At 58.6% G+C, this 57,286-nt stretch carries 52 protein-coding genes and 4 tRNA genes; 41 read left to right on the top strand and 15 right to left on the bottom strand.

Annotated elements, in window-relative coordinates:
• Window positions 1-80: 80 nt before the first annotated feature.
• Window positions 81-272 carry a hypothetical protein gene (locus MWR57_RS11910; RefSeq protein WP_423125042.1) on the bottom strand — a complete coding sequence of 64 codons (192 nt, stop codon included), beginning with the start codon at window positions 270-272 and terminating at the stop codon, window positions 81-83.
• A 12-nt stretch (window positions 273-284) separates the two neighbouring features.
• The gene (locus MWR57_RS11905) at window positions 285-2,276 is read right to left on the bottom strand and encodes an AsmA family protein (protein WP_423125041.1); all 1,992 of its coding nucleotides are present in this window, start codon (window positions 2,274-2,276) and stop codon (window positions 285-287) included.
• Window positions 2,277-2,724: 448 nt separating this feature from the next.
• Between MWR57_RS11905 and nifE the strand changes: the two genes are divergently transcribed.
• The 11 genes from nifE to MWR57_RS11850 all read left to right on the top strand — a co-directional run bounded on the left by nifE (window position 2,725) and on the right by MWR57_RS11850 (window position 14,009).
• The gene (nifE, locus tag MWR57_RS11900; protein WP_423125040.1) at window positions 2,725-4,089 is read left to right on the top strand and encodes a nitrogenase iron-molybdenum cofactor biosynthesis protein NifE; all 1,365 of its coding nucleotides are present in this window, start codon (window positions 2,725-2,727) and stop codon (window positions 4,087-4,089) included.
• Complete coding sequence (locus MWR57_RS11895; RefSeq protein WP_423125039.1) at window positions 4,082-5,440, top strand: nitrogenase component 1; 1,359 nt, start codon at window positions 4,082-4,084, stop codon at window positions 5,438-5,440. The genes nifE and MWR57_RS11895 overlap by 8 nt, the downstream gene beginning before the upstream one ends.
• Before the next feature lie 164 nt (window positions 5,441-5,604).
• Complete coding sequence (gene nifB, locus MWR57_RS11890; RefSeq protein ID WP_423125038.1) at window positions 5,605-6,879, top strand: nitrogenase cofactor biosynthesis protein NifB; 1,275 nt, start codon at window positions 5,605-5,607, stop codon at window positions 6,877-6,879.
• A 25-nt stretch (window positions 6,880-6,904) separates the two neighbouring features.
• Window positions 6,905-7,156 carry a hypothetical protein gene (locus MWR57_RS11885; RefSeq protein ID WP_423125037.1) on the top strand — a complete coding sequence of 84 codons (252 nt, stop codon included), beginning with the start codon at window positions 6,905-6,907 and terminating at the stop codon, window positions 7,154-7,156.
• Window positions 7,157-7,454: 298 nt separating this feature from the next.
• Complete coding sequence (locus MWR57_RS11880) at window positions 7,455-8,252, top strand: TorF family putative porin (RefSeq protein ID WP_423125036.1); 798 nt, start codon at window positions 7,455-7,457, stop codon at window positions 8,250-8,252.
• A 124-nt stretch (window positions 8,253-8,376) separates the two neighbouring features.
• On the top strand, window positions 8,377-8,784 hold the full coding sequence (locus tag MWR57_RS11875; protein WP_423125035.1) for a winged helix-turn-helix domain-containing protein: 408 nt from the start codon (window positions 8,377-8,379) through the stop codon (window positions 8,782-8,784).
• 36 nt (window positions 8,785-8,820) lie between these two features.
• Window positions 8,821-9,591, top strand: coding sequence for a molybdate ABC transporter substrate-binding protein (modA, locus tag MWR57_RS11870; protein ID WP_423125034.1), 771 nt, complete (start codon window positions 8,821-8,823; stop codon window positions 9,589-9,591).
• Window positions 9,592-9,619: 28 nt separating this feature from the next.
• Window positions 9,620-10,297, top strand: coding sequence for a molybdate ABC transporter permease subunit (gene modB, locus MWR57_RS11865; RefSeq protein WP_423125033.1), 678 nt, complete (start codon window positions 9,620-9,622; stop codon window positions 10,295-10,297).
• A gap of 4 nt (window positions 10,298-10,301) precedes the next feature.
• Window positions 10,302-11,372 carry a molybdenum ABC transporter ATP-binding protein gene (gene modC / locus MWR57_RS11860; protein ID WP_423125032.1) on the top strand — a complete coding sequence of 357 codons (1,071 nt, stop codon included), beginning with the start codon at window positions 10,302-10,304 and terminating at the stop codon, window positions 11,370-11,372.
• Between the two features lie 92 nt (window positions 11,373-11,464).
• Window positions 11,465-12,583 carry a LeuA family protein gene (locus MWR57_RS11855; RefSeq protein ID WP_423125031.1) on the top strand — a complete coding sequence of 373 codons (1,119 nt, stop codon included), beginning with the start codon at window positions 11,465-11,467 and terminating at the stop codon, window positions 12,581-12,583.
• A gap of 85 nt (window positions 12,584-12,668) precedes the next feature.
• Window positions 12,669-14,009 (top strand): hypothetical protein, encoded by a 1,341-nt coding sequence (locus MWR57_RS11850; protein ID WP_423125030.1) that lies wholly within the window; start codon window positions 12,669-12,671, stop codon window positions 14,007-14,009.
• 19 nt (window positions 14,010-14,028) lie between these two features.
• Here the strand turns inward: MWR57_RS11850 and MWR57_RS11845 are convergent, their stop codons facing one another.
• From MWR57_RS11845 to MWR57_RS11795, 11 genes are all read right to left on the bottom strand, one after another.
• Window positions 14,029-14,535, bottom strand: a complete 507-nt coding sequence (locus MWR57_RS11845; protein WP_423125029.1) for a TlpA family protein disulfide reductase — start codon at window positions 14,533-14,535, stop codon at window positions 14,029-14,031.
• A gap of 114 nt (window positions 14,536-14,649) precedes the next feature.
• The gene (locus MWR57_RS11840) at window positions 14,650-15,303 is read right to left on the bottom strand and encodes a DsbA family protein (RefSeq protein WP_423125028.1); all 654 of its coding nucleotides are present in this window, start codon (window positions 15,301-15,303) and stop codon (window positions 14,650-14,652) included.
• Window positions 15,300-15,737, bottom strand: coding sequence for a disulfide bond formation protein B (locus tag MWR57_RS11835; RefSeq protein ID WP_423125027.1), 438 nt, complete (start codon window positions 15,735-15,737; stop codon window positions 15,300-15,302). Before MWR57_RS11835 ends, MWR57_RS11840 begins: the two co-directional genes overlap by 4 nt.
• A 167-nt stretch (window positions 15,738-15,904) precedes the next feature.
• Complete coding sequence (locus tag MWR57_RS11830; protein ID WP_423125026.1) at window positions 15,905-16,237, bottom strand: hypothetical protein; 333 nt, start codon at window positions 16,235-16,237, stop codon at window positions 15,905-15,907.
• A 141-nt stretch (window positions 16,238-16,378) separates the two neighbouring features.
• Window positions 16,379-16,645, bottom strand: coding sequence for an HSGNPxU motif (seleno)protein TsoX (tsoX, locus tag MWR57_RS11825; RefSeq protein WP_337661144.1), 267 nt, complete (start codon window positions 16,643-16,645; stop codon window positions 16,379-16,381).
• Window positions 16,646-16,679: 34 nt separating this feature from the next.
• Complete coding sequence (locus MWR57_RS11820; protein ID WP_423125025.1) at window positions 16,680-17,378, bottom strand: 4Fe-4S binding protein; 699 nt, start codon at window positions 17,376-17,378, stop codon at window positions 16,680-16,682.
• A gap of 43 nt (window positions 17,379-17,421) precedes the next feature.
• Window positions 17,422-18,612 (bottom strand): NAD(P)/FAD-dependent oxidoreductase, encoded by a 1,191-nt coding sequence (locus MWR57_RS11815; RefSeq protein ID WP_423125024.1) that lies wholly within the window; start codon window positions 18,610-18,612, stop codon window positions 17,422-17,424.
• Window positions 18,613-18,687: 75 nt separating this feature from the next.
• A complete protein-coding gene (tsoC, locus tag MWR57_RS11810; RefSeq protein WP_423125023.1) occupies window positions 18,688-18,966 on the bottom strand; it encodes an NEPxGxxU motif selenoprotein TsoC in 279 nt (92 codons plus the stop codon).
• 16 nt (window positions 18,967-18,982) lie between these two features.
• Window positions 18,983-19,432 (bottom strand): LULAXC motif selenoprotein TsoA, encoded by a 450-nt coding sequence (tsoA, locus tag MWR57_RS11805; RefSeq protein WP_423125022.1) that lies wholly within the window; start codon window positions 19,430-19,432, stop codon window positions 18,983-18,985.
• A 21-nt stretch (window positions 19,433-19,453) separates the two neighbouring features.
• Window positions 19,454-19,771 carry an ArsR/SmtB-type metalloregulator TsoR gene (tsoR, locus tag MWR57_RS11800; protein WP_423125021.1) on the bottom strand — a complete coding sequence of 106 codons (318 nt, stop codon included), beginning with the start codon at window positions 19,769-19,771 and terminating at the stop codon, window positions 19,454-19,456.
• A 118-nt stretch (window positions 19,772-19,889) separates the two neighbouring features.
• A complete protein-coding gene (locus MWR57_RS11795; protein WP_423125020.1) occupies window positions 19,890-20,177 on the bottom strand; it encodes a hypothetical protein in 288 nt (95 codons plus the stop codon).
• 276 nt (window positions 20,178-20,453) lie between these two features.
• On the opposite strand from MWR57_RS11795, the gene selA reads away from it, so the two are divergent.
• The 3 genes from selA to MWR57_RS11780 are packed head-to-tail and all read left to right on the top strand — an operon-like array spanning window position 20,454 to window position 24,744.
• The gene (gene selA / locus MWR57_RS11790; RefSeq protein WP_423125019.1) at window positions 20,454-21,893 is read left to right on the top strand and encodes an L-seryl-tRNA(Sec) selenium transferase; all 1,440 of its coding nucleotides are present in this window, start codon (window positions 20,454-20,456) and stop codon (window positions 21,891-21,893) included.
• On the top strand, window positions 21,890-24,019 hold the full coding sequence (locus tag MWR57_RS11785) for a tetratricopeptide repeat-containing diguanylate cyclase (protein ID WP_423125018.1): 2,130 nt from the start codon (window positions 21,890-21,892) through the stop codon (window positions 24,017-24,019). Before selA ends, MWR57_RS11785 begins: the two co-directional genes overlap by 4 nt.
• 41 nt (window positions 24,020-24,060) lie before the next feature.
• Window positions 24,061-24,744 (top strand): LOG family protein, encoded by a 684-nt coding sequence (locus MWR57_RS11780; RefSeq protein ID WP_423125017.1) that lies wholly within the window; start codon window positions 24,061-24,063, stop codon window positions 24,742-24,744.
• Window positions 24,745-24,841: 97 nt separating this feature from the next.
• Here the strand turns inward: MWR57_RS11780 and typA are convergent, their stop codons facing one another.
• Complete coding sequence (gene typA, locus MWR57_RS11775) at window positions 24,842-26,626, bottom strand: translational GTPase TypA (protein ID WP_423125016.1); 1,785 nt, start codon at window positions 26,624-26,626, stop codon at window positions 24,842-24,844.
• A gap of 438 nt (window positions 26,627-27,064) precedes the next feature.
• Between typA and mraZ the strand changes: the two genes are divergently transcribed.
• The 17 genes from mraZ to MWR57_RS11690 all read left to right on the top strand — a co-directional run bounded on the left by mraZ (window position 27,065) and on the right by MWR57_RS11690 (window position 47,142).
• The gene (mraZ, locus tag MWR57_RS11770) at window positions 27,065-27,541 is read left to right on the top strand and encodes a division/cell wall cluster transcriptional repressor MraZ (RefSeq protein WP_423125015.1); all 477 of its coding nucleotides are present in this window, start codon (window positions 27,065-27,067) and stop codon (window positions 27,539-27,541) included.
• 6 nt (window positions 27,542-27,547) lie between these two features.
• Entirely contained in the window at window positions 27,548-28,435 is an 888-nt protein-coding gene (gene rsmH, locus MWR57_RS11765; protein ID WP_423125014.1) for a 16S rRNA (cytosine(1402)-N(4))-methyltransferase RsmH, read from the top strand.
• Window position 28,436: 1 nt separating this feature from the next.
• Window positions 28,437-28,781, top strand: a complete 345-nt coding sequence (locus tag MWR57_RS11760) for a hypothetical protein (protein ID WP_423125013.1) — start codon at window positions 28,437-28,439, stop codon at window positions 28,779-28,781.
• 7 nt (window positions 28,782-28,788) lie between these two features.
• On the top strand, window positions 28,789-30,819 hold the full coding sequence (locus MWR57_RS11755) for a penicillin-binding transpeptidase domain-containing protein (protein WP_423125012.1): 2,031 nt from the start codon (window positions 28,789-28,791) through the stop codon (window positions 30,817-30,819).
• 17 nt (window positions 30,820-30,836) lie between these two features.
• Window positions 30,837-32,429, top strand: coding sequence for a UDP-N-acetylmuramoyl-L-alanyl-D-glutamate--2,6-diaminopimelate ligase (locus MWR57_RS11750; RefSeq protein ID WP_423125011.1), 1,593 nt, complete (start codon window positions 30,837-30,839; stop codon window positions 32,427-32,429).
• A gap of 82 nt (window positions 32,430-32,511) precedes the next feature.
• Window positions 32,512-33,963: a UDP-N-acetylmuramoyl-tripeptide--D-alanyl-D-alanine ligase gene (locus MWR57_RS11745; RefSeq protein WP_423125010.1), complete on the top strand. Its 1,452-nt coding sequence runs from the start codon at window positions 32,512-32,514 to the stop codon at window positions 33,961-33,963.
• Window positions 33,964-33,973: 10 nt separating this feature from the next.
• The gene (gene mraY / locus MWR57_RS11740) at window positions 33,974-35,053 is read left to right on the top strand and encodes a phospho-N-acetylmuramoyl-pentapeptide-transferase (protein WP_423125009.1); all 1,080 of its coding nucleotides are present in this window, start codon (window positions 33,974-33,976) and stop codon (window positions 35,051-35,053) included.
• Window positions 35,054-35,075: 22 nt separating this feature from the next.
• A complete protein-coding gene (gene murD, locus MWR57_RS11735) occupies window positions 35,076-36,500 on the top strand; it encodes a UDP-N-acetylmuramoyl-L-alanine--D-glutamate ligase (RefSeq protein WP_423125008.1) in 1,425 nt (474 codons plus the stop codon).
• A gap of 84 nt (window positions 36,501-36,584) precedes the next feature.
• Complete coding sequence (locus tag MWR57_RS11730; RefSeq protein WP_423125007.1) at window positions 36,585-36,773, top strand: hypothetical protein; 189 nt, start codon at window positions 36,585-36,587, stop codon at window positions 36,771-36,773.
• A gap of 17 nt (window positions 36,774-36,790) precedes the next feature.
• Entirely contained in the window at window positions 36,791-37,867 is a 1,077-nt protein-coding gene (gene murG, locus MWR57_RS11725; protein WP_423125006.1) for an undecaprenyldiphospho-muramoylpentapeptide beta-N-acetylglucosaminyltransferase, read from the top strand.
• A 26-nt stretch (window positions 37,868-37,893) separates the two neighbouring features.
• The gene (gene murC / locus MWR57_RS11720; RefSeq protein ID WP_423125005.1) at window positions 37,894-39,285 is read left to right on the top strand and encodes a UDP-N-acetylmuramate--L-alanine ligase; all 1,392 of its coding nucleotides are present in this window, start codon (window positions 37,894-37,896) and stop codon (window positions 39,283-39,285) included.
• Between the two features lie 61 nt (window positions 39,286-39,346).
• Window positions 39,347-40,273, top strand: a complete 927-nt coding sequence (murB, locus tag MWR57_RS11715; RefSeq protein WP_423125004.1) for a UDP-N-acetylmuramate dehydrogenase — start codon at window positions 39,347-39,349, stop codon at window positions 40,271-40,273.
• A 30-nt stretch (window positions 40,274-40,303) separates the two neighbouring features.
• Window positions 40,304-41,122, top strand: a complete 819-nt coding sequence (locus tag MWR57_RS11710) for a cell division protein FtsQ/DivIB (protein ID WP_423125003.1) — start codon at window positions 40,304-40,306, stop codon at window positions 41,120-41,122.
• A gap of 149 nt (window positions 41,123-41,271) precedes the next feature.
• Entirely contained in the window at window positions 41,272-42,504 is a 1,233-nt protein-coding gene (ftsA, locus tag MWR57_RS11705) for a cell division protein FtsA (RefSeq protein WP_423125002.1), read from the top strand.
• Window positions 42,505-42,570: 66 nt separating this feature from the next.
• Complete coding sequence (gene ftsZ / locus MWR57_RS11700; RefSeq protein ID WP_423125001.1) at window positions 42,571-43,740, top strand: cell division protein FtsZ; 1,170 nt, start codon at window positions 42,571-42,573, stop codon at window positions 43,738-43,740.
• A 224-nt stretch (window positions 43,741-43,964) separates the two neighbouring features.
• On the top strand, window positions 43,965-45,701 hold the full coding sequence (locus MWR57_RS11695) for a radical SAM protein (RefSeq protein ID WP_423125000.1): 1,737 nt from the start codon (window positions 43,965-43,967) through the stop codon (window positions 45,699-45,701).
• Window positions 45,694-47,142: a two-component system sensor histidine kinase NtrB gene (locus tag MWR57_RS11690; protein WP_423124999.1), complete on the top strand. Its 1,449-nt coding sequence runs from the start codon at window positions 45,694-45,696 to the stop codon at window positions 47,140-47,142. The genes MWR57_RS11695 and MWR57_RS11690 overlap by 8 nt, the downstream gene beginning before the upstream one ends.
• On the opposite strand, the gene MWR57_RS11685 is transcribed toward MWR57_RS11690, so the two are convergent.
• Window positions 47,143-48,111 (bottom strand): YkgJ family cysteine cluster protein, encoded by a 969-nt coding sequence (locus MWR57_RS11685; protein WP_423124998.1) that lies wholly within the window; start codon window positions 48,109-48,111, stop codon window positions 47,143-47,145.
• 713 nt (window positions 48,112-48,824) lie between these two features.
• Here MWR57_RS11685 and aprB point away from each other — a divergent pair.
• The 10 genes from aprB to MWR57_RS11635 form a co-directional block, all read left to right on the top strand.
• Window positions 48,825-49,253 (top strand): adenylyl-sulfate reductase subunit beta, encoded by a 429-nt coding sequence (gene aprB / locus MWR57_RS11680; RefSeq protein ID WP_423124997.1) that lies wholly within the window; start codon window positions 48,825-48,827, stop codon window positions 49,251-49,253.
• A 50-nt stretch (window positions 49,254-49,303) separates the two neighbouring features.
• A complete protein-coding gene (gene aprA / locus MWR57_RS11675; RefSeq protein WP_423124996.1) occupies window positions 49,304-51,319 on the top strand; it encodes an adenylyl-sulfate reductase subunit alpha in 2,016 nt (671 codons plus the stop codon).
• 193 nt (window positions 51,320-51,512) lie between these two features.
• On the top strand, window positions 51,513-52,775 hold the full coding sequence (locus MWR57_RS11670) for a CoB--CoM heterodisulfide reductase iron-sulfur subunit A family protein (protein WP_423124995.1): 1,263 nt from the start codon (window positions 51,513-51,515) through the stop codon (window positions 52,773-52,775).
• Between the two features lie 5 nt (window positions 52,776-52,780).
• The gene (locus tag MWR57_RS11665) at window positions 52,781-55,039 is read left to right on the top strand and encodes a hydrogenase iron-sulfur subunit (protein WP_423124994.1); all 2,259 of its coding nucleotides are present in this window, start codon (window positions 52,781-52,783) and stop codon (window positions 55,037-55,039) included.
• 144 nt (window positions 55,040-55,183) lie between these two features.
• Window positions 55,184-56,398: a quinone-interacting membrane-bound oxidoreductase complex subunit QmoC gene (qmoC, locus tag MWR57_RS11660; protein ID WP_423124993.1), complete on the top strand. Its 1,215-nt coding sequence runs from the start codon at window positions 55,184-55,186 to the stop codon at window positions 56,396-56,398.
• Window positions 56,399-56,535: 137 nt separating this feature from the next.
• Window positions 56,536-56,611, top strand: a tRNA-Thr gene (locus tag MWR57_RS11655).
• 70 nt (window positions 56,612-56,681) lie between these two features.
• A tRNA-Tyr gene (locus tag MWR57_RS11650) sits at window positions 56,682-56,766 on the top strand.
• An 85-nt stretch (window positions 56,767-56,851) separates the two neighbouring features.
• Window positions 56,852-56,927: transfer RNA gene (locus MWR57_RS11645), tRNA-Gly, on the top strand.
• 73 nt (window positions 56,928-57,000) lie between these two features.
• Window positions 57,001-57,076 (top strand) — tRNA-Thr (locus tag MWR57_RS11640).
• Between the two features lie 80 nt (window positions 57,077-57,156).
• Window positions 57,157-57,286: GTP-binding protein (locus MWR57_RS11635; protein ID WP_423124486.1), on the top strand; the 130-nt coding region annotated here is incomplete at its 3' end.

The following is a 57,286-nucleotide window of genomic DNA, read 5'->3' as shown; positions in this document are numbered from 1 at the left end:
CGTCCCCTTCGCGGCAGTCCAGGCATCGCACCAGGGGGCCGACAGGTCAATGAAGGGAAGAGGTACGAGTCCTCCGATCTTCAGGGGGAGTTTGTCCGCGTCTCGGAGAACGGAGCGGACGCAAGAACATCAACGCCTATTATGACTGGAGCGGCATCGAAACGATCAGGGTAATTAGCCAAAAGATAGGTGTTTTCTTCGCTTAATCCCTCTTTTCCACCTGCAAAATGTAGCACTTCTAAAGAGTACTGCGCAGCGTAACCTATTGCCATCTAAGCCTCTTTTCATTTCCTCGGTTTCTTCGAAACCGGCCTGGACGGCGGCTTTACTGCCTCGCGCTGCGCCTCCTCCACAGTAGCCAATAGCTCTACGCAGTTGGCATCGGTTCCGGTTCCGGTTTCGATCAAAGGTATGAGCGCTGCCAGGGGATTGATCAACCCGAGCAAGGCCGCGCTGTCGAGACGCTTGATCAGGCCGCCCTTGTCGATGCTGACGTCCGGCTTGGCAAAGCTGCCGGTAATATGGATTGGGCTGCGCACCACCAGAATACTCACATCCTTGGGGTGCGGCTTCAAAATGAGGTCCAATTGCTCGTCGCGGAGGTTGACGTCGCCTGAGCCTTCGATTTGCGTGTCGGCCGTGTCGAGGACGATTGAGCGGCTGGTGGCCAAACCGTCTTGTATCTCGAAGGACGCAGCTCCGCAGCGGATGGCGGTCTCGCGGTCGCCGACCACGAGGAATTTGATGATCTCGCCGCCGTCCAGGCCGAAAAGCTCGACCAGCAGATTGGAAAGCGTACCGCCGGACATCGCGAAATTTCCTTCGCCGGTGGCGGTTGCCAACATGTCGGCAAGGCTGTTGCCCCGCCCGGAAAGTCTGATCTTAGCGCCCATCGCTCCTTCGCTTCCTTTCATCAACTTTACGGTCGGAAACAGTTTGTTGAGCCGCAGGGCGCGCATGGAAATCGTGGCCTGCGTCGCGATGGGATCGTGTTTTGCGTTGAGCGTGATATTGGAGATGATATTCCCGCCCGCGAAGCCGAAGTTGAGCGGCGCCAGGGTGAGCACGCCATCGGCCAATTTCAGCGTTGCCGTGAGATCTTCCAGGGCCAGCCCTTCCGGGCGGCGGATCTGGCCGGCTTTTAAGGTGATGTCGGCGTCGATGGCGTTCAACCGTTCGACCCGGAAAGGTTCCTTGGGCAGCACGCGGGCAGGGGCGGCAGGGGCCTCACCCTTTTTGCGCTCGCTTGAGACCGTGCCGCGTCCCTTATCGGCGGCGCCGCTTGAGTGAATCCCGATCATCGGGCCCAGATCCTTCAGGTCGAGGATTTTGCTGTGAAACGAGGCGGCAAGGTGAGGCCGCGGCTGCTTCGGGGTGAACACCGCGGTGCCGTTGATATCGCTGCCCCCGATGATTCCCTTGAAGTTTTCATAGGCATATTGCGCCCCCTGATTCTTAAAGCGGCCCTCGATGGAAAAAGGGGGCGAATGGGGCAGCGGGACCGGAATTATCGGATACAGGCGAGACCAGTCGGGACCGGAGATTTTGACCCGCGCGTCGACTTCGGCCAACTGCCCAAGATCGACAAAAGTGCCATCGATTTCAAAGGAATTCTTGCCGATTTTTCCGCTGGCTTGCAGCGGAAAGGCCACCCCGGAATCGCGCAGTCCCAGCACACTGCCCGCCCGTGCCGACCCGGAAAAAGGCAGATCCTTATAGGTGCCGGAAAAAGCTATCACCGTGGGCAAGTGCTGCGGTTTGCCCTGCGCATCCTGCGCTTCGGTTCTGACCTCGGCACGCGCGTCCAGATCCTCCAACCCGTCGCGCCAGCGGATCACGCCATGGTCGATGGTCAGGCTGCGAATTTCCGGTACCGGCGCCTCGGGATCATCGGACCTGCCGAACACCCAGTTGCGCTTGCCGTCCTTGCTGCGCTCCAGCAGCACATCACCATCCACCACGCGCAGCCGTTCGACAATAATGACCCGAGCAAACAACGAGCGCAGGTTCGGCACAAACTCAAGGCCTTCCACGGACGCCATCTGCTTCTCATTCGACCATTCCGGGTTTTCATAGCGCATCTTGCCGATGCGGATGGTGGGAGAAAAACCCAGCGCGACCTTGATCTCGCCCTCGATCTTCAGGTGGCGCCCGGTTTTTTTAAAGACGTAGCGCTCGATGGGCGCGCGAAACCAGTTCCAATCGAACAATATCAGGAACAATAGAACGAGGATGCCTATGGCACCCGCAGCAATCAGGGTTTTGCGATATTTCAAGTTGTCGAACCAAGGTGAAAATTTTGATGGAGGCACAAGGGAAGCTCCTGATTTAAAGTTTCGTGGAGTCTCAAGTAGCTTCCCTGAGCATCCCATACTCCCCGGTTGATTGTCAATCCAGGGGGGAAACGAGTGGTTCGGTGGAGACAGATCGAAAGGATTATCGCGGCTGAAGCCGCGCTTGCGGGCATGGCAACCACTACCTTCTCATGGTAGGAGCGGCTTTAGCCGCGATGAACCCCCGCAGGGGCCGACAAAAATGTCCGCCCCTTTCTTTTTTGTCGCAAACCTTACACAACCCACTTCTGTCCCGGTCCCCTCCCTTTTAAGTTCATGAGCTTTTTTCTGCTTAACTGTAAGTAATAACACAACAAAATATTATTCCCCCCGCTTGGCACACCCCTTGCTCTTACCCCTGTACACATCATCACACAGGAGCACGGACGCCATGGAAGCAGCGTTGCAGGAACGGCAGGATTCGATACACCGCACCGGGGAAGCCCCCTTTGCCATGGATTGCAACAAGGACAGCCTGGCCGGGGCGGTGAGCCAGCGGGCCTGCGTGTTCTGCGGCTCTCGGGTGGTGCTGTATCCCATTGCCGATGCCCTGCATCTGGTGCATGGGCCCATCGGCTGTGCGGTCTACACCTGGGATATCCGGGGCGCCCTTTCCTCCGGGCCGGAGTTGCACCGCTTGAGTTTTTCCACGGACATGCAGGAGACCGATGTCATCTTCGGCGGCGAGAAAAAACTCTACAATGCCCTGGTCGAACTCATCGACCGGCATGCGCCCAAGGCGGCCTTTGTCTATTCCACCTGCATCGTGGGGATCATCGGCGACGACATGCAGGCGGTGTGCCGGAGGGTGAGCGAGGAGAAAGGCATCCCGGTCCTGCCCGTGCAGTCGGAGGGGTTCAAGGGCAACAAGCGGGAGGGGTACAAGGCCGCCTGCAATGCCATGCGCCAGTTGGTGGGCATGGGCGATATCAGCGGGATCTCCAAGTACAGCCTCAACATTTTGGGCGATTTCAACCTGGCCGGGGAGATCTGGCTGATCCGCGACTACTTTACCCGGATGGGCGTCGAGGTGGTGGCCAACATCACCGGAGACGGGAGGGTGGGGGACATTCAGCGGGCACACGGGGCCGCGCTCAACGTGGTGCAGTGCTCCGGCTCCACCATGGATCTGGCCCGGATGATGAAAGAGGATTACTCCATCCCCTCGCTGCGCGTCTCCTATTTCGGTGTGGAGGACATGGCCGAGTCGCTCTATGCGGTGGCCGCGTTTTTCAAGGACGAGGAGATGATGCGTCGCACCCAGGAGCTGGTCAAGGAGGAGCTTTCCCTGATCATGCCGGAGATCATGAAATATCGGCAGGCGTTGGCGGGCAAGCGGGCTGCCATTTACGTGGGCGGGGCGTTCAAGGCGTTTTCCCTGGTCAAGGCCTTCCGCACCATTGGCATGCAGGTGGTCATGGTCGGCTCCCAGACCGGAACCCCGGAGGATTATGCGGAACTGGCCGAGATCACCGACCCAGGCACCATCATCGTGGATGATTCCAACCCCCTGGAGCTTTCTGCGTTTCTCCAGGAAAAAGAGGTGGACATCTTCGTGGGCGGGGTCAAGGAGCGGCCCATCGCCTACAAGCTGGGCGTGGCCTTCTGCGACCACAACCACGAGCGCAAGGAGATGCTGGCCGGGTTTGCGGGCATGCTCAACTTCGCCCGCGAGGTGTACTCCTCAGTGATGAGCCCGGTGTGGCGGTTTGTGCCACGGAAAGCAGAAACCGTACAGGAGGAGATCAATGACTAAGATGCCCCCCCAGTATGTCTCCACCACCAATGCCTGCAAGCTGTGCAAGCCGCTGGGCGCCAGCCTGGCTTTTCGGGGCGTGGAAGGGGCGGTGCCCTTTCTTCACGGCTCCCAGGGGTGCGCCACCTATATGCGGCGTTACATCATCAGCCATTTCAACGAGCCCATCGACATCGCCTCCTCCTCGCTGGGGGAGAAGAATGCGGTCTACGGCGGCGGGGCGAACCTGAAGCTGGGCTTAAAAAACGTAACCGAAAAATACCACCCGGCGCTCATCGGCATCGCCACCACCTGCCTCACCGAAACCATCGGCGATGACGTGAAGCGACTGCTCTTTGAGTACCGCCAGGAATTCATGCAGGATGGCGGCCCGCTGCTGGTGCAGGTTTCGACCCCGAGCTATTCCGGCACCCACATGGAGGGGTTCCATGCGGCGGTGCGGGGGCTGGTGGAGCAGTTGACCGTGGCGGCTGAGCCCAACCCCACGGTGAATATCTTGCCCGGTTTTCTCTCGGCTGCGGATCTCAGAAGCCTCAAGGAGATCGTTGCCGATTGCGGCCTGACTGCCACCGTGCTCCCTGATTTTTCCGAAACCCTCGACGGCCCGGCCCTGCGGGACTACCCCCTGATCCCCAAGGGCGGGACCAAGATCAGCGATATCCGGGCCATGGGCGGGGCTAAAGCAACCGTGGAGTTCGGCCATACCCTGCCGGATCAGCTTTCCGGGGGCAAATATCTGGAAAAAAGCTACGGCGTGGAGTTGCACCGGCTGGGCATGCCGGTGGGCATCAGGGAAACCGACCGGTTCTTCGAAGTGTTGCGCAGCCTTTCCGGCAACCCCATGCCGGAAAAATACGCCCTGGCAAGGGGCCGGTTGGTGGACAGCCTGGTGGACGGCCATAAGTACATATTCGGCAAACGGGCCATTGTCTACGGCGAAGAGGAGCTGGTCATCGGCCTGACCTCTTTCTTGGCCGAGATCGGGGTGCAGCCGGTGCTTTGCGCCTCGGGCGGGACCAGCGGCGGGTTTGTTAAGGCCATCGAAAAGGCGGTGGAAGGCTTTGGCCTGGAGATGCCCCGGATACATGAGGGCATGGATTTTTACGAGATCGGTGAATTGGCCGCGGAGCTCAAGCCTGATTTCTTCCTCGGCCACAGCAAGGGGTATACCCTGGCGCGGGGTTTGGGCATCCCGCTCATCCGGGTGGGCTTTCCCATCCACGACCGGATGGGCGGGCAGCGGCTGCTGCACATCGGCTACCACGGGGCGCAGCAGCTTTTCGACCTGATCGCCAATACCATGATCGCGGTCAAACAGGACACTTCCGAGGTTGGCTACAGTTACATGTGATGGCAGAGGCTGGGCGTGTCCTGTGCTTCCGTCATTCCCGCGTAGGCGGGAATCCACAACACCTTGGATTTCACGAAGAACTGGATTCCCGACAACTACCTCGGGAATGACGAAACGGAATTTTTGCTAGAGGTTTAATCTAGATACATAAGGGAGAGAAAATCATGACTGAAATCCACAAAGACCTGAGCAAGCACCCCTGTTTCAACCCGGCCATGAAAGGACAGGCCGGCCGGGTCCATCTGCCGGTGGCGCCGAACTGCAATATCAAATGCAATTACTGCGACCGCAAATACGACTGCGTCAATGAATCGCGGCCCGGGGTGACCAGTACCATCCTGAGCCCGGAGCAGGCCCTGGTGTACATGGGCAAGGTTCTGGAAAAGGAGCCGCGCATCACCGTGGCCGGCATTGCCGGGCCCGGCGATCCCTTTGCCAATGGCGAGGCGACTATGGAAACCATGCGGCTGATCAACAAGAATTACCCGCAGATGATCTTATGTCTGGCCAGCAACGGGTTGGCCATCGGGCCCTATATCCCGGAGCTGGCAGAGCTGAATGTCTCCCATGTGACCATCACCATCAATGCCGTGGATCCGGAGGTGGGTGCCAGGATCTACAGTTGGGTGCGGGACGGCAAGGTTGCCTATCACGGCCGCCAGGCGGCGGAGCTGCTCCTTTCCCGGCAGTTGGCAGCGGTCAAGGCCCTGAAGGCGCACGGGATCACGGTGAAAATCAACTCCATCCTGATTCCGGGGATCAATGACCAGCATATCCTGAAGGTCGCGGAAACCATGCAGGGACTGGGCGCGGATCTTTTTAACTGCATGGCCATGTTCCCCAACGTGGGCACCCCCTTCGGCACGATCCGCGAGCCGTCCAAGGAGGAGGTTGGTGCGCTGCGCACCGAGGCGGAGAAGTTCCTGCCCCAGATGCGGCATTGCACCCGCTGCCGGGCCGATGCGGTGGGGTTGCTCGATCAGGACCGGACTGAGGAGATGCGCGGCTGCCTCTCCGCCTGCGCCCAGCTTCCGCCGCTGCCGCCCGAGATCAGGCCCTATGTGGCGGTGGCCACCATGGAGGGAGTTTTGGTCAATCAGCATCTTGGCGAGGCCAACCGCTTCCAGATCTATGAGCGTAAAGGGGATGAGTATCTGTTGAAGGAGGAGCGCCTTGCGCCCAAGGTGGGCGGCGGCTTGCAGCGCTGGACTTCTCTGGCCAGGGTCTTGAACGATTGCCGGGCGGTCCTGGTGAGCGGCGTGGGGGAAACGCCCCGTGAGATTCTTGAAAAAGGAGGGGTGCGGCCGGTGGAGATGGGCGGATTTATTGTTGATGGTCTCAAGGCGATATACGAAGGCGCCAATGTCGCGCCTCTGCAGAAACGGAAGAAGTCCTGCGCCTCCGGCGGCTGTGTCGGCTCGGGCGGCGGGTGTTCTTGAAAAACGAACTGAACGAGGTGATGCAATGAAGGCTACCTGGGAAAAGGTGTTTGAGTATTCTTCCAAGCCGGTGCAGGGGACCTTGTCCCGCAAGCTGCGCAAGGGCGTGTCGGTGCAGGTGAACGAGGGCAAGGTGTATGAGAAGGCAGTAATTTTTCTCGGCGAGGAGTTTGTCCGGATTACGGAAGAAGGCAAGGATGGGCAGAGTTGTAACACCTACTATGACTGGGCCAAGATCGACTCGGTGCGGACCTGTAGCGCCAAGGAAAAGGAGTAGCGCGGGGGGGGGGCTGCTGCCGGGAAGGTTTGATTACATTTGTGTTAGCTTGCTATAATTTTTATCACATTTTTGTTTGACAATCTCCTTCGCGCACTATCGCGGGGAGGAGAGGTCTAGCTGTTTTTTTCTTTTGAATTCAAGTTGTTTTGGGTTTTTCGGAATTTTTTTTCGGGGTTGGCACATAACTTGATATGCAAGGTGTGCGAGTGCTTGTGCGCTCGCCTGCGATCCCCAGAGGGTACGGATGTTCAGAAATATTGTTATGGCGTTCACTATTTTAGAAAGGAGAAAGGAGATGAGTAGAATCGCAAGGAAGTTGCTGGTTGGAGTTGCTGCTACGGGGGTATGTCTTTCCATGTTTTCCGGCCTGGCCTGTGCTGCCGATGCCGAGGAAGACAAGCCCACGGCGAATATGACCGTTGGCGCCTTCAGTCAGTATATCTGGCGTGGCTTTGAGTTGAGTAAGGACAGCATCGTGGTGCAGCCGTCCATGACCGTGGGCTATAAGGGATTTTCGGCAAATGTCTGGGGAAATCTCGATACCGATCCGTACACGAACGATGGTGTCAACAAATCCAATAACTGGAACGAGACCGACCTGACCCTGGCCTATGCCTGGGAAATGGGTCCCGTGGCCTTTTCCGTGGGCTATATTTACTATGCTCTGGATGCGGCGGAGGATTCGCAGGAGTTCTTTGCCAGCGCTGCGCTGAACACCCTCCTGAAGCCGACTCTGACCGTGTACCGCGATACGGATTTCTATCCGGGCTGGTACACCACCCTGGGGGTTTCCCATTCCTTCCCGGTGCAGGGTGACATTACCCTTGATCTTGGCGCGCAGGCGAGCTACCTCGCGGCGGATGAGGCCGCAACCTATGCGGAAGCCGATGGCAGCAAGTACAGCAATTTCCATGACGGTATATTGTCCATGGGTCTCACTGTGCCGGTGAACAAGTACTTCACTGTCATTCCCAAGCTCAGCTACACCTTCCCTCTGAGCAGCGATGCCGAGGATCTCATGCGGTCAAGCAGCAAAGATGGGAACGACGACGATTTCATTTACGGCGGGGTTTCCGTGAGCATGTCGTTCTAGCAGGGGTTTTCCATATTTTTTCCCTGTTCGGCCCGTCTGTCTCGCCCCTCCCTGGCTGAGACAGACGGGCTTTTTTTATGAAAAAAGCATTGCGCGACCGTTATATTTTGATAAATATAACGCCATGAAAAACCACACATCGCAAGACAAGGGGGGATCCGGTCTCAAGTGGCGCGGAAGGCTTTGGCTCGAAGGGGAGGAGGGCACCTTTCTCGGCTATGGCCGGGTGGTGTTGCTGGAGCGGATCAGGGAGTACGGTTCCCTTGCCCAGGCGGCCCGCTCCATGGAGATGTCCTACAAGCATGCCTGGGATCTTCTCGACTCCATGAACCGCCAGGCCGGGTGCAAGCTGGTGGAGACCTCCCGGGGCGGCAAAAGCGGTGGTGGGGCCAAGCTTACGGTGACGGGCGAGCGGGCGATCGCGGTTTTTTGGGAGTATCACGCCAGGTTTCAAGCCGTGTTGCAGGAAATGACCGAAAAGCTGGGGCCTGCGCTGTGCGAAATGGAAAAACCCGATGGCGGCCAAAGTTAGGCCTATCTGCTGTTTAACGTATTACGGAGAGACCCCATGAAACCCCTCAAATCCCTGTTGTTCGTCTGCTTCATGCTGCTGGCCGTGCCTGCCCATGCCGCAAAAATCACCGTTGCGGCGGCGGCCGATCTGAAATTCGCCATGGATGAGATCGTCACCGCATTCAAGAGCGCCAATCCCGACGAGGGGATTGACGTCATCTACGGCTCGTCGGGCAAGTTTCAAACCCAGATACGGCAGGGTGCGCCCTATGATCTTTATTTTTCCGCGGATATCGGGTTTCCCCGCGAGCTGGCCAAACAAGGCTTCGCCTCCTCCGAGGTAAGGCCCTATGCCCTTGGCCGGATCGTGTTGTGGAGTGCAAGTCTGGACGCCGCCCAAATGACCATGGCCAGCCTCGCCGACCCGAAGATCAGTCGCATCGCCATTGCCAATCCGAAGCATGCGCCTTACGGCAAGCGAGCGGAAGAGGCCCTGCGCGCGTCGGGTTTATGGGAGAAGCTGGAGCCGAAGCTGGTCTATGGCGAGAACATCGCCCACACCGCCCAGTTCGTCCAGACCGGCAATGCGCAGGTCGGCATCATCGCCCTGTCCTTGGCCGTGAATCCTGAGTTGGCCAGCAGGGGAGGGTACTGGTTGATCCCTGATACCCTGCATGAGCCCCTTGAACAGGGGTACATCATCACCAAGCGGGCCGAAGGCAACGCCCTTGCCAAACGCTTTGCCGATTACATGGGCAGCAAGCTTGCCCGTGCCGTGATGGTGAAGTACGGCTTTGTGCTGCCGGGTGAAAACGCAGGCAAATAGGCGTAAAGAATTGATTCCGGAGACAGTTATGCTTTTGTCGGGCAGCGACATGCAGGCCATTTGGCTTACCGTAAAGTTGGCGAGCATCGTCACGGTCATCCTCCTGCTGGTCGGAACGCCTATCGCCTGGTGGCTGGTGCGCACCGGTTCCTGGTGGAAGGGGCCGATTGGCGCTGTTGTCGCCTTGCCCCTGGTTTTGCCGCCTTCGGTGCTGGGATTTTATATGCTGCTGGCGATGGGGCCTGATGGCCCTGTCGGGCATCTTACCCGGGCACTGGGTGTCGGGCCGCTGCCCTTCACCTTCTGGGGGCTGGTGATCGCCTCGGTGTTTTATTCCCTGCCCTTCATGGTCCAGCCCCTGCAAAATGCATTCGAGGCCATCGGCGACCGTCCGCTTGAAGTCGCCGCGACCTTGGGAGCTTCGCCGTTGGATGCCTTTTTCAGCGTGGTTCTGCCCTTGGCCCGGCCCGGCTTTCTCACCGCGGTCATAATGACTTTTACTCACACCGTGGGGGAATTCGGGGTGGTGTTGATGATAGGCGGCAATCTGCCGGGGATCACCCGGGTGGTCTCGGTGCAGATTTATGACCATGTGGAGGCGCTGGAATATGGCCAGGCCCACCGGTTGGCCGCCGTCATGCTGATCTTCGCTTTCCTGGTGCTGCTGGCGCTGTACGCCTGGCGGCCCGATGCCAAGAAGGGTTGAGGCAATGGAGACGATCAAGGCGCGGTTTCACGTTGACTGGCCGGGCTTTTCGCTCGATGTCGATTGCGTCTTGCCGGATCGGGGCGTGACCGCATTGTTCGGGCATTCCGGCTCCGGCAAGACCACATTGCTCCGCTGCATCGCGGGTCTCGAGCGTGCCCGGCAAGGATTTCTTTCGTTCAAGGGCGAAATCTGGCAGGACGACACAACCTGGCGGCCTACGCACAAGCGGCCCCTGGGGTATGTGTTCCAGGAGGCCAGCCTGTTCCCGCACCTGACTGCGCTCGGCAATCTGCGCTATGGCATCAGGCGGGCCACCACGGAACACAGGGTGAGTCTGGATCAGGCCGTGGACCTTCTGGGTATCGGCCATCTGCTTGACCGGAAAGCGGATCGGCTTTCCGGCGGCGAGCGGCAACGGGTCGCCATTGCCAGGGCGCTGGCGGTCAGCCCCCGCCTTTTGCTCATGGACGAGCCGCTGGCGGCACTCGATCTCAAGCGCAAGCAGGAAATCCTGCCCTACCTGGAACGGTTGCATGACGAGTTGAAGATTCCCGTGCTCTACGTCAGCCACTCCCCCGACGAAGTGGCCCGGCTGGCCGATCATCTCGTTGCCATGGAAGACGGTAGAATAGTAGCCAGCGGCCCCCTGGTGGAAACCCTGGCTCGGATCGATTTGCCGATCCGGCTTGGCGAAGATATCGGCGTGGTGCTCGATGTTGTCGTGGGGGAAAGAGACAAGACCTGGCATCTTGCCCGGATGGATTTCCAGGGCGGCAGCCTGTGGACAAGGGATATGGGGGCCGCGGCAGGCAGCAGGATGCGGGTCAGGGTTCTGGCCCGGGATGTGAGTTTGACCCGGCAGTTACAAACCCAGACAAGTATTCAGAACCTCGTGCCTGCAAGGGTGTCCGCCATTGCCGACGACGAACATCCGGGATTGGCCCTGGTCCGTATTCGGGTCGGGGCGTCGGTTTTGATTGCCCGCCTGGCGAAACGAGCGGTGGCAGCGCTTGAGCTGTCGCCCGGCCAAGAAGTCTGGGCTCAGGTGAAGACCGTGGCTTTGCTGGAATAGCGTGGGGTTCGCCATGCTCCACGACAGGCAGCGAGAAAAAGAATGTCTTCGCCGCATGATGGCGGCGGCATCGAGTGCGTGAGGTGACAGCCATGGAGCATGTGCGAGGTTTGGTGGACAGCACCCTGCGCGAGGGCAGCCAGACGGCGGGGGTTGCTTTCACCCTGGAGCAGAAGGTGGCCCTTGCCCGGGATCTTGTGCGGGTCGGGATCGAAGAGGTGGAGGTGGGCATCGCCACGCCGTTGGACAGCGAGCTGCCGGCCCTGGTCGCCCGTTGTCGCGGGGAGGCCGGGGTGAAGCGTCTGTCCCTCTGGTGCCGCTGCCGCAAGGAGGATATCGCCTGCGCTCTGCGCCTGGCCCCGGAGGTCATTTCCCTTTCCGTGCCGGTCTCCGACCTCCATATCGCCATCAAGTTGAATTTGAGGCGTGCGGCGGTGTTGGAGATGGTGGCCAGGGCGGTCGCAACGACGCGGGCCGGGGCGCCCTATCTCTCCCTCGGCCTGGAGGATGCGACCCGGGCTGAGCCGGATTTTCTGCGCGAGATCGTCAGCGTTGCCTGCAAAAACGGGGTGGATCGCATCCGGATCGCCGACACGGTGGGCGTGGCCACCCCCGGCGGAATTGACGCTCTGGTCCGCGACCTGCGGAGCAATTTCGCGGTGGAGATCGGGGTGCACATGCACAACGATTTCGGCATGGGTACGGCCAATGCCATTGCTGCCTTGGAGGCAGGCGCCCATTGGGCAGACGTCACGGTTTTGGGTCTGGGCGAGCGGGCCGGGAACAGCCGGCTGGAAGAGGTGGCCGGTTATCTGGCCCTGCAAGGCAACAGGCCCTATGCGACCACCCGGTTGAAGGGACTGGCCCAGCATGCCGCCGGTTGCTCGGGGAGGACGATCGAACCCCATCACCCGGTGATCGGCGCGGGGATCTTTGCCTGCGAAACCGGGTTGCATTTGGCCGGGCTCGCCAAGGATCCCCGGACCTACGAGCCCTACGAGCCAGGTCTGGTTGGGGCGAGGCGGCAATGGTCCTATGGGGGAAAAGTGGGCAGGCAGGGCGTGGTCGAGCGGTTGCGGCAGTTGGGGTTGCACTGTCGGGAGGAGCATCTGCCCCGGCTGGCCGAAGCCTTCCGCGGGCAATGCCTGGACTTGAACAGGCCGCTCCATGATAGGGAGGTGCGACTCCTGGTGGCGGAATATAGTTCTTGATCCGAGGATTTCCTGCCCGTACAGTGGAAAAAAAGCGAGTTGCCAAGGCCGATGATTTCGGTCTTGAGAAAGGAGCGAAAGTCTCATGACGCAAGAGAACATCTTTTCCCTGCTGGGCAGGTCCGGCCCTTTTGCCACCGGCGACAGGCCGCCATCCCTGGCCCCGTTTTCTCCGGAGGCGCGGCTTTTTGCCAAGGGCTTGGCCGAGGCCGGCATGCGCACCCGCTACCGGATTCTGCGCAACCAGATCTTCGAGTTTCTCGATGTCCGGAGCTTTGCCGGAATCCAGGCGATCATCAACGATCCGGCCCGGCGGAAGCTGGCAAACGAGCGGGCCTACCGGCTGCTGGGCAACATGTTCGGCATCGAGGGCAATGCCCGGGAGGTGATCCTGCGGGTCAACACCTATTCGCGCACCGCCGACGGGGTGATCAATTATCTCAAGGGGAAGGTGCTGGCCAACTACGCCTCCTACATCGAGATGACCAACGAGATCGACTCTTGCAAGAGCCCGGTGGATCTCATGCTCATCCTCTTTGATGACCGCTACCACAAGAAGGCGCGGTTCGAGGCCAAGCGCAAGCTGATCCTCATGAATCTGGCTGGCTCCATCGATCAGCGGGAACGGGAAACCGAGGTGGAGGCCAAGTTCGACCAGTTTCTCGACTTTTTGAACGAATACGTCTGGAGCAAGAAAACCAGGATCGGCGAACTGGAGATCGTCTATCTCCTGAGCGACCATGACCCGGAGACCTTTGCCTGCAACAAAGTCGAAGTAATCGGCCAGGGCCACTGGGCCTACGGCCCCACCGCCGCCAAGGTCTTCGGCAAGGAGATCCACGGGGGAAAAAAGAAGGCCAATCAGAAGCTCACCCTGATCAAGCGGAGGCGTTTTGCTGCCAACGGGGTGGAGGTGCCGATCTACGTCTCCATCCGCAAGAAGCAGTCCGAGGCCAAGGTGCTCAAACTCCTGCGCAAGGGCGAGGAAAATCCGGCCGTGGCGGTGGACGACGAGCTGGGCCTCATGGGGGTGGTGGATTCGGTGGCCGAGGTCAAGGCCTTCCAGAAGCATCTGACCCAGAGCGCCACCCGGGCGGGCTCCCTGATGACCCTGGAGGAGGTGACCGACACCCTTTCCGGCGGCGCGCACCACAGCGGCAGCATCGGCAGCTCGGCCAAGACCCAGATGTTCAAGTTCTTCGCCCGCATGGGCGGCATGCGTGTGGAGTTCATCGTTCACACCAACCGCTCGTACCTCAACTATATCTATGAGCGGGAGGTTTCCCACGACGAGTATGAGGTGAAGCGGATCTTCGACTCGGGGGTGGCGGAGCTGCTGTTCCCGCAGGACATCTACGAGATCGACATCGCCGAGAAGAAGGAGGCGGTGCTCCGCTGGTTCAGGAAACGGATCGAGGAGTTTTGAGCCTCCGCCGCTGCCCTGTTCACTGGGCGAGGTATTTTCGCAGCATCCCCAGCGATTCGGCGGAGTCCCACTGGACCGCGCCGAGGAATTTTTCCCGGAGCATCCCCTGCTTGTCGATGATGTAGGTCTCCGGCACCCCGGTCAGCCCGTAAGCCTGGGCCGCCTTGTTTTCCGGATCAACGAGAATGGGAAAGGTGGCGCCTATCTTTGCGGCCATGGCGTCGGCCAGGGCAGGGTCGTCATTGCTGAGGACGGCCAGCATGATGAACGAGTCCGCGGGCATGGCGGCGTGAATCGCCTGCATGGAAGGCAGCTCTTGCCGGCAGGGCGGGCACCAGGTGGCCCAGAAGTTGAGAAACACCACCTTCCCCTTGAGTTCGGCAAGAGCCCAGGTTTTGCCCTTGGTATCCACCAGGGTGAATTCCGGGGCAGGCTTGCCGATCTGGGCCACCTCGGGCCGCTGGGGGCAGGCGACAAGCAGGAAGGCGAGGCAAAGCATGGTGAGCGGGGGGAGTAATCTTTTCATAATCCGTGGTCTCCAGAGCAGGTATGCCCATGGCGTGGGTTGTCGAAAGGCAGGGGCGTGTTCGCCGGCGTCAGGCCACAATGGACACGCCGGCGAACATGGTTTTTTTTTGTCTTATTTCGGGTACTGCGCCGCAAGTTCATCCTCCAGCAACTGTTGCAGCTCGACGTCGCCAAAGGTTACCAGCGGTTTGCCATTGACAAAAAAACCGGGCGTCTTGGTGACGTTGAGGGTTTTCGCATCGGCAAGATCCTGGGCGATGATCTCCCCGATTGCCGGGTCGTTCATGTCGTTTTTGAGCTTTTCAAGGTCAAGGCCGACGCTTGGGAGAAATTGCCAGGCCAACTCGGGTTGCGGGTTGTGGTGGCTCGCCCAGTAGGGCTGGGTTTGGTACATGATATCCAGGGTTTCCCAATATTTTCCTTGTTTTTTCGAGGCTTCAAGAATTTTGACAAAATAATCCGCGCCGTCGTGAAACGGGGCATAGCGGATAACAAGTTTGATCTTGCCAGGGTTATCGGCCATCAGTTTCTTCACGAAAGGGGAGAAGGCGCTGCAGGTTTCGCAGGCAGGGTCCATGAATTCAATGAGATAGACCTTGGCCTCCTCGCTGCCAAGGGTCGGCGAATGTTTCCGGATGAAGACCTCAGCATGCTCCCGGGCCAGAAAATTGAGCTTTTGTGTCTGTTGATGTTTGTAGATGTAGCCGCCCAGCACAAAGACAAGGATCAGGAATATTCCTGAAAAGATAACGAGTTGTTTTTTCATCGGGTAAATCTCCTGTTGAGGATGAGTAACAGCGCCAAAATGGTGGAAAAGGAAAGCAGCGAGAGCATCGGGATGGTCAGAAAGCCGAACAGCGAGATGTAGTCCTCGGTGCAGGAAACACCCCGGCTGCAGGGCTGGATGCTTTCCGGGATAATCCCGGCATAGAGCAGGTTGTGGTACAGGGCGACCAGCCATCCCGCCGCAACCAGGGGCAGGGCATACCGCACCACGCTTTTATCGCAGGAAAAGAGCCCGGTTGTAAAAATGAAAACCAGGGGAAAGAGAAAGATCCTTTGATACCAGCACAAAATACATGGGGCAAATTGCATTATTTCGCTGAAAAATAAGCTTCCCAGCGTTGAGGAGCCGGCGAGCAGCCAGCAGAGGAACAGGATGGTCCAGTGTGCGTTGGACGGCGTGTCTGAACGGGTCATTGCTACTGTTCTCCAAAAAAATAGCGTGGGTGCGGCGCAATTTCCGCCGGTGTTTTTCATGGGTGGGTGCGATTCCGCGCGGGAAGGATCTTCTTCCCCCATGCGCAAGCGGGCTCCTCCCCCTGAGCCGTTGGGGAAAGTCAGGGGGGAGCGGAAAAACCGGGAGATCAGGAGCGCTCTGGGGGGTAGTCGATGGGGCGCAGAAAAGCGGCAAGGGGAGAGGCGAGGGGATGGCAAACGGGGCCGCGGGAGGAAAGCGGCAGGAAGAAAACATCGGCGGCGCGGGGCAGGTGCAGGTTCATGCAGAAAAGGCACAGGCAATCCTGGGTTGCGCAGGGGGACTGGGGCGACGTTTCGCCCTGGGTATCGGAAGGAAAACAGCAGGAATCTCCCCTGCAGGGAGAGGAGGCGGCCGCATCGGCAAAGGGTGCTCCATGCAGGGAGACAAAGGCCAGGAGTAAAAGAATGAAGGCCGCGGATCGGAGATTGATATGGATCATGCCTGGAAATTTACTGTGGCGTGCCGACCCTGTCAAGAGTGAGTAACGCCTTCCCTCTGCCGGGAGGCGACTCTGTGCCGCCGTTGAGGGGCAGCGGTTTTTCCGGCGGGATATCCCGATAGCGGTATCGCAGGGCAGCTTTCAACCAATATTGGCGAGAATTTTATTCAGATAAGCCTCCATCTGTTCCGCGGAGGTCGCCACCTCCAGGGAAACCCATTCCCTGCCGACAAAGACATTGGTCGCGCCCTTCAGGGGATACGTCGCCGCTTCCGGGGAGTTTGCGAGGTGGATTTTCAGGTTCAGCCGGTTGCCAAACCGCTCCTGCATTGCCTTGGCCACGCCTGCGGCCTTCTGGCAGGTCACTCAGGCCGGGTTGCCGCTGTGGAACAGGACCATGTCGATCATGATTGTCTCCTTGGTTGCGGGTGACGCACCCGTTTCAATTCGGCCCTTGCCCGTCCGCCCCATTGAAACCGAGGGCTTTCTGCGGGCAGCTCTCCACGCAGTAGGAACATTTCAGGCAATCGCCGTGGTTCACCTGGCCGTTTTCCCGGTAGGAGCCGGGGTTGATCTGCATCCGGCACACCGTTTCGCATATTCCGCAGTTGATGCAATTTTCATCGACCTTGAGGGCCATCTTGCCCCGGCCCAGTATGTTGGCCATGGTTCCCATGGGGCAGAACATGCACCAGATGCGCTCATGATACAACAGACCAAAAATCGTGCCCACCACGGTGGTCATGGTGAGAATCAAGACAAAGGGCTTGCCCATCGCGTACAAGTCACCCCACACGGGAGTGAGCTGGATGGTCAGCATGGTCATCAGCAGGAGCAGCCAGCCTGCGCGAAAAACAGGATGGCGGAAGAAGGCCGGAACCTTCCGGTGAAAACTGAACCGCTTGAGAACGGTATCCCAAAAGCTTCCTCGCGGGCACAGCCAGTCGCACCAGTATCTGCCTTTGACGAACCCGATGCCCATTGCGCCGAGCATGCAGACCAGCAGGAAATATCCCAGGGGATAATACAACCAGCCGCCTATAAGCAAAATAATAAAGCTTACGCTGAGCCACACTTGCATCTTTTTATGGGTTTTCACTAAAGTACTGGCATCGTGCATGGCGGTTGTCTCCTCGCGCATCAATCATTTTTTCCGGCAGCATTACGCTGTCGTGATTCTCTGGTCACGGCAACCGGCTCAATCCGTGCCGCATTTTCCAGAGGAAATATTTTTCCAGGCCCGCCTTGGCCCACGGCACCCAACGGCCTTTCTTCAGCAACGATCTCTGGCGGGGCGGCAGCATCGGTTCGGCATACATCACTGCTCCCGTGCCTCCCATGTCAAACAGGCAGAGGATGTTGAGATCCCCGGCCGCGAGGGGGGCGGTGTTGTTGCAGTCAGCCGCGATGTTGAACGCAGCCGCTTTTGCCATTTGCACGGTCATGTACCCGGTTTTGGGCACCCCGGTCGGCACCGGCGTCGGCTCCCGCGGCGCCATGGCCACGGCGACACCCACCGCGTAGATGTTGGCGTATTGCGGATGGCGATACTGTTCGTCAACCGGGATAAAGCCCCTGGCATTGCCGAGGCCGGCCACTCCGGCCACCCCCTTGAAAGGCGGCGCCAGCATGGCCAGCTTGAAGGGCAGCTTGCGGCCGTCAGCCAGGTGGATGCTTTCCGGTTCGACCGCGGTCACGGCCTGGCTGACCACGGCCTTGATGTCGCGCTTGGCGAATTCGTCTTCCATGAAGCGCCGGGACGGCCCAAGACCGTCGATGCCCATATGGCCGAGGCACGCTTCCGAGGTGAGGTAGGTTATGGGCACCTTGTGGCGCATGCGTCGTCGGCGCAGTTCGTGATCGAATTCAAAAGCCAGTTCATAATAGGGGCCGAAACAGCTTGCCAGTTGGGTGGAGCCAAGCACCAGCGGCCCCGGTGTTTCCAGGATTTTTTCCCAGGCCTCCCGGCTTTTTTGCGCATGCTCCAGGGTGAAAATGCAATGGGTGTGGCCCTGTTGCGGCCCGAGGCCGGGGATCTCTTCGCAGGCCAGATGCGGGCCGGTGGCGATGACCAAATAGTCGTAATCGTATGAGTCGGTTTCCGTTGTCACGCGCATGCGCACCGGATCGACGCCGCATGCAGTCCCGTGCACAAAATGGATCCGGCGCGAGGCCAGGATGGCGCTTATCTGCAAGGAGAGCGACGATGCCTGCCTGTGACCCGTGACCAGCCAGGGCAGGGAGGGCAGAAAAACAAAGCGGTCATCCTTGCTGATGACCGTTACCTCGACCCGTCCACCCAGGCGTCGCTTGATTTCGAGCGCCGCGGTCAGGCCGCCGAAGGAGCCGCCGAGCACGAGAATCTTTTTGAGCATGCTGTTTTCCCTCTTTCGTTCCATGGCCGGTCGGTCGAAGCGTCAGCGATCAAGGCAAGCGGCGCAACGTTTTTTTCAGGGTTGCGGTTCGGACAGGTCACGATGACGGCGCATGCAGGCGATCAGCTCCGCTTCGCTCACATCGCCGCCCTCGACCAGAATTTCTTCCTCCACCATCACCGCCGGGGCAACGGGCAGGTTCAAGGCAAAGTACGCATCGGTCTGGTACTCGGCCCTGGCTTTTGAAATAACCTCAATTTCGATATCATTGTGTGCGCCCAACCTGGGCATCATCTCCAGAAAATGGCCTCAGGTCTTGCCGTTTGGTTCGTTGAGAAAAAAGCGGATACGCATGACACCTCCTGTTGGGTTATATTTTTTCCTCGCGGCGCAGTTTGGCCACCAGAAAGGCGGCGCCGCTGCCTGAAAGCCCGAGATGCGCCGCAATCGCGGGGGCGTCGCTTCCGGGGTGTTGTTCCAGATAGGCGGTCACTTCTGCTTCCAGCTCTTCAAGCCAGTCTTCAAAAAGCACCAGCAGCTCTGGGTCGGTGACCGAACGAAGTTGTTTGGAACGGGCCACCTTATCCACCAGGCTTTGACACATCTTGGTTGGGTCGACACCTTCGCCCATGCACTCCGCAAGTCAGAGCTGGACCAGGCTGGCCACCTTGTCGGCTCCGGCCTCACCGACAAGGCCCACCACGAAATCAAGCCGGGTCTCCTCGCTCACCTGGGGGAAAAGCCCTCTGGCAACAGCGGCCATTCCGGTTAAAGCCTCCTCCGGGTCCATTCGGTCTATGATTTTTTGAATTTCTTTCATGTGAGCAGGCAATCTCCCAAATTAAAATGTTGTTCTCTTGCTGAGCAGATCCCTTGCCAGCGCGTCCAGATTCTTCAGGATACCGAGGATGCGCGCATCCGCCATCTCGTAATAGACAAAGGGACCGCTCCGCTCGACCTGTACCAGCAGGGATCTTTTCAGCTCCTTCAGATGGTGGGAAACAAGGGGCTGCGACAAGCCAAGGTCCTCGACGATCCTGGAGACGGATTTTTTCCCTGTGCCGACGCAGAGCAGGATGCGCAGGCGGTTTTCGTCGGCCAGACACTTGGCGAGAACGGCAAGGGTCTGGAGGTTTATTTGCGGTTCACGGTTGTTCATGAAGTTGCGGCAATCTTCCGGTCCCGGTGTCCGTCGTCGCCTCCCCAGGCAGGTATCGCCCGGAAGGGGTTTTCCGGTGTGCGGGTCATATGAGAAACGGCATCGGGTTGTCGCCTCATCAGTAGAGAAACTTGCTGAAAATTTCCTCAATGACGTCGGTCTGGACGCCATGTTTTTCCAAAACTTCCCTTGCGCGCTCCACAAACTGGCCCCGCTTCAATTGCGCTCCGCTATCGATCAACCCTTGCCTGGCATAGCAGATGAGCAGGGACTGATGGTCGGTTCCCTCCAAGGCGGCCGCTTTCCGCAACTGCTCAAGCAGGTCAGCAGGGATCGTCACGGTTATGGTCGTGGCACGGTCATTTTCGTTCGGAGTCGTTTGGCATTGGCACAGTGTCTCTTTCATGGCAGGACCTCCTTGTGGGTTGGCGGGTGTTGGAATCACCTGCAGGACCAGAGGGCTATATGATATAAATATGCATTTATATATTGATGTCAAGTGAAATTTTCCGCAGCCAGGGTTTGGGCGGACATCCAGGAAGGATGATCGGTTTGCCGCCAGAATGCTGTGCCTTCCCCTTGACAGTTTTTCTCAAAAACGGTAAGTCCTTTCAGTATGTTATGGGTTTCCTTCTGTGAGACCGCCGTTTTCCTTCCGTTTTCTGCCTGAACTGGGGAGTGAATGACCACAAAACCTGAATCCGCCGGGCAACCGGCCGCTTCCACCCAACGCCTGCTTCGGGCCATTCCCAAGGTTGATGAATTTCTAGGCTGGCTGGTCCCGCCTCCCGCTGCGCCTGCGTCGCTGGTGAAAAGCTCGGTGCGCCAACTGCTGGAATCGCTCCGGCAGGAGATCCTCACGGGCGCGCCACTCAAGCCCGCTGATCTGACTCAAGGCTCTTTGCTTCCCCGTCTGCACAAACTCCTTGCCGCCAGGCTCCGTCCCAATTTCCGCACCGTGATCAACACCACCGGCGTGGTGGTGCATACCAATCTCGGCCGCTCCCTGCTGCCCGAGGCGGCCATGGAGAGCCTGCTGGCCGTGGGCAGCCGCTATTCCAATCTGGAGCTTGACCTGGCCACGGGCAAGCGGGGCAGCCGCTACAGCCTGGTTGAGGATATCCTCTGCGAGCTGACCGGCGCCGAGGCCGCCCTGGTGGTCAACAACAACGCCGCCGCGGTGATGCTGGTGCTGGACACCCTGGCCAAGGGGCGCGAGGTTATCGTCTCAAGGGGCCAGTTGGTGGAGATCGGCGGCTCCTTCCGAATCCCCGAGGTGATGAGCCGAACCGGGGCCAAGCTGGTGGAGGTGGGCGCCACCAACCGCACCCATCTCCGCGATTATGAAAATGCGATTACCCCGGAAACCGCCCTGCTCCTCAAGGTGCACACCAGCAACTACCGGATCATCGGCTTTGCCTCCGAGGTTCCTCTTGCGGAGCTGGTGGAGCTTGGAGCGCGGCACGGGCTTCCGGTCATGGAGGATCTGGGCAGCGGCTGTCTGGTGGATCTTTCCCGCTTCGGGTTGGCCAAGGAGCCCACCGTGGGCGAGGTGGTTCGGGCCGGGGTCGATGTGGTGACCTTCAGCGGCGACAAGCTGCTGGGCGGACCCCAGGCCGGGCTTATTGTGGGCAAGAAAGAGATCATCGAACAGATCAAGGGTAACCCCATGAACCGGGCGCTACGCATCGACAAATTTACCCTGGCCGGGCTGGAGGCGGTGCTGCGGCTGTACTTCGACGAGGAACAGGCCCTTGCTGCCATCCCCACCCTGGCCATGCTGGCCATGCCCCTGGCTGCCATCGACCGGCGGGCCAAGCGGTTGCGCCGGTTGGTCGGGAAGGACCTTGGGCCGGTTTGCCGGGTGGAACTCAAGAGTATCGCCTCCATGGTGGGCGGCGGTTCGCTGCCGGAACAGCCTCTGCCCAGCCGGGGGGTGGCCCTTGCTCCCCTGGACCGGAGTGTCAATGAGCTGGAAAAGGGGTTGCGGGAGCTGTCGCTGCCGGTGCTTGGCCGCATCGAGGATGATTGGCTGCTCCTTGACATGCGCACCGTGGCGGACAAGGAAATCCCGCTGCTGGCCAACTGTTTGAAAGAAGTTTTCGAGGCTAAGAATAAATGACCATCCCTCTGTTGTTTGAGGCCGGGCCTTTGACCCCTGCCGACCTTCGCCGTTTTTCCACGCTGTTCACCAAGACTGCCTTTGATTTCTTCCCCTGCGATACGGCCCAACTGATGCCCTTGGGCGAAGAGGAGGGCGATCCGCCCCCGGAGTTGCAGGATGCGCTGATCCAGATCCGCGACAACCATCTGCCCGTGGTTGATGGACAGGGGCTGGAACTGCTGCTCCCCATCTGGGGCGGGGAAACGCTCTGCGGGCTGCTGGTGGTGCGGGGCGGCGAGGAGCAGCTCTACGGGATGCCGCCGGTCTGGCTTGACGAGCAGAGCCACATCATCTCCAGGGAGTTTTACCTGCTCAAGCAGAGCTGCCAGGATCCGGCCACCGGGTTGGTGAACGGCTTTCATCTGCGGGGCGAGCTTGAGGCCCTTGGGCAGGACGAGGCGGACGGGTTGCCCGGCGCTCCGGCCACCCTGGCCCTGCTGGAGGTCTATCCGCGCACCCGCGACGCGGACCGGAGCCTGCGCTACATCGTGCGGGCCGGGAGCTGTCTTGCCTCCATGCTCGGCGAGGACATGCACCTGCACCATCTCGGCGCCGGGATCTTCGGCCTGCTCTGGTATGGGGTGGACATGGAGCAGGCCCGGCAGTTGGGCGAATCGCTGCTTTTGCGCCTCAAGCGGGAGAATTTCGTCACGGCCCATCTCGGCATCACCACGGTGACGCCCCACGACCCCCAGGAGAGCGGCGCTCCGGAACAGCTTCTGGCGCAGGCCTGGCAGGCTCTGCGCACCGCCCGGTTGCGGGGGCCTTTCAGTCTCTGCGGCCATGTCACGGCCCAGGACATAGAGTCGCATCCCTTTCGTAAGACCCCGGAATCGGTGCTGCGGAAATTGCGCGCCCTGTATCGCGGCAAATCCCGGTTCTCCCTGGTCTTGCTCCGCATGGACCAGGAGCCGGCCAGCAACCATTTCTCCAAGCGGCTCAGAACCTTGCTCGGCCAGGAGAAAGGGCTGGTGCTGGTCAACCAGCGGGAGGCGTTTTTGTTTCTCGACGGGCTCGACGGCGAGGCGGCCCGGGCCTGGCTTGCGGATTTTCGCAACAAGATGGAGGGTATCGGCGGCAGCTCTTTTTCCATGGGCGTGGCCACCTTTCCTTTTCATGATTTTAAAAAGTCCGCCTTGCCCTTGAATTGCCGGAAGGCCGTGCAGCACGCAACCTTTTTCGGCCCGGATTCGCTGGCGGTTTTTGATGCGGTCAGCCTCAATATCAGCGGGGATGTCTATTATAATGAAGGCGATCTGGTCAAGGCCCTCGGCGAGTACCGGCAGGGGCTGCTCCTTGAGCCGGGCAATGTGAACATTCTTAACAGCATGGGGGTTGCCAACATCCAGCTCAACCGGCCCAAAGGCGCCCGGGTCTGTTTTCAAAAGGCGCTGGGGATCGAGCCGGAAAATTTCATGGCCCTGTTCAACCTGGGCTTTATCTGTCTTGACGACAATCAGGCTCCGGAGGCCTTGGCCCTCTGGGAAAGGGCGCTGGTCGTAGACAACGAACATCCCGACCTCCTGCAGCACCTAGGCATGCTCTATTGCCGGCAGGGACGGTACGCCGAAGCCCGGGCGGTTTTGGAGCGATGCGAAGAATTGATCAAAAAAGAGTCCCGTCCCGGCGGAGAGCCCATGGTGGTGGCGCGCTGGCTTGGCAGGGCGTGTGAGGCCTTGGGGGAAAATGGTTTGGCCATTGGAGCCTACCAGCGGGCGGTCAGCGGCAATCCGCGGGATGCCGGTTCATTGAGCAGGCTCGGCAGGCTCTATGCTCTGGAAAAACAGGGCCACGATATCGCCCTGGCCCTGTGCGGGCAAGCGGTTGAACTGGACGGGGGCAAGGCGGACCATTGGTATCGGTTCGCTCTGGTGCAGGCCATGACCCAGGATCAGGAAGGGGCAATGCAGTCGCTGACGGAGTGCCTCCGTCTTGAGCCGCGCCAGGCAGAGGCGGGCTTGTTGCTGGGCAGGTTGTTTGAGCAGCAGGCCAGGCCCGGCAAGGCGAGAAAGCTCTATGAAAAGGTGTTGCGGTATTCCCCGGAGCATGCCCCGGCCCAGGCGGCCCTGGCAGCTCTTTCCTGAAGAATGGTGTGTGTGGACAAGCTCTGTAAGGGAGATCTGATATGAGAGTGACCAAGGCCGGAGTTGTTGACGAGCGGCAGCAGTATTCGCTGGATAGTTTTCAGGTGGGTGATTCCTGGCGGCTGTTCCGCATCATGAGCGAGTTTGTCGAGGGGTTTGACACCCTGGCCAGCATCGGCCGGCCGGCGGTGTCGATTTTCGGCTCCGCCCGGACCAGCCCGGAAGGCCGGTATTACAAGCTGGCCGAGAAAATCGCCCTTGATCTGGCCACGGCCGGGTACGGCATCATCACCGGCGGCGGGCCCGGGATCATGGCCGCGGCCAACAAGGGGGCGGCCATTGCCGAAGGGCTGTCCATAGGGCTCAACATCAACCTGCCCTTTGAGCAGGAGCCCAACCCTTTTACCAACGTGCCGCTGAGCTTCAAGTATTTTTTCGTGCGCAAAGTGATGTTTATCAAGTATTCCATGGCCTTTATCGGGATGCCCGGAGGGTTCGGCACCATGGACGAGCTGTTCGAATCCCTTACCCTGATACAGACCAGGCGGGTCAAGCGCTTCCCGGTCATTCTGGTGGGCTCTGATTTCTGGGGCGGGTTGGTGGACTGGATCAAGGAGCGGCTTTTGGCGGAAAATTATATCAACGAGGATGATCTGCTCTATTTTCAGGTCATGGATGATCCCGAGGAGGTTGTGAAGTACATCAAGCGGACCGTAGTGCTGTAATCGTTGTGTGGTGCCGGAAAAATAAAAAGGCCATGCCGGAGGATATCCGGCATGGCCTTTTTATTTGGTGCGCAGTCAGGAAGGGCGCGAGCTCTTCTTATTTGGCGGTGAGCTTGCGTTTCCGCAGCCGGATGGAGAGCGGGGTCACTTCCACCAGCTCGTCATCATTGATATAGGCAATGCAGTCCTCCAAGCTCATCTGCACCGGCGGGGTGAGCACCACGTTTTCGTCGGAGCCGGAAGCGCGCATGTTGGTGAGCTTCTTGCCCTTGGCCGGATTGACCACCATGTCCTGGTTGCGGGCGTTTTCGCCGATGATCTGGCCGGTGTACACCTTGTTGCCAGGGCCGAGGAACAACCGGCCGCGATCCTGGAGGTTGAACAGGGCGTAGGCCACGGTGGTGCATGTTTCCATGCTGGTGAGCACGCCGTTGACCCGGTTGATGATGTCCCCGGCATAGGGGCCGTATTCGGCGAACACGTAGTTCATCATGCCCAAGCCCTTGGTGGCGGTCATGAATTCCGAGCGGTAGCCCAGCAAGCCCCGGGTGGGGATCTTGTAGACCAGCCGGTTCATGCCGTTTGCCTGGTGCATCTCCTGCATCTGTCCCCGCAGCATCCCCAGCCGTTCGATCACCGCTCCGGCGTACTGCTCGTCCACGTCAATGGTCAGCTCTTCGTAGGGTTCCAGGGTGACGCCGCCTTCCTCCTTCATGATGACCTGGGGGCGGGTGACCTGGAGCTCAAATCCCTCGCGGCGCATCTTTTCGATGAGGATGGAAAGATGCAGCTCGCCGCGGCCGGAAACCACATAGCCCACGCCTTCCGTCATGGGCTCGACCCTGAGGGCCACGTCTGCCAAGGTCTCTTTCCGGAGGCGGTCCTCCAGGTGACGGGAGGTGACGAATTTTCCTTCCAGCCCGGCAAAGGGCGAGTCGTTGGGGATGAAGTTCATCGAGATGGTGGGCGGATCGATCTCGATCAGGGGCATGGGCATGGGGTTGTCCGCGTCGGTGAAGGTCACGCCCACGGTAACGTCGTCCATGCCCGCCACCGCAACCAGCTCGCCGACTCCGGCCGTATCGGTGGCCACTTTTTTATCGGACTCGAAGCGGAAGATCTTGGTGAGCCGCGCCGGCGAGACGCTGCCGTCGCGCTTGACCACGGCAATGGGCTTGTTGATGCTCAAAGTGCCGTTTGTCACCTTGCCGATGCCCAGCCGCCCCAGGTAGGGGGAGTGGTCCAGGGAGCTGACCTGCATCTGCAGGGGCGCGTTGGGGTCGCCGGATGGGGGCGGCACGTGGGTGGCGATCAGTTGGGAGATCGGCTCCATGGTGGTGGAATCGTCGGTGAGGTGATGCTTGGCGTAGCCCTGCTTGGCCGAGGCATAGACCACCGGGAAATCAAGGAGGTGGTCCGGGGCCTCAAGCTTGACAAAGAGGTCGAAAACCTGATCAACCACCCAGGGGCAACGGGCCGCGGGCTTGTCGATCTTGTTGATCACCACGATGATGCGCAGCCCTGCGGCCAGCGCCTTTTTCAAAACAAAATAGGTCTGGGGCATGGGGCCTTCCTGGGCGTCCACCAAAAGGAGGCAGCCGTCCGCCATGCGCAGAACCCGTTCCACCTGGCCGCCGAAATCGGCATGCCCGGGGGTGTCGATGATGTTGATCCAGTAATCCTTGTAGCAGTATGAGCCGTTCTTGGCGGTGATGGTGATGCCGCGTTCCCTCTCGAGATCTCCGGAGTCCATGAGGCGTTCCGCTACTTCCTGATTTTCCCGAAACATGCCGCTTTGCTGGAACAACTGGTCGACCAGGGTGGTTTTTCCGTGGTCAACGTGGGCAATGATGGCGACGTTTCTGATTGTGCTTTGTTCCATAACTTTTCAACTTTCCATGAAGAAGGGTTTGCTCCCGGCTTGGGGAAAAAAAGGGGCACCTTAAATGAAAGTCGGTGGAAAGGCAAGGAAAAAACCAAAAAAACAGCCAGATAAAGAGATGGAGTGTGCCGGGGCATGGCATTGCGGGAGATTTGCTTTTTTTGGGAAAAAATCCAGCATGTATTTAATTTTCACCCCACCTTGCCCCACAAAAAAAATATTTGGACGAAAGGAGGATGGGTGGCCCTCTCTGTGCCACTTTATGTGGTGGTGTTTGGTGCTGCTATCCGCTATATGAGGTGCTTTTTGCTGTTTTCGAAGGGGAGGGTGAATAAGTGGTCTCACATGTTTTTTCCTTGACACTGATCAGCCATTTTCACTATAAGGGTACATAAAGTGGTGTAAAGTGGGTAATCGGGGAGAAAGAAGGAGCTGCGTGTGGTTGAAGGGAGTGTCACAAATCCGGTCTGTCATTTTCGCGGGCGCTCCGAGCATGCCCTCGATGCCAAGGGCAGGCTGAATATCGCGACCCGGTTCCGGGAGTCCCTGCGCAGTCAGGGCGACGAGCGGCTCATGGTCACGCCCTGGCACAACTGTATCCGCGCTTACCCGCTGCCCCATTGGGAAGAGCTGGAGATGACCCTTTTGGCGCAAGGCCAGAAAAGGCCGGAAACCGTCAAGCTGATCCGGTACATGATCGGCGGCGCCGAGGAGTGCACCCTGGACAAGCAGGGAAGAATCCTGCTCCCCGCCACCTTGCGGGAAGATTGCCGGATCAGGAAGGAAGTCGTCGCCAACGGCATGATCACCTATTTTGAAATCTGGGATAAGGAGATTTGGGAGGCCGAGAACAAACCGACCGGCGAGAATTTTCAGAATTTCGAGCAGGTTCTTTTGGAAATGGGGCTGTTCTGATACTCTATGCAGCCCTCTCATCTCCCGGTCATGCTCGAGGAAGTGGTCACCTGTCTGGCCCCGGTGGATGGAGGTGTATATGTTGACGGCAATCTGGGGCTGGGAGGGCATACGGAAAGGATTCTTGAGGTCTGCGGTCCCACGGGCCGGGTTGTTGGCTTTGACTGGGATGCTGCGGCTCTGACCTTGGCGCAGGAACGGCTGGCCCGGTTTTCAGGCCGTGTCCGTTTTGTGCATGAAAATTTTGCCTCGATAAAGGAGACCCTGATGGAGCTTGGCATTGCCACAATTGACGGCCTGCTGCTCGATCTGGGTCTTTCTTCTTTGCAGCTCGATGCAAGCGGCCGCGGCTTCAGCTTTAAAGGCAGCGAGCCGCTTGATATGCGAATGGACCAGCGTCAGGCCACCACGGCCGCCGAACTTGTCAACGGGGCCTCCGAGGAGGAGCTGGCGGATATTTTTTTCTACTATGGCGAAGAGCGTCAGGCAAGAAGGATTGCCGAAGAGATTGTCGAGGCGCGGCGGAAAGAGAAGATCGTTTCCACCGATCAGCTTGTCGCCCTGGTGGACCAAGCCATTCCCAAGCGGTTTCATCCCAAGAAAATTCATGTGGCCACCAAGGTGTTTCAGGCGTTGCGCATCGCGGTCAACCGCGAGCTGGACAGCCTTGAACGAATTCTGGCCGATGGCGCAACCCTGCTCGCGCCCGGCGCCAGATTTTGCGTCATCTCCTTTCATTCCTTGGAGGATCGTCTGGTGAAGCAGGCCTTCCGGGAAAATCCCCTGCTCGAGGTCGTCACCCCGAAGCCCCTTACCCCTGGTCGCGCTGAGTGTCTGCGCAATCCCAGGGCAAGAAGCGCCAAGCTGCGGGTTGCGGCAAGAGGAAGAACCTAAGATGCGCGATTACGCGAAAAAATATTCCAGCACCTCCGGCAACAGGCAGAAGGTTGCCGGCAGGCGGACGGGCGGAGCGGATCGGGAACGGCCGTTCAAGATCATCGGGGCAATTGCGGTTGTCGCCATGCTGCTGGGGGTAGTCAGCAGCCTCTGGTTTGGCGTTGCCTTGCGGGACGGGCTGGGCAGGCTTGGCAAGGGCCAGCAGGAAAAAGCCGAACTCGTTGCGGCCAATATGGCGCTTGCCGCGGAAAAGGATGCGCTGCTGCAACAGGAAAAAATCGAAGCTGCGGCAGGACGGCTGGGATTGTTCCCGCCTTCCGCGAAGCAGATGAGAAGGCCATAGGCCCGGCATGATGAGGCGGGGAATTGAGGGAAAAGACCGGCGCCCTCTCGTGGTGGGAGTAATTCTCTTGTTGGTGGCGGCGGTGTTTGCCGTGATCGCCATAAAAAGTCATTTTTTTGGGGAAAGCGGGCAACAGGCGCAGGGAGACAAGCAAAGGGACGAACAGGTCAGCGCCGTGCAAGGCGGCGGCCGGAGAAACATCTATGACCGGAATTTCATGGAGCTGGCAGTGAGTTTTCAGCGAAGTTCCCTCTACGCCAGGCCATTGGAACTCGAGGCGCCCGAGAAGGTCGCCCGTGAGGTTGCAAAGATTCTCGGACTTGATGAAAAAAATGTGCTCTCCGCTCTGAAAGGGGAAAGAAGTTTTGCTTGGCTCGGCAGGGATCTGAGCCGCGAGAAAGCGGTGAAAATCGCGGACCTTAACCTGAAAGGGGTGTACCGCATCAATCAGGTGCAACGATTTTATCCGGGCAACCAGCTTGGCGCCCATGTCATTGGCTTTTTAAAGGACGAGCAGGGGCTGGCCGGGGTTGAGTTTTATTATGACAGTGTTCTTCGGGGCGGCGGGGTGTATGACCCGAGGCTGGCCGCCGCCGGAGTGAGCAGAAAAATAGCCGAAGGGAGTGACAGCGCAAGCCTCATTCTGACCCTTGACAGCCATCTCCAGAATACTCTGGAGCAAAAACTCGCGGGGCTGGTACACAGCACGGAGGCAAAAGCCGGAGTGGCGGTGATCATGGTCCCGTCCACCGGCGAGATTCTCGGCTTGGCCAACCTGCCGGATTATGATCCCAATCGATTTTGGGAGTTCAGCGCCGACGCGCGGAGGAATCGGGCCATTGAGGATCTCCTTGATCTTGGCGCGATGGAGCGCCTGTTTCAGGAGGCGGCTGCACTGGATAGCCGGAGTGGTGGGGGCGGGAACGGGGCTGCGGGCGGCGAGGCCATGCCTGAGCCGGAGGTGATCCAGCGCGGCCCCTGGAATATGGTGGCGGACGGCAGGTATATTTCTCCGGAAGGGGTCGGCCTGGGCCAGACCGTGGTGGGGCGTGGCGAGTTCAGCGTCTTTGCCGAAAAGGTCGGGTTGACAGTCAAGGGAGAGGTGGATTTGCCCGAGGCGATGTTCTCCTTAAAGGAGGATGCGGATGCCGGTCCGGTTATCAAAAAAGAAGAAGGGGGCCAAGTGACGCATCCTCCCCCGGCGATACAGGCCAAGCCGCTGCATGGTGACAAGGATTCTATTCCGACGGCAACCCCTCTGGCGTTGCTGTCGGCGTTTTCCCGGTTGATCAACGGAGGGCAAGTGATGACCCCCCATGTTCTCCGGGCGGTCTGGCAGGATGAGCAGGTGTGGGATGTGCCGGTCCGGCGTGGGATCGGAGAGTTTGCCGTGCGCCCCGATGTGAGCGCGGGCATGCGGAGCGAAATGAAGAAGGCTGCCGGATCGGGCCGGGGGGTTTTCGTCATCGAGTCGCTGCTGCAGAAAGAGCCCTTCCCGGAGGGGCAGGCAAAGCCGCCAAGCGACAGCGCAGCGCCGCCGCCGGCAAACGAGGGCGGAGAACAAGCGAAAGCCGGCCCGGCGGTGATGGAGAGCATTCTTCTGGGCATGGCCCCGCTGGACAACCCTGAAATCGCCATGATTGTCGTGCTTGAGGGAGCGCATATCGATCCGCAAGCCAAGTCGCCGGTTCGGGATCTTGCCGAAGAGATGATGCCGCAGGCGAGAATCGCGCTGCAGAATCAGGTAAAGCCTCCCACCGCCAAGGAGTTGGCTGTGCGCGAAGTCGGCTATTACAAAAAAATGGAAACGATTCAAGCGCAATCCGCCCTGCCCGCTGCCTTGGCGCAAGGGCCCCAGGGTCTGATCATGCCCGATGTGCGGGGCTTGAGCGGGCGCAAGGCGATGCAGGTTTTACAGCCATACGGGGTGCGGCTGCAGATTGTCGGCTCAGGGCAGGTGGCAAGTCAGTATCCCTTGGCCGGCTCTGCCCTGCGGGGCGTTGAGCAGTGTGTGCTGCGCCTGAAAACGATGCAATAGCGGGACCGGGTCCTGGAATGGGGAAAAACAACCTTGTTGCGGTATCGTTGCGGAAATTGGCCGAGGAGGTAGAGGTCATGAACCTGGACATGCTGCAGGATACAGCGATACGCAGCATCACCGCCGATTCCCGCCAGGCAGGCCCGGGCTCGTTGTTTGTCGCCATCCCCGGCTTGACCGTGGATGGCCATGAGTATCTTGAGGCTGCCGTAAAGAAAGGGTGCGCCGCCGTGCTGGTGGGCAAGGACCGCTGCCGGGGCTGGAAGCATGGCAAGGTGGTCTGTCTGGAGACGGCTGATACGCCAAAGGCGCTGGGGCAGGCGGCGGCAAGCTTTTATGGCCATCCTGCCCGCCGGATGTGCATGATCGGGATAACCGGGACCAATGGGAAGACTACGACAACCTATCTCCTGGAATCGATAATCCGAAAAAACGGCGGCCAGCCCGGGGTGATCGGCACCGTGAATTACCGGTATGGCGCAGTGGAAATTGCCGCCCCGTTCACCACCCCTGATCCGGTAAGTCTGCACCGGATTTTAGCCGAGATGGCGGCAAACGGCGTCACCCATGTGATCATGGAGACCTCCTCCCATGCTCTGGAACAAAAAAGGGTGGGGGGCATCAGCTTCGATGTGGCCCTGTTCACCAACCTGAGCCGCGATCACCTCGATTTTCATGGGGATATGCTCAGGTATTTCGCGAGCAAAAAGAGGCTCTTTACCGAGTATCTGAAACGAGACGGCAAGGCGGTGGTTCTCTGTGACAGCCATGACGATTCCGGCATCGACTGGGGGAGGCGGTTGCTGGCTGAACTGCGGGCAGACAAAACCTTGGGATACGGGGGAAAGAAGGGAAGAACCTTGATTGACTGCGGCCTGAGCGAAGCCGAGGTCGCCGTGCGGGAGGCTCGGGAGAGCCTTGGCGGAACGGTGGCCAGCCTGACGACTCCGGCGGGAGAGTTGGAGCTCCGTTCCGAACTGGTTGGAAATTTCAACCTGAAAAATATCCTCGGTGCGGTGGGGGTGGCAATGGCTCTGCGCATTTCCGGGGAAAAGATTGTGGATGGTCTGGCCCAGGCCCAGACCGCGCCCGGGCGTCTGGAGCGGGTTCCTGCCCCGGCAGGGGTCAGCGTGTTTGTTGATTTTGCCCATTCTCCGGACGCGCTGGCCAATGTCTTGCAGACCATGCGGAGCCTGACCACCGGCCGCTTGATTGCGATTTTCGGCTGCGGCGGGGATCGCGATCGCGGCAAGCGCCCGCTGATGGGCAAGGTTGCCGGGGCGTTGGCCGATGTGGTCGTGCTCACCTCGGATAATCCCAGGAGTGAACGGGCGGCCGATATCCTGCGGGACATCGAGGCGGGGATATTGGAAACCACCCTGCCGCGGATGCGGATTGAGACCATCCTTCGGGGAGAAGCACTGCGGGGCTATGATATTGTCCCCTCCCGCCGGGAGGCAATCAGGGAAACCATCCGTCACGCCCTGCCCGGCGATGTGGTGTTGCTGTGCGGGAAAGGGCACGAAACCTATCAGATAACCCCGGAAGGGAGATTTTTTTTCGATGACAGGCTTGAAGCCGCGGCCCAGGCTGCGGTGATCAACTGGTAATGGTCGGGAGAAGCAAGCAGGATCTCAGAGAGGGGGAAGCGGAATGGATCTGGCAATGGTGCGAAAAACAGGTGCTTGCGGCATGCAAAACGGAAGGACGGTAAAAAAATCTGACGCTGGCGCCATGCAAAATCCGGTCTGGACGTTGTCCCAGGTTCTTTTGGCCACTGGGGGCAGGTTTCTTTCCGGCCGGACCGAGGCGGGGTTTCGCCGGGTTTGCACGGACAGCAGGGTCATCGAGCCGGGGGATCTGTTCGTGGCCTTGCGCGGAGAGAACTTTGACGGCCATGCCTACCTGGCGCAAGCCGTGCAGAAAGGGGCGGCCGGGCTGGTGGTTGATGCGGTGCCCGAGAAGATGCCGCCTGTTCCCGTGGTGCTGGTAACGGACACCCTCCGCGCCCTTGGCGATCTGGCCGCCTACCGGAGATCGCTGATGCCGGACCTGCAGGTGGTGGCGATAACCGGAAGCTGCGGCAAAACCACGGTCAAGGAGATGATCGCGGCGATTATAAGCAGAGAATACAGCGTGTTGAAGACGCAAGGCAACTTTAACAACCTGATCGGTCTGCCGCTTTCCCTGTTGCCCGTCGAATTTCACCACGACTTCGCGGTGATGGAGATGGGCATGAATCAGCCCGGCGAGATCGCCCGGCTCACCGAAATCGCGGATCCGGACATCGCCTGCATCACCAATGTGCAGGACGCCCATCTTGCGGGCTTAAGCGACATCTCCGGAGTGGCCCGGGCCAAGGGCGAGCTCTTTAACGGGATCAAGGCCTGGGGCAAGCTGGTGGTCAATATCGATGACAAAAGGGTGCGGGGCATCGCCCGGCGGTGCAGCCAGAAAAAAATCACCTTCGGCCGCAATCCCAAGGCGGAGGTCCGAGGCCTTCGGCTGCGCAGCCTGGGCGAACGCGGGATGGCGTTTACCCTGCAGATCGGCGCCAACGAGGCCAGGGTGAAAATTCGCGGCCTTGGGGCGCATAATGTGCAGAACGGGCTGGCCGCGGCTGCCATGGCCCATGCGGCCGGGGTGAAGTTTCCCGATATAGTGGCCGGGCTTGAGAGTTTCGCGCCCTTTGAAAAACGGCTTCAGGTGCAGAAGCTCATCGGCGGAATCAGGCTGGTGAACGACGCGTACAATGCCAACCCCTCTTCGATGCTGGCCGCGCTTGAGACCCTGCACCAGATGGATCGCACTCACAAGAAGGTGGCTGTCCTCGGCGACATGCTGGAGCTTGGGACACAGAGTATCGCCGCCCATCAGGACATCGGCAGGGCTGTGGCGCGGCTCGGCTTCGATGGGTTGCTGGCAGTGGGGGAATTTGCCGAAACCCTGGTCGGAGCGGCCTGGAAGGCTGGAATGAGCAAGAAAAAGGCAATGTTTTTCAGCACGAAGGAACAGATCGGCGATTGGCTGCGCGAGAGCATCGGCGCGGGCCTTTTGCGGCAGGGAGATTGGGTGCTGGTAAAGGGGTCACGCGGGATGCGGATGGAAACAATCACTCACGATCTGCTTGAGAAGCAGGGCTAAGGAACGCACCATGCTCTATCATCTTCTCTATCCGCTCCACAGCTACTTCAGCGCGCTGAATGTCTTTCGCTATATCACCTTCCGCGCCATCGGCGCCACGCTGACCGCTTTTTTGATCCTGCTGCTGTGCGGCAACCGGTTCATCAAGATGATGCAGGAAAACCAGATCGGCCAGGTGGTGCGGGACGACGGCCCGGCCAGCCATTTCAGCAAGCGGGGGGTTCCCACCATGGGGGGGGTGCTCATCCTCTTTGCCGTGACCGTGACCACCCTGCTCTGGGTCGATTTGTCGAACTCCTTTGTCTGGATCATCCTCGGGGTGACCCTGTGGTTCGGGGGTATCGGCGCGTATGACGACTACCGCAAGATAAAGAAGCAGAACAGCAAAGGCTTGAGCGCCCGGGGCAAGATGTTCTGGCAGATCCTCGGCGCTTCCATTGCCGGGTTGCTCATCTATTTCAACCCGAATTTTGACGGACACTTGAGCTTTCCATTTTTAAAGAATATCCAGCCCGACCTGGGCACCTATTATGTGGCTTTCGCCATCCTGGTGGTGGTCGGCGCCTCCAACGCGGTGAATCTCACCGATGGCCTAGACGGCTTGGCCACCGGGCCCACGGTGGTGACGAGCAGCGTCTATCTGCTTTTTTCGTATCTGGCCGGGCATGCCGGGCTGGCGGCATATCTGCAGATTCCCTATGTGCCGGGGGCCGGTGAGGTTGCCATTCTGTGCGGCGCCCTGGTGGGGGCCAGCCTCGGTTTCCTCTGGTTTAACGCCTATCCGGCCCAGATTTTCATGGGGGATGTTGGCTCCCTGGCCTTGGGCGCCGCCCTGGGCATGGTGGCGATCATCATCAAGCAGGAGATGCTGCTGGTCATTGTCGGCGGGGTCTTTGTCATGGAGGCGCTTTCGGTCATCCTCCAGGTGGGTTTTTTCAAGATGACCGGCGGCAAAAGGATCTTTCTCATGGCCCCGTTTCATCACCATTTTGAGAAGAAGGGGTGGACGGAGCCCAAGGTGGTGATTCGGTTCTGGATCGTTTCCATCGTCCTGGGCTTGAGCGCTCTGGCAACCTTGAAGTTGCGTTAGGAAAATCGGAGAAGATGAAAGGATGAATTGGAACCTCAAGGAAATACTGCAGCCCGGAGCCCATGTTGTCGTGGTGGGTCTTGGCAAGTCCGGTGTTTCCGCGGTGCGGTTCCTGCTTAATCTGGGTGTGAAAATATCGGTTTCAGAGGGTGGCCGTCAGGAGAACCTTGAAGGAGACTTGGTTCGGTGGCTGAAGGAGAAAAGAGTTTTTGTTGAAACTGGCGGCCATACCTCTGAGCTTTTAACATCGGCGAATTGTATTCTGGTAAGCCCGGGCGTCCCGCTCGACATAGCGCCCCTTGCCGCTGCCCGGCAAAAAGGCATCCCGGTGGTGGGCGAGCTCGCCCTGGCCAAGGATTTCCTGAAAGGGACCCTGGTGGCGGTGACCGGCACCAACGGCAAGAGCACGGTGACTACCCTGATCGGCGATCTGCTGGCCGGTAGCGGCAAGAAGGTCTTTGTGGGCGGCAATCTCGGGACTCCCCTGGCCGAATATCTTGCCGGGCCCCAGGAATGTGAGGTGGTGGTTCTTGAGGTGAGCAGCTTTCAACTGGACAGCGGTGGAGAGTTCCATCCCCGGGTGGGAGTGCTGCTCAATATCACCCCGGACCACCTGGATCGGTATGCCTCCTATGAGGCCTATGTCGAGTCCAAGATGTCGCTCTTTAAAAACCAGCAGCCCGGCGACGTGGCCGTGGTCAACGGGGACGATCCTGTGATTGCCGGATGGCTGGGCAAAGAGTCGGAAAAAACGAGCCCCTGGCCGCTACTGGGCGAAATCCGGCAATACAGCGCCTGCGAAACGACCGGGATGGCGGCCTTCCTCAGCGGAACCAAGGTCCGCATTGTCGCGAAGGGCGAGCCGGGCAAGAAAACCGAGGAATACGAATTGGCCGGAACCCCTCTTGACCAGGCGCCAAACACCGAAAACGCCATGGCGGCAATTCTCGCGGTCCGGGCCCTGGGGTGCAGCCCGGCGGATATTCAGCAGAGCCTGGCCGGATTCGCGCCGTTGCCGCACCGGCTGGCCCTGGTGGATGAGATCAATGGAATCTCCTACTACGACGATTCCAAGGCCACCAATATCGGGGCGGTGTATTCCGCCTTGGGCGGCATGAAGCAGCAGGTGGTGCTCATTGCCGGAGGCCGGGGCAAGGGCGGGGGGTACGAGATGCTGCGCCCCTTGGTGCGGGAAAAGGTTCGGGCCATGGTTCTGATCGGCGAGGCAAGGGAAGAAATGGCCAGGGCTTTCGCCGAGACCACCCGGATAGCCTTTGCCGCGGAAATGGACGAAGCGGTAAGGCTGGCAAGTTCAATGGCGGAGAAGGGAGACGCGGTGTTGCTCTCACCTGCCTGCGCGAGTTTTGACATGTTCAGAAGCTACAGCCACCGGGGCGAGGTGTTTGCCCAGGCGGTCAGCAGATTGGCGGGGCAGGAAGCGCGCTAGCGGCAACGGTCGGGAAAAACGCCTGGAAGCCAAGTCTCTGAGGGGGGCACGGCTTGGGGGCGACAACAGGGCGAGGACGGGTTTATGCAAACAGTGTGCTGTGTGTGCCAGAAAACCAAGAGCCGGACCGGGTGGATACAGGGACAATCAAGCAAGGAAACCAGGGTTTCCCATGGCTACTGCCCGGATTGTTTTCACCAGACCATGGCGCGGGCGCAGGATTGGCTGCTGGCGAGAAGTGGCGGAAACCGCAGTCTGGCTGTCGGGCAATAAGGAATGGGTGGCTGTCCATGCGGATGATCGTGACCGGAGGCGGAACAGGAGGGCATCTTTTTCCCGGCATTGCCGTGGCCGAAGAGATGCTGCGCCGGTTTCCCCAAGGCAAGATCCTTTTTGTCAGCACGGACCGGGCCATAGACAACAAGACCCTGGCTGACCGCGCCTTTGAGAAGAAATCAATCGTTTGCCTGCCCTTGAAGGGGAAATCGCTTTTGGGGACAGTCAAGAGCATGGCCCAGCTTCCCATCAGCCTTTGGCAGGCGTTGCGACTGGTCCGCGCCTTCAAGCCGCAGTTGGTTTTGGGGGTGGGCGGCTACGTGACCGGACCGGTGGTGCTGGCGGCACGGCTCCTGGGGGTGAAAACCTGCATCCATGAGCAGAATTCAATTCCGGGAATGGCCAACAGGATGCTTGGAAAAATCGTCGACCAGGTATATATTTCCATCCCCGGCTCCGAGGATTTTTTCCCCCGGGGCAAGGCGGTGCTGACCGGCAATCCGGTGCGGGCGGAACTGCTCCAGGAGGCCGGCCGGCGGAAGGATCAGGTTGCAAGCAAGACGGTGCTGGTTTTGGGAGGCAGTCAGGGCGCGCACCGGGTCAATTCCCTGATGGTGGAGGCCTTTGCCCAGAACCAGTCCGGGGAGCCGGTTCAGATCCGGCACCAGACGGGAAACAGCGATGAAGAGTGGGTGCGCAAGGCTTACGCTGCGGCAGGGGTCACGGCCCAAGTCTCTTCCTTTATCAGCGATATGGCGGCGGCCTATCGGGATGCGGACCTGGTTGTCTCCCGGGCCGGGGCGACCACCCTGGCGGAGCTGGCGGTGCTGGGCAGGCCGGCGATTTTGATCCCCTTTCCGTATGCGGCCGATGATCACCAGACGACCAATGCGGCGTTTCTGGTGGCTGGCGGGGCCGCCCTGATGTTTCAGGAGCGGGACCTCGATGGCCCGAAGCTGCGGGAGGCGATATGGGGGCTGTTGAACGATGTGCCCCGGCTGCAGTCCATGGCAACGCGGATGAAGGAATTTGCTCGGCCGGAGGCGACAGCCGCCATTGTGGAAAAAAGCATAGCGTTGTTGGCCGCTTGAGCGGCGCGGATTAAGGACAAAGGTCCATGTATAAGAAAACGCAACATATCCATTTCGTGGGCATCGGCGGTATCGGCATGAGCGGCATCGCCGAGCTGCTCCTGAACCTCGGCTACACCGTGAGCGGTTCGGACCTGCGGGAAACCGAGATAACCAGGCGGCTGGCCGATCTGGGCGGCACGGTCCACACCGGGCATCAGGGGCAATGGATTGCCGGGGCGGATGTGGTGGTGATTTCCTCGGCGGTGCGGGAGAATAACCCGGAAGTGCAGGCGGCCCGGGCCGCGCATATCCCGGTCATCCCCAGGGCGGAGATGCTGGCCGAGCTCATGCGTCTTAAAAAGTACGGCATCGGCGTGGCCGGCAGCCACGGCAAGACCACCACCACCTCCATGGTCGGCTGGCTGATGGCCGAGGCAGGCCTTGATCCCACGGTGGTGATCGGCGGCAAGGTGAACAGCCTGGGCACCAACGCCAAGCTGGGCGAGGGGGAATTTCTGGTTGCCGAGGCGGACGAGTCCGACGGCTCTTTCCTGAAATTGTCCCCGGTGCTTGAAATCGTGACCAATATCGACCTGGAGCATCTGGACCATTACCGGGATATCGAGGAGATCAAGGGCGCCTTCCTGGAATTCATCGAAAAGCTCCCCTTTTACGGGGCCGCGGTTGTCTGTCTGGATGATGCCAATGTTGCCTCGATCCTGGCCCAGATCAGGAAAAGGGTGATCACCTACGGCCTGACCAGTCAGGCCGATGTCCACGCCAGGGCCGTGACGGCCCAGGGCTTGACCTCGGTGTTCGAGGTCTGCCGGAATACGGAGGTGCTGGGGGAGATAACCCTCAATGTTCCGGGGCTGCATAATGTCTATAACGCCCTGGCCGCTATAACCGTGGCCCTGGAGCTGGAGATTCCCTTTGCGGTCATTCAGAACGCCCTGAAGACATTCAGCGGTGTCCAGCGGCGCTTGCAGATCAAGGGAGAGGTCGATGGGGTCATGGTCATTGATGATTATGGCCACCATCCCACGGAAATCAGGGCGACCCTGGCAGCCATGCGCTCGGCCTGGCCGAGAAAGCGGCTCATCGTCATGTTCCAGCCCCATCGTTACACACGCACAGCCGGATTGTTCAAGGAATTCAGCACTGCCTTCCACGAGGCGGATGTCCTGCTGCTGACGGAAATATATGCGGCCAGCGAGACCCCCATCGAGGGAATAAGCGGCTCGGCGCTGTTGCAGGAGATCAAGCTGCACGGCCAGAAAAATGCTCATTTTGTCGCGGATGTCGGGTCCCTGCCGCGCACGGTGCTGGCCATGGTGCAGCCGGAAGATATAGTCTTGACCTTGGGGGCCGGAAATATCCACCAGGCCGGCGAGGAACTTCTCCGGAAAATGGAGCAGGCGCATGCTGCCTGCTAAGGTCTGTGGTTTGCAACGGCGTCCGGCAAGGACGGGGTTGCAATTATTGGAACAGAGGCCGATGAAAAAAGGGGTAGACAAGGGGTGGTCGGAGCAACTGCGTGCGCGGTGGCCCGGGGAGATCGAATGGGACAGCCCCATGGCCCGCTGGTGCACCCTGCAGGTGGGCGGTCCGGCCAGGGCCATCGCCATGCCCGCCAGCCGGGAAGAGTTGCAAAGCCTCATCGCTGTGCTGGCGCGACTCGGGGTTTGCTGGAGGGTGATTGGCCGGGGCAGCAATCTCCTTGTTGCCGATGCAGGCTATGACGGGGTCATTGTCATGCTGGGCCGGAAGTTCGCAACCATTGCGCAGCGGGCCGGGGAAAAGCCCGGAGAGTTTCTGGTCCGGGTTGAGGCTGGTTGCAGCCTGATGAAGCTGGTCAACTGGTGCACCGGGCAGGGATTGCAGGGGCTGGAGTTTGCCGCGGGTATTCCGGGCTCGGTGGGCGGGGCGGTGGTCATGAATGCCGGCGCCTGGGGCAAGGAGATGGGAGAACCGTTGTCCTCGGTAACGTTTTTGGCCCAGTCCGGGGAGTGTGTGGAACGGGAAAAATCCGGTCTGTGTCTTTCATATCGGCACCTGGAAACAGAAGGGATGCTCGTGGCGGCCGCGGAGTTTTTGCTGCTGGCCGGTGATCGGCAGGAGATTGAGGCACGATGCGCCCGGTTGATGGGCGACCGGAAAGGCAAGCAGCCCCAGGGGTTGGCCAATGCCGGGTCGTTTTTTAAAAATCCGGCAGGCTTGCCCGCCGCCGGAAAACTCATCCAGGATGCGGGACTCAAGGGCGTTCGGGTGGGTGGCGCCGAGGTTTCCGAGGTGCATGCTAATTTTCTGGTGAATACCGGTTCTGCCACGGCCCAGGATTTTCTCGGCCTGATGCAGTTGGTGCAGGAAAAGGTGGCAGCGCGATTCGGTGTGTGGTTGGAGCCGGAAGTGCATATTCTGTAAGCGATACAGACCAAAAGGGCACAAACGGTTTTGCGAAAGGAAAAGTCCATACAGCAGCGTTACGGGAGCGGCAGAAAAAGCCGGAGCCTGGATCTCAGGAAAAAACTGGCCATTCTCGGGGTTGGTTTTCTGCTGCTGGTGGCAGGCTTTGGCGCGGTCGGCTTTATTGTTTATAAAGCCTTGGGGCGGGCGGATTTTTTCCAGATAACCGCCACCAACATTGAGGGGTGCCGGAGGACCACCAAGAATCTCATCCTTGAGATGAGTGGGGTGGATGTGCACAGCAATCTGCTGGCCTTGGACATCAAGCGGGTGAAGGCTGGGATCGAGGCCCATGAATGGGTCGAGTCGGTGGAGATTGCAAGGGACTGGCCCAACCGTTTGACCATTGTTGTCAAAGAGCGGTTGCCGGTGGCCATTGCCAGCCTCGACAACGGGTTGTTCTATCTTGACCAGAACGGCGTAGCCTTTGCCCAGGTGCTGCCGCCCGAGGATATGGATTATCCCATCATCACCGGGATGAAAAGGGAGGAATGGCCGAGAAACCTCAAGGATTCGCAACTGGGCGCGGCCCTGCAGTTCATCAAATACGCGGGGCAGGGGAGTTCCATTCTGCCGAAGCAGAATATCTCGGAACTCCACGTGGACGGGGACGAAAATATCATCCTCTATCTGGTGGACCGGCCTTTTCCCATCGATCTGGGAACAGGCAATGTGGGGACCAAATATTACTGGCTGACCAAGGTGCTGTACAAGTTGTACAAGAGCAAGGAGTTTGAAAAAGCCGCCTATGTCAGGATGGACTATGGGCGCAATCAGGTGCTGGTGGGTTTTGACGAGGCGGGATGAGGTGGTAACCATCTCATCCGACCTTCGCGCAGGGGCATGAAAGCATGTCCGGCGGGAACGGGCACCGGTCGGCAGCAAAGAAGCAAAGGGTGGGATTGTGATAACCGTCGGTGGCGTGACGTGTCGCGGAATCGACTAAAGGTGAACAAATGGCACATGAAGAACGTGGCGATCTAATTGTCGGGCTGGATATCGGCACCACCAAGATCTGCGTGGTGGTCGGCGAGGTCCATGACACCCGGATTGATATCATCGGCATAGGCAGGCACCCCTCGGTGGGACTGCGCCGCGGGGTGGTGGTCAATATCGAGAGCACCGTGCACTCGATCCGGCAGGCGGTGGAAGAGGCGGAACGCATGGCCGGCTGCGAGATCGGTTCGGTGTATGTGGGCATTGCCGGCAGCCACATCAAGAGCTTCAACAGCCACGGCTTGATCGCCATCAAGCATAACGAGATCAGACAGGACGACATCGACCGGGTGGTGGATGCGGCCCGGGCCGTGCCCATTCCGCCGGACCAGGAGGTAATCCATGTGCTGCCCCAAGAGTTCATGGTTGACGGCCAGGCCGATATCCAGGACCCCATCGGCATGACCGGCGTCCGCCTCGAAGCGGATGTGCATATTGTGACCGGTTCGGCAACCGCGGTGCATAACATTGTTAAATGCTGCAACCGCGCCGGCTTACAGGTGACGGATGTGGTGCTCGAGCCTCTGGCCTCGGCGGGCGCGGTCCTGACCCGGGAAGAAATGGAGCTGGGGGTCGGGCTGCTGGACATCGGCGGCGGCACCGCCGATCTGGCGATCTTTGCCGACGGGACCATCAAGCATACTTTTGTTTTGGGATTGGGCGGCCAGAACCTGACCAACGATCTGTCCATCGGCCTGCGCACCCCGCAGAAGGAGGCGGAAAGGCTCAAGGAGGAGTACGGCTGCGCCCTGGCCTCGCTCATCGACAAGGATCAGGTCATCGAGGTTCCCAGCGTTGGGGGGAGAAAGAATCGAAAGCTTTCCCGCAGGGTCATGGGAGAGATCCTCGAACCCCGGGTTGAGGAGATGCTCACCCTGATCAACCAGGAACTGCTCGATTCCAAGCACAAGGAAATGATCAACGCCGGCATGGTACTGACCGGGGGCTCGTGCCTGCTGGACAACATGGAAGAGCTGGCGGAGCAGATTTTTGACCTGCCGGTCCGCATCGGCCGTCCGGAAAATATCGGCGGGGTAGTGGATGTGGTGGGCACGCCGCAGTGGGCAACCGGCGTTGGTCTGGTTGTCTATGGCATGAAGAATGGGCCGGGGGAAAGATTCAAACGGCCCAAGGGGGGAATGGTAGGGAGATTTACCGGTCGGATGAAGGACTGGTTTAAGGGGATAGTGTAAACACGCTCATCAGGCGCCAGGCGATGTTGGGAGCAGGTCAATGACCTTGAACAGGGAGAGCAGGATATGACTTTTAAATTCGCGGAAACAGAATCACGGGCAAAGATCAGGGTTTTTGGCGTTGGTGGCGGCGGGGGCAATGCGGTCAACACCATGGTGGATAGCAATATCCTCGGGGTGGAATTCATCGCCGGCAACACCGATATCCAGGATCTGGAAAAATCCAAGGCCGATGTCCGGCTGCAGCTTGGCAAGAATGTCGCCAAGGGACTGGGGGCCGGCGCCAACCCTGAAAGGGGCCGGGAAGCGGCGGAGGAGTCCATCGACGAAATACGAAAGCAGTTGAAGGACTGCGACATGGTTTTTGTCACCTGCGGGCTGGGCGGCGGCACCGGCACCGGGGCCGCGCCGGTGGTGGCCCGGATAGCCAAGGAGCTGGGCGCGTTGACCGTGGGTGTCGTGACCAAGCCCTTTGCCTTCGAGGGCAGGGCCCGGATGAAAAATGCCGAGCTCGGCTGGAAGAACCTGAAAGAGCATGTGGACACCATCATCACCATTCCCAATGACCGGCTCATCTCCCTGAGCCAGAAGGGAACCCGTTTCATCGACGGGATGAAGATGGCCGACGATGTCCTGGTGCAGGCGGTCAAAGGCATCACCGACCTGATCAACCTGCCCGGCTACATCAACCCCGACTTTGCCGACGTGCGGGCGATCATGAACGAGATGGGCCAGGCCCTCATGGGCTCCGGTTACGGGGTGGGCGAAAACCGGGCCGTGGAAGCGGTGAACATGGCGATCAACAGCCCGCTCTTGCAAGATATCAGCATCGACGGCGCCAGGGGGGTTTTGGTCAATATCTCCGCCAGCCGGGAGACCCTGACCATGCCCGAGGTGACCGAGGCCACCACCAAGATTTACCAGGAAGTGCACGAGGATGCCAATATCATCCTGGGCGTCATCTTTGACGAGAATCTGGGCGATGAGCTGCAGGTAACGGTTATTGCCACCGGTATCCGCGATACCGTGGAGGAGATCGAGGAGCTGCCGGACAAGGTGCAGCTCATGCCCAAAAAGCGGGAGCCCGCCGCGCAGCCGCTGCCGTTTAGAAAAGGGGAGCAAGGCATGGCCGCAGGCCGCGCCGTGGCCAACGGCATACAGAGATCCTATGCCAACAATATTTTAAACGAGCAGGACTACGACCGTCCGACCTTCTTGCGCAGGAATGAAAGTTAGAAAAGTGTAGCAGCGAAAGAAACAACGCGAAGACGCAAAGGCGCGACGAATTGTTTGCACAAAACAAAGAGTTGCTCGCGTGAGCTTGCGTCTTTGCAGCGTGGCGCCGTGCTGTTTTTGCATAATCGACTGTGTCATGTAGGAAAATCAAGACAAAGCGGTGCGCAGTGGCTGCCCGCTTTTAACCGCTGCCGGAGTTTCCGCTGCTTTCCGGCAGATTCGATATGGACCCTATGCGCCAGCGCCAGCCTGCATCCGATGATTTCCTTGCCAGCGAAAAAGGGACGCAGCGCAAAAAATGGAAAGGGTTGCTGCCGGTTGCCCTCATCTTTCCAAACCGGTACGGCCTGGGCAATTCCAACCTGGGTTTTCAGCTCGTCTATGCCCTGGTAAACAGCCTGCCTGGCTTTGTGTGCGAGCGTTTTTTTTATCAGGACAATCAGCCCCCGGTTTCCCTGGAATCGGGACGCCCCCTCCGCGATTTTCCTGTCATCCTCTGTTCCCTCAGCTTCGAACAGGACTTCTTCAATCTGCTGGCCTTGTTTTCGGCCGGCGGCATTGAACCTCTGGCCGAAAGGCGCAGTGCAACCACCAGCAGGTACCGGCCTGGCCAGCCCCTTGTCATCGGCGGCGGCGTTGCCTCCTTTATCAACCCGGAACCCTTGGCCCCCTTTGTGGATCTCTTTGTGGTCGGGGAAGCGGAGCCGATTCTCCCGCAACTCATGGCCCATCTTGCCGACCATCTGAGCGCGGAAGAGCCGGAAGCGCTGCTCAGGGGAATCGTCCGGGAGTTCAGCGGCTGTTATGTTCCGCGCTTCTATGCCATGCGATACGGAGAGGACGGCATCCTGGCCGGTATCGAGGCCGACTCGGAAGCGCCGGCCCGGGTGCGGCGGGTGGTGCTTGCGCAATCCCGGGTGGCCGGGCACTCGAAGCTCTTGAGCCCGGAGGCCGAATTCGCAAACCTGTTCCTCACCGAACTTGGCCGCGGCTGCAGTCGCGGGTGCCGGTTCTGCGCGGCGGGATTCGTGTATCGCCCGCCCCGCCTCTGGCAAGCGGAAAGCATCCTTGCCGGTCTGGCCGAGCGGCCCAAGGAGATACAGCGGGTGGGTCTGTTGGGGATGGAGATGGCGCGGGGCGAGGACCTCGCCCGGATCGCCGAGTACTTGTTGCGCGAAGGCTGCACCCTGTCGTTTTCCTCCTTGCGGGCTGATGCGATCAGCAACGAACTCTGCGGCCTGCTTGCGCAAAGCAGGCTGAAAAGCGCGGCCATCGCGCCGGACGGCGGTTCGGAAAGGCTCCGGAGGGTCATCAATAAAGGGATCAGCGAGCAGGATGTGTTGTGTGCGGCCGAGGCCCTGGCCAGGGCCGGGATCAATCATCTCAAGCTCTATTTCATGATCGGCCTGCCAACGGAAACCGAGGACGATTTGGTGGAATTGTTGCACCTGACGGACAAGGTGAGAAAAACCTTGCTCGGGGTAGGGCGGGAGACGGGGCGCATGGGCAATATAACCCTCAGCGTCAACAGCTTTGTGCCTAAAGCCTGGACCCCCTTCCAGTTTCATGGCTTTGCCCCATTGACAACGCTTAAAAACAGCATAAAATTCCTGCGCAAGGGTGTAACGGGGATGGCCAATACCCGCTTGGTTGTCGATCAACCCGGCAATGCTTTTTATCAGGCCGTGCTGGCCCGGGGAGACCGTAGGGTCGGCATGGCATTGTATGCCATGCTCCAGGGACGGCAAAACTGGCGGCAGACCATGCAGGGGTGCGGCATAGAACCGGAAGCGTATGCCATGCGCCAGCGCGGCCAGGAGGAGATTTTCCCCTGGGAGATCATCGACCATGGGATTAACCGGCAGTATCTCTGGGCTGAATACCGGAAGGCGCTGGAAGAAAAATCAACGATTGCCTGTGACACATCACAGTGCAGGCGATGTGGGGTGTGTCATGATTGAAGGGAAAAAAACGCAGGACGACGCGGCCAGTATCGCCAGTCTGAAACCGTTTCGGCTGGTCAAGTTTTTTTCCTATACCGGCTTTGCGGTTTTTCTCCTTTTCACCCTGGTCCTTTCCTGGATCATTTCAAATCACGCCAAAAAGGTTCTTCTTGAGCGGAGCGAGGCGTACGCCTTTGTTGTTGCCGAAAACCTCAGCCACCAGGTGTTCCAGCAATTTGTCCTGCCCACGGTGGTGCGTTATGGAAAGATTGCCCTGCGCAAGCCCGAACAGTTTGCCCGGCTTGATGCCGTTGTGCGCAATGCCACGCACGGCATGCGGATTCAGGCGGTTACCATTTTCGATTCCAAGGAAAACATCATATCCTACAGTACGATGGCCTCCCGCATCGGCCGCACCGGAGAAGGCGGGATAGAGTACCGCAAGGCCCTGGCCGGCAACAACAATTCCGTTGTCCGTTCCACCGGCACCCTGCTAAACCTGCTTCCCGGCGCGCAGCCCATTTCCTCGCAATTGAGCACCTTCATTCCCTTTCGGCAGTACCAGGTCAATAACCAGAAACGGGACGTGATCATGGGGGTTATCGAGGTTGTTCAGGATCTCTCGGAGGATGTGGTGGCGATCACCAAATTGCAGGGCACCATCATCCTCACCTCCATGCTGATCATGTCGGCGCTGTTTGTGGTGCTCGGGTTTATTGTCGCGCGGGCGGACCGGATCATCGAGGCGCGGGCCGAAGAACGTCGCCGTCTTGAGCAGCAACTGCACCAAAGTCAGAGGCTTGCCACCCTCGGTAAGATGGTGGCCTCGGTTTCCCATGAGATTAAAAATCCGCTGGGCATTGTCCGCAGTACCGCGGATATCTTGGGGAAACGCCTCAAGAGCGTGGCGCCGGGCAATGAACACTTGGCTGAGATTATCGTGGAGGAAACAGGCAGGCTTGACGGAATCGTGCGCGAATTTCTGGATTTTGCCCGGCCCCAGGAGCCGAAAATGGCGTCGGCCTCGGTGAATGAGCTTTTCGATAAGCTGCTTAGATTTATGGCGCCGGAGCTGGAGCAGCGGAACATTGTTCTGAAAACCGCGTTGAGTGAAAATATACCGCGGATTTCCTTGGATCAGGGACTGATGTACAGAGCCTGTCTCAATATTCTGGTCAACAGTGTGCAGGCAATGCCGGAAGGAGGAAAACTTTCGGTGGAAACGAGATATGAGAAGGCAACGGGCATGGCGCTGCTGATTGTCACCGATACCGGGGAGGGGATGTCCCTGGAAAAACAGGGCCATATCTTTACCCCGTTTTATACGGACAAAAACCGGGGTACCGGGCTTGGTCTGGCCATCGCCAAAAACATCGTCGACAGCCACCAGGGAACAATAACCGTGGACAGCAAGGAAGGGGAGGGAACCACCTTTGCGATTGCCCTCCCCGTTGGGTGATCAGCTTTTCTTTTCAACTTTTTTCTGCGTTTCGATTTTCTTCTTGAGCAGCTCATGGTCGCGGCGAAGCTCTTCGTAGGTTTCCATGGCCTGTTTTTCCACCTCGCCTTGGTTGGCTTTGTTCTTCTCCACCCGTTCCTTGACCTTTTCCGCCTTTATGGCCAGATCCTTGGTGCCGAAGATGGAAGAGGCCAAATATTTGCAGGAAAACTTCATGAGGGCGATATCGTCTGTTTTGATTTTCGCCAGGGTTTCCTCGTCGACATCATAGGTCTCCAGAAAGGAGCTGTTGAAAACAAAATCCCTGAATTTATCAAGATCGGTGCTGGCCATGAAAAACATCTTCTGGGCCGGCTCGCTCAAGGTTGCCTGCAGGCCGAACGACTTGCGGCGCATGACGATTTCCATCCATTCCCGGTTCATCTCGTCTGATTCGTCAATCCCCTGGTCAATCCGCCACTCGCGGATGGTTTGCTCCTTCGGCTCTTCGTGCCCCTTGCAATAGGGCTCCTTGACGAGGAAGTAGAATTCCTCTGCCGCTGTTCCCTCGTTGCCGGCCGCGTGAAAGTAAGACATTCCCACCGGATAATAGCGGCAGGTCGTCGGCCTGTACGGATAGATGGTGCAGCCTTCCTCCGTAACAAAAGGGCAGCGGCCATTCTCGTCGAGATGGATCTTTACCCCGGGGAGATCCGTCTTCTCAAGGTATACGGGGGTGGTGAAGCGCAGGAGAAATTCATCGGCGGTCAGGTTTAAAGGCCGTCTGATGCGCAGAATATCATACGGGGTCAAAATGATATTGATATTGCCGCAGCAATTGGTAAAGCAGGAAACTCCGGGATGGCAGCGAAATTTCAGGGTGCTGTCGGCCGTGAGCTTGGCAGGCATGATATTGCTGGGGTTGTTGTCCGAACCGAACAGGGACTTGCTAAAAGGGGCGGATTGCGGCGTCTGTTGTGACTTGCTCATGGTAAGGACCTTCACGGAATGTATTGTTAAGGCAGAAAAGGCGAGCACATCGAAGAAGTCTGGATGCTGCAAGCATGGAGCCTTGGCTTACGGAAGGGAAATCCCTCCGGTTCTTTCTGCGGTTTTTGCCCGGCATATCGACACAGCGTGACGATGTCCGGGTCGATTTTGGCAACACAGTAACCACGGGAACGCTCTCTGTCAAATTCATTTCTTGCGGGGAAAGAAGAGGCCTGGAAAGCTTGGGAGAATGGCATTTTCAAAGCGCCTCGCAAAGAGTGCCTTGCCCTCATACGCTCTGCGAAAAGGCAAGGTGCTGGTGAAGAATCCCGACCGGGAAATAGGAAAACAGGGGCGAAAGAGATCGCGCCCGCGGGCTCCGCGGAGGAGGGTGCGGGCAATGTTTTTTTCTTGACTTTTATCAGGTGAGAAATTATACAGACCAATGTTCTAAAAAATGAGTCGCTCTTCAGTTTTATGCAAACCAGTGGAAAAAATACGTGAAATTAGCCGTTTGTGTGCGCGGCAGGGAAAGCTCCAGAGCCTTTCCGAAATGCGGTTCGGTAGTCCAGATAGTCAAGAGGGTGAAGGTCTGTCTTCGAAGGCACGTGCTTCGGGCCGGCTTGAGCCAGGGCGGCTGTCCTTGATAAGGTAAACGCGAATTTCGTACAATCGGAGTTCGGAAAATTCAATCCAAGTGAGGAGGTTAGTGAATGCCAAGTTACGTAGATCCTTCTAAATGTGACGGCTGCAAGGGTGGTGACAAAACTGCCTGCATGTACATCTGCCCCAATGACCTGATGGTCTTGAACAAAGAGGAGATGCGGGCGTACAATCAGGAGCCCGATGCATGCTGGGAGTGTTACTCCTGTGTAAAGATCTGTCCGCAGGGCGCCATTGCCGTTCGTGGCTACAACGACTTCGTGCCCATGGGTGGTCAGGTGCATCCGATGCGGAGTTCCGATTCCATCATGTGGACCGTTAAGTTTCGTAACGGCAACATGAAGCGTTTCAAGTTCCCCGTGCGGACCACCGCTGAGGGTGCTGCCAATGCATATCCGGCGCTGAAATGCACGAACCTGGACGACGAGTTGCTCTCCACCGAGAAGCAGTTGCCCGCGCCGACCATGCTTGCCAAGTAAGTTTTTTGGATAATCAACTGAATTAATACAATTTCTTAAGGAGATTTACTATGGCGTTACCTAATAAGCCGCTGGGTGAGTTGCCCGCCGTTGCCAACCCTGAGGTTGTCGAGCACGATGTAGACGTTCTGATCATCGGTGGTGGTATGGCCGCATGCGGTACTGCTTTCGAGATCAAGAAATGGGCACCCGCCGACATGAAGATCAAGCTGGTGGACAAGGCATCCATGGAGCGTTCCGGCGCTGTTGCCCAGGGCCTTTCCGCCATCAACACCTACATTGGCGACAACAAGATCGAGAACTATGTAAAAATGGTTCGTAACGATCTCATGGGCGTTGTTCGTGAAGACCTGATCTACGATCTGGGCCGTCACGTTGACGATTCCGTACATCTTTTCGAAGAGTGGGGCCTGCCCGTTTGGAAGCTCGATGCCAACGGCAACAACCTCGACGGCGCACAGCCGGCTCCGAAGTTGACCGAAGGCGGCAAGCCGGTTCGTACCGGTAAGTGGCAGATCATGATCAACGGTGAGTCCTACAAGTGCATCGTTGCTGAGCCCGCCAAAACCGCTCTCGGCGACGAGAACATCATGGAGCGCGTGTTCATTGTTAAGCTGATCCTTGACAAGAACAAAGCAAACCAGATCGCTGGCGCTGTTGGTTTTTCCACCCGCGAGAACAAGGTTCACGTTTTCCGTTGCAAGACCGCTCTGTGTGCATGCGGCGGCGCAGTAAACATCTTCCGTCCCCGGTCCACCGGTGAGGGTAAGGGTCGCGCCTGGTACCCCGTATGGAATGCTGGTTCCACCTACACAATGTGTGCACAGGTTGGCGCCACCCTGACCATGATGGAAAACCGCTTCACGCCCGCTCGTTTCAAAGATGGCTACGGACCGGTTGGTGCATGGTTCCTTCTCTTCAAGGCCAAAGTACAGAACGGCCTGGGCGAGTTCTACGCCAACAGCGATGCAGTGAAGGGTGAGCTCGAGAAGTTCATGCCGTACGGCGCTTCTGCCGTAACCCCGACCTGTCTGCGTAACCACCTGATGCTCAACGAGCTGAAGGCTGGCCGCGGCCCGATCTACATGGCTACCGACGTAGCGCTGAACGCGTTCCTCGAGGCGAAGAAGGCTGCTGGCCTCGACGAGAAGGAAGTGAAGAAGTACTGGAAGCACCTCGAGTCCGAGGCTTGGGAAGACTTCCTCGACATGTCCGTTGGTCAGGCTGGTCTCTGGGCCGGTGCGAACATCGAGCCCGAGAAGGTTGGTTCCGAGATCATGCCGACCGAACCGTACATGCTCGGTTCTCACTCCGGTTGTTGCGGCATCTGGACCTCCGGTCCGGACGAGGCTTGGGTTCCGACTGTTGACGGTCCCCGTAGCCATCAGTACAAGTGGGGCTACAACCGCATGACCACCGTTGACGGTCTGTTCACCGCAGGCGACGGCGTTGGCGCATCCGGTCATAAGTTCTCCTCCGGTTCTCATGCCGAGGGTCGTATCGTTGCCAAGCAGATGGTTAAGTTCTGCCGTGACAATGCTTCCTTCAAGCCCGAGCTGCCGAAGTCCGCTCAGGAGTACGCTGACGAAGTATACGCACCGGTTAAGCGTTACCTCCAGCACGTTGGCGCTTCCACCGCTGCCGACGTTAACCCCAACTACTGCAAGCCTGCCGGTATCATGATGCGCCTGATGAAGGCCACCGATGAGTACGGCGGCGGTGTTGCAACCTACTACATGACCTCTGGCAAGCTGCTGAACATCTGCCTCGATCTTCTCCGCATGCTGCGTGAAGATGCCGAGCTGATGGCTGCCGGCGATCTGCATGAGTTGATGCGCGCTTGGGAGAACTACCATCGTATCTGGTGTGTAGAGACCCACATCCGTCACATCGAGTTCCGGAAAGAGAGCCGCTACCCCGGCTTCTACTACCGGTCTGACTACCCGACCTGTGACGATGCCAACTGGAAGGCATTTGTTAACTCCACCTTCGACCCTGCAACCCAGGAGTGGAAGTGTGAAAAGGTTAACTGCATCAACATCGTTGAGACCGAGCCGTGGATCTAAGTTTCACCACGCAACTGGTATAACGGTAATTAGAAATCTCCAGGCACCCCAAAGGTGCCTGGAGATTTTTCTATGAGGTGGGCGGCCGGTTTTTTTGGCTGAGAAGGCCAGGCGAAATAAGGACCATTTTGGTCGATTGAGCCAAAAAAGCACGTTTTCACACCTAAATAATTTTACTTAAATGGAGGAAGGCATGACAGACGAACGCAGCGCACCCGCAGGTGCTGTACTTGTCGTTGGCGGTGGCATAAGCGGGCTTACGGCCGCCTTGGAAGCCGCTGAAGTCGGAAAAGATGTTTTTCTGATCGAGAGAAATCCGTACCTGGGTGGCCGGGTTGCGCAGTTGAATCAATACTTCCCGAAGCTCTGTCCGCCGAGTTGCGGACTGGAGATCAACTTTCAGCGCGTCAAAAGCAATCGTCGGGTCCGGGTCTACACCATGACCGAGGTCAAGAGCGTGTCCGGCGGTCCTGGCAATTACCAGGTTACCCTGGAGAGCAAGCCCCGTTTCATCAACAACAACTGTACCGCTTGCGGCGCCTGCGCCGATGCCTGTCCCGACGAGCGGGACAATGATTTCAACTTCGGCATGGACAAGAGCAAGGCGGTGTACAAGCCCCACGACATGGCTTTCCCCATGAAGTATGTGCTTGACAAGAGCGCCTGCAGTGCAGCCGGGTTGCAGGCCGTTAAGGATGCCTGCAAGTATGACGCGGTTGATCTTGATATGGCAGCCAAGGAATTCACCGTCGACGTAAGCGCCATTGTCTGGGCCACGGGCTGGAATCCCTATGACCCGACCAAGATGACCAACCTCAAGTACGACTCCAGCAACGCCATCATCACCAATATGATGATGGAGCGTCTGGCCGCGCCCAACGGTCCCACCGGTGGCAAGATTCTCCGTCCCGGCGACAACAAGGAGCCCGCAAGCTTTGCCTTTGTACAGTGCGCCGGGTCCCGCGATGAAAATCATCTGGAGTACTGCTCCTACATCTGCTGCATGGCTTCCATGAAGCACATCAACTACATCCGCGAGCAGTATCCCACCGCCAAGATCACTGTTTTCTACATCGATCTCCGGACTCCCGGCAAGTACGAGAAGTTCCGCGAAAAGCTGATGGCTGACGCGAATATCACCTGGGTAAAGGGCAAGGTTGCGGATATTGTTGCCGAAGCCGACGGCTCCGTGACCCTGGTTGCTGAAAATGCCGTGACCGGTGAAAAGGTCAAGGAAACGGTCGATCTGGCCATCCTGGCCACCGGCATGGAGCCTGCGGCCAAGGCCCAGGCTGCAGCGCTTGGACTTTCAGTTGACAGCAATGGATTTATTCTGGCCGATGCGAATGGCGGGATGGTGTCCGCCGGTTGCGCCAAAAAGGCAGCCGACGTCGTAACCTGTGCCCAGAGTGCAACGGCAGCAGCCATGAAAGCTATTCAAGCGTCCAGGAGGTAAGGTAAATGGATAAGAAATACGGTGCATATATCTGCACAGGTTGTGGTATAGGAGATGCCCTCGACGTTGCGGCGCTGACAAAGGCGGCAAGCGAGAACGGCATGGAGGCCAAGACCCACGAGGCGCTTTGCAGCAAAGCCGGTCGTGAGTTGATTGAAAATGACATCACCAACGACGGCGTGAACACCATCGTTGTCTGCGCCTGTTCCCCCCGGGTCATGAAGGACGAGTTCAATTTCGGCGACGACAAGTACGTTACCCGCGCCAATTTGCGCGAAGGTGCTGCTTGGTGTGCCGAGGAAGTCTCCGAAAAACGCAGCGCCGAGAAAGTGAAGGAGTTTGCCACTGAAAAGGGGCAGGACTATGTGCGCATGGCTTGTGTTCAGGCGAAGAAAGGTGACGTGCCTGATCCCTACAAGTTGGAGACCATCAACAAGAAGATCCTGGTCATGGGTGGCGGTATTGCCGGCATGACCGCGGCCATGGAAGCAGCCAAGGCCGGGTATGCGGTGACGATCATTGAAGCCCAGGATAAGTTGGGCGGCAAGGCCCTTGGCTGGCGGAAGCAGTTCCCCACCGCCGCGCCGTGGACCGATCTGGAAGAGCCCACGGTGCAGGCCATGGTTGATGCCGTGCAGGCCGAGGCTGGGATCACGGTCAAGGCTTCCACGGAAGTTGCCCGTATCGCCGGTGCTCCTGGCGCCTACAAGGTAACCCTCAAGGCTGCTGGCACCAAGAGCGAGTGGGATGCCCCGAAAAAGGTTGGCGTTGACGAGCAGGACAAAATCTCCAAGGGCGAGATGGAAGATCCCAACGCTGGTCTGCAGCCCTATATGAGTGCGGATGCCGCGGCCGAGGATTTCGGCGCGGTTGTTCTGGCCACGGGTTGGAATCCGGCGGATGTTTCCGAGTATGCCCATCTTGGGTATGGCAAGCTGAAAGGCGTGGTCACCAACGCCGAATTTGAAAAATTGGCCAAGACCGGCAAGGTCCCGGCCAATGTCGCCTTTGTTCAGAGCCCCGGTGGCGCAGAGCATGACCAGGATTTCCCGTACTGCAACTCGGTTACCAGCATGGTTGCCCTGAAGCAGGCCCGTTATGTCCGCGAGGACAATGCCGCAGGCAAGGCGTATGTTTTGTACCAGCACATGCGTACCCCCGGCAACATGGAGATGTTTTACAAGGGCGCCCAGAACGACGACGGCATCTTCATGACCAAGGCCACCGTGACCCAGGTTGAAGAAGCCGGCAACGGTCTGGCTGTGCACCTGAAAGATACCCTGCTCAACGAGGATGTTACCCTGAACGTGGATATGGTTGTTCTGGCCGCGGGCATGGTTCCCACCACCTCCGACAAGCCGACCATCAATCTTGCCTATCGTCAGGGCCCGGCTTTCCTTGATCTGGAGCTGTTCGACGGGTATGCCGATTCTCACTTCATCTGCTTTCCGTACGAAACCCGCCGGACCGGCGTGTATGCCTGTGGCGGCGTGCGCAAGGCCATGAACATGGAAGAGACCATTGACGACGCATGCGGCGCAGCGCTTAAGGCGATTCAGTCCATCGAATCCGCGGATCGCGGCGTGGCTGTGCATCCCCGCTCCAACGACGGCACCTATCCGGAGTTCTTCTTCCAGCGTTGCACCCAGTGCAAACGCTGCACGGAAGAATGTCCGTTCGGCGCCCTTGACGATGACGAGAAGGGAACTCCCAAGCCTAACCCCACCCGGTGCCGCCGTTGCGGAACCTGCATGGGCGCTTGTCCCGAGCGGATCATCGGCTTCAAGAACTACAACATTGACCAGGTCGGTTCCATGGTCAAGAGCATTGAAGTTCCCGACGACGATGAGGACAAGTTGCGCGTCATCGTTTTTGCCTGTGAAAATGACGCCTACCCGGCTCTGGACATGGCGGCCATGCGTAAGCTTCCGCAGAACGCCCTGATTCGGGTCGTTTCTGTCCGTTGCCTTGGCTCGGTGAACATGGCCTGGATCAAGGATGCGCTTTCCGCCGGTATGGATGGGGCGCTTCTCCTGGGCTGTAAGTTCGGTGACGACTACCAGTGCCATTTTGTTAAGGGCAGTGAGTTGGCGGACAAACGTATGGCCAACATCGGCGAAACCCTGGGCAGCCTCGGGCTTGAGCCGGAGCGTTGCGCGGTGCGGCAGATTGCCATTAACGAGTACAATAAGGTCGATGCAATCATCAACGAGTTTGTTGAAGCGATCGTCGATCTCGGCCCGAACCCCTTCAAGGGTTTTTAAAGGCCGGTTTGTCAGGAAAAACCTCGTTCAGCAGGCCAAATCGGTCTGCTGAACGATTGATTTTCGGGAAGGGATGCGCTTTGGCGCATGAGTCATGGGTCAGTGCGAGCTGACATTTTGAGGGAGAAATACTGGAGGCGTATCATGGCTGAAGGAATGAGGGTTGAACCTGATTTAGAGTTTATAAAGTACGTGAAGAATGCCGGCGGAGACACCTTGAAGAAGTGCTATCAATGTGCCACCTGTTCGGTTGTCTGTCCGCTGTCCAGCGATACCAAGCCCTTCCCCAGAAAGGAAATGATCTGGGCGCAGTGGGGCTTGAAGGACAAGCTGGTTGCCGACCCCGATATTATGCTTTGCCATCAGTGCGGCGACTGTACCGCCTATTGTCCCCGCGGCGCCAAGCCCGGTGATGTTCTCGGAGCAATCCGGGCCTATGCCTATACGTACTATGGTTTTCCTTCCGGCCTTGCCAAGCTGGTGAGCAAGGGCAGCAACCTGCCGCTCATTATCGCTCTGCCTGCCTTGGTAATTCTGGCGGTGTGGTGGTTGTCCGGCGGCATGTCCCTGCCCGCGGCCGACGCCATTGATTTTGGCATGTTTTTTGATTCCCACAAAGATCATCCGACCCTTATCGGTGGGCTGACCCTGAATGTTTTGCTCATTGACGCCATTTTTGTTCCGGCCCTCGGCTTTGCGATTTTCGCGGCCTACAAGGGGGTTTCGAACATGTGGAACAACATGGCTGCCAATCTGCCGGTGAAGAGCGAGTTCCGTCCTTCCGCCCTGCAGTTTGTCTCCCAGTTCCTGGTGCCCTCGCTCAAGGAAATCCTTGCCCACAAACGGTTCAAGGAATGCGGAGCGAATCATAACCGGGTCAATGGGCATCTGCCCCTGCTCTTGTCCTTTATCGGACTGTTCATCGTTACCACCTATGGCATGATCCGCAAGGATATCCTTGGGATGTTCATTGAAGGGACGCATGGACCGATTCCCCTTGCCGATCCCTTCAAGCTGCTGGCCAATATCAGCGCCATCGCCTTGATTGTCGGGGTGGGGATTCTTTGGATGAACCGCGCCCACATGGAAGAGGAAAACAATACTACCCCGACATTCTATGATTGGTTTTTGATCGTCAAGATCATGACCGTCGGCATAACCGGTCTTTCCGCGGAATTGGCCCGGTTGATCGGGATTCCCGTGTTGGCGTATCTTTTCTACTACATGCATCTGGTGTCTGTCTTGATGCTGTTCTTGTACATGCCGTATTCCAAATTTGCCCATATGGTATATAGGACGTTTGCCATGGCTTTTGAGAAATACCGCGAGAGTGCGTTTGCCAAGAACATCGAAGATTAAGCAAATCGTAGTATCCAATCAGGCGCTCTTTCTCTGGACGGAGCGCCTGATTGTTTTCGCCTCTGTGAATGTCTGCGCCGGTTAAAAAATAAGTTGATATTTCGGAATGAAGCGATTAGTATTGCCCGTCTTATCAAGCTGGCGTAGCTCAATTGGTAGAGCAGCTGATTTGTAATCAGCAGGTTGCGGGTTCGAGTCCCATCGCCAGCTCCACTTATGTGAAGCGGGCGATGGTTTGATATAGCGAGTAACCGGTCGCGCTTGCGCGGCCTTGTGGTTTTGTGGAGGGGTTCCCGAGTGGCTAAAGGGAACAGACTGTAAATCTGTCGGCAATGCCTTCGGAGGTTCGAATCCTCCCCCCTCCACCATTGAAATCATGGTGGGAACGCGGCAAAAAAGTAAAGCGGTTGCCGTCATATTCCTGCTTTTTCATCTGGTTGCTGATACGGGAAAGCGGGAATAGCTCAATTGGTAGAGCATCAGCCTTCCAAGCTGAGGGTTGCGGGTTCGAGACCCGTTTCCCGCTCCAGTTATGGCGCAATTACCTGGCTCAGCGATAGGGTGAGCAAACTGGCTTCTTTTTTTGTTTGGACTGTTTGGTTGCCCACGTGGCTCAGTAGGTAGAGCACTTCCTTGGTAAGGAAGAGGTCACCGGTTCGAATCCGGTCGTGGGCTCCATTTATTTGGTAGCTTCAAGCATTATTAGGTTGGGAAGTTAAGCGCAACCGTTGAGAAATCCGGGCTGAGGAGGAAAGGACATGGCAAAAGAGAAATTTGAACGCAAGAAACCGCATGTAAATATTGGGACGATCGGCCACATCGACCATGGCAAGACCACCCTGACCTCGGCCATTACCCGGGTATTGGCGACCAAGGGCTTCGCCAAGG

This window comes from Hydrosulfovibrio ferrireducens (genome assembly GCF_046883345.1).
Classification (GTDB): domain Bacteria; phylum Desulfobacterota; class Desulfobulbia; order Desulfobulbales; family Desulfurivibrionaceae; genus Thiovibrio; species Thiovibrio ferrireducens.
Note: the sequence above shows the minus strand (reverse complement) of the source record. Positions and strands in the feature narration are given on the sequence as shown.

Coding starts and splice junctions, on each gene's coding strand:
- MWR57_RS11665 (WP_423124994.1), top strand. CDS start 52,781: ATGGATAAGAAATACGGTGCATATATCTGCACAGGTTGTGGTATAGGA.
- tsoR (WP_423125021.1), bottom strand. CDS start 19,771: ATGAACAACCGTGAACCGCAAATAAACCTCCAGACCCTTGCCGTTCTC.
- nifB (WP_423125038.1), top strand. CDS start 5,605: ATGACTGAAATCCACAAAGACCTGAGCAAGCACCCCTGTTTCAACCCG.
- MWR57_RS11745 (WP_423125010.1), top strand. CDS start 32,512: ATGCAAAACGGAAGGACGGTAAAAAAATCTGACGCTGGCGCCATGCAA.
- MWR57_RS11730 (WP_423125007.1), top strand. CDS start 36,585: ATGCAAACAGTGTGCTGTGTGTGCCAGAAAACCAAGAGCCGGACCGGG.
- ftsZ (WP_423125001.1), top strand. CDS start 42,571: ATGACTTTTAAATTCGCGGAAACAGAATCACGGGCAAAGATCAGGGTT.
- MWR57_RS11910 (WP_423125042.1), bottom strand. CDS start 272: ATGGCAATAGGTTACGCTGCGCAGTACTCTTTAGAAGTGCTACATTTT.
- MWR57_RS11780 (WP_423125017.1), top strand. CDS start 24,061: ATGAGAGTGACCAAGGCCGGAGTTGTTGACGAGCGGCAGCAGTATTCG.
- MWR57_RS11840 (WP_423125028.1), bottom strand. CDS start 15,303: ATGAAAAAACAACTCGTTATCTTTTCAGGAATATTCCTGATCCTTGTC.
- MWR57_RS11835 (WP_423125027.1), bottom strand. CDS start 15,737: ATGACCCGTTCAGACACGCCGTCCAACGCACACTGGACCATCCTGTTC.
- MWR57_RS11690 (WP_423124999.1), top strand. CDS start 45,694: ATGATTGAAGGGAAAAAAACGCAGGACGACGCGGCCAGTATCGCCAGT.
- MWR57_RS11795 (WP_423125020.1), bottom strand. CDS start 20,177: ATGAAAGAGACACTGTGCCAATGCCAAACGACTCCGAACGAAAATGAC.
- typA (WP_423125016.1), bottom strand. CDS start 26,626: ATGGAACAAAGCACAATCAGAAACGTCGCCATCATTGCCCACGTTGAC.
- MWR57_RS11815 (WP_423125024.1), bottom strand. CDS start 18,612: ATGCTCAAAAAGATTCTCGTGCTCGGCGGCTCCTTCGGCGGCCTGACC.
- MWR57_RS11855 (WP_423125031.1), top strand. CDS start 11,465: ATGGAGCATGTGCGAGGTTTGGTGGACAGCACCCTGCGCGAGGGCAGC.
- MWR57_RS11895 (WP_423125039.1), top strand. CDS start 4,082: ATGACTAAGATGCCCCCCCAGTATGTCTCCACCACCAATGCCTGCAAG.
- MWR57_RS11750 (WP_423125011.1), top strand. CDS start 30,837: ATGGGGAAAAACAACCTTGTTGCGGTATCGTTGCGGAAATTGGCCGAG.
- modA (WP_423125034.1), top strand. CDS start 8,821: ATGAAACCCCTCAAATCCCTGTTGTTCGTCTGCTTCATGCTGCTGGCC.
- MWR57_RS11845 (WP_423125029.1), bottom strand. CDS start 14,535: ATGAAAAGATTACTCCCCCCGCTCACCATGCTTTGCCTCGCCTTCCTG.
- selA (WP_423125019.1), top strand. CDS start 20,454: ATGACCACAAAACCTGAATCCGCCGGGCAACCGGCCGCTTCCACCCAA.
- MWR57_RS11760 (WP_423125013.1), top strand. CDS start 28,437: ATGCGCGATTACGCGAAAAAATATTCCAGCACCTCCGGCAACAGGCAG.
- modB (WP_423125033.1), top strand. CDS start 9,620: ATGCTTTTGTCGGGCAGCGACATGCAGGCCATTTGGCTTACCGTAAAG.
- MWR57_RS11695 (WP_423125000.1), top strand. CDS start 43,965: ATGGACCCTATGCGCCAGCGCCAGCCTGCATCCGATGATTTCCTTGCC.
- murB (WP_423125004.1), top strand. CDS start 39,347: ATGAAAAAAGGGGTAGACAAGGGGTGGTCGGAGCAACTGCGTGCGCGG.
- rsmH (WP_423125014.1), top strand. CDS start 27,548: ATGCAGCCCTCTCATCTCCCGGTCATGCTCGAGGAAGTGGTCACCTGT.
- MWR57_RS11830 (WP_423125026.1), bottom strand. CDS start 16,237: ATGATCCATATCAATCTCCGATCCGCGGCCTTCATTCTTTTACTCCTG.
- murG (WP_423125006.1), top strand. CDS start 36,791: ATGCGGATGATCGTGACCGGAGGCGGAACAGGAGGGCATCTTTTTCCC.
- mraY (WP_423125009.1), top strand. CDS start 33,974: ATGCTCTATCATCTTCTCTATCCGCTCCACAGCTACTTCAGCGCGCTG.
- qmoC (WP_423124993.1), top strand. CDS start 55,184: ATGGCTGAAGGAATGAGGGTTGAACCTGATTTAGAGTTTATAAAGTAC.
- aprA (WP_423124996.1), top strand. CDS start 49,304: ATGGCGTTACCTAATAAGCCGCTGGGTGAGTTGCCCGCCGTTGCCAAC.
- aprB (WP_423124997.1), top strand. CDS start 48,825: ATGCCAAGTTACGTAGATCCTTCTAAATGTGACGGCTGCAAGGGTGGT.
- MWR57_RS11755 (WP_423125012.1), top strand. CDS start 28,789: ATGATGAGGCGGGGAATTGAGGGAAAAGACCGGCGCCCTCTCGTGGTG.
- ftsA (WP_423125002.1), top strand. CDS start 41,272: ATGGCACATGAAGAACGTGGCGATCTAATTGTCGGGCTGGATATCGGC.
- MWR57_RS11875 (WP_423125035.1), top strand. CDS start 8,377: ATGAAAAACCACACATCGCAAGACAAGGGGGGATCCGGTCTCAAGTGG.
- MWR57_RS11885 (WP_423125037.1), top strand. CDS start 6,905: ATGAAGGCTACCTGGGAAAAGGTGTTTGAGTATTCTTCCAAGCCGGTG.
- MWR57_RS11850 (WP_423125030.1), top strand. CDS start 12,669: ATGACGCAAGAGAACATCTTTTCCCTGCTGGGCAGGTCCGGCCCTTTT.
- MWR57_RS11785 (WP_423125018.1), top strand. CDS start 21,890: ATGACCATCCCTCTGTTGTTTGAGGCCGGGCCTTTGACCCCTGCCGAC.
- MWR57_RS11880 (WP_423125036.1), top strand. CDS start 7,455: ATGAGTAGAATCGCAAGGAAGTTGCTGGTTGGAGTTGCTGCTACGGGG.
- murD (WP_423125008.1), top strand. CDS start 35,076: ATGAATTGGAACCTCAAGGAAATACTGCAGCCCGGAGCCCATGTTGTC.
- MWR57_RS11820 (WP_423125025.1), bottom strand. CDS start 17,378: ATGCGCGAGGAGACAACCGCCATGCACGATGCCAGTACTTTAGTGAAA.
- nifE (WP_423125040.1), top strand. CDS start 2,725: ATGGAAGCAGCGTTGCAGGAACGGCAGGATTCGATACACCGCACCGGG.
- murC (WP_423125005.1), top strand. CDS start 37,894: ATGTATAAGAAAACGCAACATATCCATTTCGTGGGCATCGGCGGTATC.
- modC (WP_423125032.1), top strand. CDS start 10,302: ATGGAGACGATCAAGGCGCGGTTTCACGTTGACTGGCCGGGCTTTTCG.
- MWR57_RS11670 (WP_423124995.1), top strand. CDS start 51,513: ATGACAGACGAACGCAGCGCACCCGCAGGTGCTGTACTTGTCGTTGGC.
- MWR57_RS11685 (WP_423124998.1), bottom strand. CDS start 48,111: ATGAGCAAGTCACAACAGACGCCGCAATCCGCCCCTTTTAGCAAGTCC.